Source organism: Albimonas donghaensis (genome assembly GCF_900106695.1).
Classification (GTDB): Bacteria; Pseudomonadota; Alphaproteobacteria; order Rhodobacterales; family Rhodobacteraceae; genus Albimonas; species Albimonas donghaensis.
The window spans coordinates 446503-501870 of the sequence record NZ_FNMZ01000003.1 but is presented as its reverse complement, the minus strand read 5'-3'; the positions used below and the strand labels follow the sequence as shown (position 1 = coordinate 501870).

The following is a 55368-nucleotide window of genomic DNA, read 5'->3' as shown; positions in this document are numbered from 1 at the left end:
CGGGGACGCCGCGGCCGGGCTCTCCGACCAGCTGGGCCAGCGCGCCGTGATACTCGATCTCCGAGGAAGCGTTGGCGTGGTTGCCCAGCTTGTCCTTCAGCCGCTGGAGCTGGATGGGGTTGCGGGTCCCGTCCTCCAGCCAGCGGGGGACGAGGAAGCAGGTGAGCCCGCCGTCCAGCCAGGCCAGCGTCAGAAAGGCGTCGGACATGGGGGCCGAGCAGAACCACTTGTGGCCGGTCAGGCGGTAGCCGACCTCGACCTTTTCGGCCCGGGTCTCGTTGGCGCGGACGTCGGAGCCGCCCTGCTTCTCGGTCATCGCCATGCCGAGGGTGACGGCGGTCTTGGCCGAGGGCGGGGCGACGCGTCCGTCATAGGCCCGCGCCCGGGCCTTCGGCGCCCATTCGGCCGCGAGATCCGGCGCGGCGGCTTCCAGCGCCGGGACCGCGGCGTAGGTCATGGTCAGGGGACAGCAGACGCCGGGCTCGACCTGGCTCAGCATGTAGACCATCAGCGCATGGGCGGCCTGACCGCCCCGGGCGCCGTCGGGCTCCCACGGGCGGGCGGCGTATCCGGCCTCTGCCCCGCGGGTCATCATGGCGTGGTATCCGGGGTGGAAGCGCACCTCGTCCAGCCGACGGCCGCCGCGGTCGAACAGGAGAAGCTCGGGTTTCCCGCGGCGCGCGGCCTCGGCGTCCTCCATCGCCTCGGCCGAGCCGATGGCGGCGGCGAAGCTCTCCAGCGCGGCGAGGTCATGGGGCGCGTCGCGGGCCGCCGCGGCGCGCAGCGGGGCGTCCGGGGACCACAGATCCAGCGCGGCGCGGGCCTCCGGCTGGTTGGCGACGGAATGGGTGGCGAGGTCGGCGCGGGGCGCGAAGGTCATCGGGGCTCCTCCCTTTTCGGGCATGGAACACCAGCGACGCCGGCCGCGCCAGCGGGTCGCGACGTAAGCGTCAACCTCTAGGCCGGGTCCTTGTGGACGATCACCTCGGCGTCGGGGAAGGCGTCGAGCATCTTGTGGCGCAGCCCGGCGCCGATGTCGTGCGCCTCATGCAACGACAATCCGCCGTCCAGCTCCACATGGATCTGCACGAACAGCCGCCGGCCGGCGGTGCGGGTCTTGAGGTCGTGATAGCCGATCAGCCCGGGATGATGGGCGGCGATGTCGTGCAGGCGGGCCTGCGTCGCCGCGTCGGCGCCTCGGTCCATCAGCGCGTCCCAGGCGCCGCGCGCGATCTTCGCCGCGCCGCGCGCCAGGATCGCCGCGGCCAGCAGGCCCAAGGCCGAGTCCACCCAGGGCAGGTCATACCAGCGCGACGCCGCCAGCGCCGCCACCGCGCCGATATTGGGCAGGAGGTCCGACAGATAGTGCAGCGCGTCCGCCGCCACGACCCGGCTGCCGGTGACCCGCGCGACATGGCGCTGCCAGCCCAGCAGCGCCAGCGTCATGACGATGGAGACCCCCATGACCGCGATCCCGAAGCCTTCCTCCGCCAGCGCCGCCGGGGTCGGGGCGACCAGCCGGGAGACCGCGCCCCAGGCGATGGCCGCGGCCGAGACCAGGATCAGCGCCGCCTGCCCCAGCGCGGCCAGGTCCTCGGCCGAGCCATGGCCGAAGGCATGGTCCTCGTCCGCCGGGCGCGAGGCGTAGAGGATCGCGGCCAGCCCGGTCATCGAGGCGACCGCGTCGATGGCGGAATCCGCCAGGCTCGCCGCCACGGTCAGGCTGCCGGTGGCCTGCAACGCGAGGAACTTGAGCACGGCGAGGCTGAGCGCCACGGTCACCGCCGCGACGCCGGCGGAGGCCGCCAGCCGGTCCTTGCTCATGCCCATGTCGGTCGTTCCTCGATACGCGCCGCGGCCCGGAAGGGCGGCGGCCCCCTGCGCGGCCGCCCCATCTAGGCGCCGGAGGCGATCCCGGCAACCATGTCGTCCCTCGAGTCTTCGGGGAGTCTCCCGAGTCGGTGCGTCGCGTCGTTCGTCTCCGCCCATCCACCCGCAGCCGACGAGCCCCCGATGCCCCCGCCCGACACGCCGTCCCCGCCTCCGCCCCCCGCGCCTTCGCCCCCCGCGGCTTCGCCCGCCGGGCACCCCTCCGCCCGCGCGCCATTGTCGCCGGCGCCCGCAGCGGCGCCTTCGGACGAGCGTGACCTGACCCGGGGGCCGGTGCTGGGCCACCTGATCGCGCTGGCGTTGCCGGCGGCGCTGGCGATGCTGTTTCACACGTTGCAGAACGTCACCGACGCCTGGTTCGCCGGGCGCATCGGTCCGGATGCGCTGGCCGGGCTGTCGATGGCCACGGCGGTGTTCTTTCTCATTCTTTCGCTGGGCTTCGGCATCGGCGCCGGGGTCAACGCGCTGGCCGGCGCGGCGATGGGCGCCGGCGAGCGCGCCCGCGCCGTGGCCTTCGCCGCCCAGGGGCTGAGCTTCGGGCTGATGGTCGCGGCGGCGCTGACCGTCGGCGGCTGGCTGCTGGCGCCGGAGCTGCTGGACCTGATGGGCGCCTCGGGCGGTCCGCGGCAGGCGGCGCGGGACTACCTGCTGACCGTGGTCTTCGGGGCGGTGTTCTTCGTGCTGGCCTTCGCCGCCCATGGCACGCTCGCCACCCAGGGCGACGCGCGGTCCTTCCAGCGCGCGCAGATGGGCGCGGCGGCGGCGAACCTGCTGCTGGACCCGCTGTTCGTGCTGGGCTTCGGCTGGGGCGTGACCGGGATCGGGGTCGCCACGGTGCTGGCCCAGGCCGGGGTCTGCGCGTGGATGCTGCGCCGGGCGCTGCGGTCGGGCCTGCTGCGCGCGGCGCCCTGGTCGGCCTTCCGTCCGGACTTCCGCGTGATCGTGGAGCTCGCCCGTCAGGCCTTCCCCGCCAGCCTCAACATGCTGGTCGCGACCGTCGGCATGTTCATGGTGCTGCACTGGCTGCAACGCTTCGGCGGCGCGGCGGTGGCGGGCTACGGCGCGGCGCTGCGGGTGGAGCAGATCCTGCTGCTGCCGGCGCTCGGCCTGTCCGGCGCGCTGCTGCCGCTGGTGGCGCGCAACCATGGCGCCCGGCTGCATGACCGGGTGCGCGAGACGCTGCGGCTGGGCCTGACCATCGGGCTGGGCATGATGGCGCTGGCCGGGCTGGCGCTGACCTTCTTCGGGGAATGGGCGGTGAGCCTGTTCACCGACGACCCGGCGGTGATCGCCCAGGGCGTGCGCTATTTCCAGTTCGCCCGCTTCACCATGCCCGCCGTCTTCGCGATGTTCGCGGCGACGGCGCTGCTGCAGGGCCTGCGAAAGCCGTTCTGGCCGGTGGCGGTGGGGGTGTTCCGCCAGACGCTCTGCCAGCTCGGGTTCGGCTGGCTGTTCGTGGTGGAGCTGGATCTCGGGGTGGAGGGGGTATGGTGGACCATCGTCAGTTCCGTCGCGCTGGGGCTGGTCCTGTCCTGGCTGGTCGCCGCGCGGATCATCCGGCGGGAACTCCCGCGGGGCTGAGCGTTTCCGCCGCCGCGTCGAGACCGGCCCTCGCGCCCGGCGCTCCCCGCCGTATCGCGGGCGAGGACGCCCCCCGGAGCCCCGCCGCCGGCGTCCCCGGATCGGGCCCGCGGACGGCCCCCGCCGACGCCCGGGACGGGTCGAATCCGTCCGGCCCCGCCGGAACCGCGCCGAAACGGGCCTCCGGGCGCTGCGCCGTCCCGTCGCACGAAAGGATTTTATGAACGTTCGCAACGACATGACCCCCCTTCACCCTTTGCCAACCTAGCTTGACAGCCCGTGACCCCCTTTCTAGTGTCCGCAGCAACCGGCCAAGAGGCCGCGCGAATGGCGGGAAGGTCCGCGGAGGGGTGCACCTGGGATGACCGGCACGTCCGACGACGACGCGTCCGAAACCCGTGAGCCTGTCCGGTCCGACCTGGCTGACATCGACGCCCGACTGCAGGCGATCCGCTCCCGGCGAGAGGCCGAGACGCGGCCTCGACGTGCGGGAGGGGGGAAATGGCAGGGCGCAGAGTTCGCGTGGCGCATGGTCATCGACCTGGTCGCAGGCGTTGGGGTGGGCGGCGCGATAGGATGGGGGCTCGACACGCTGGTCGGGACGAAGCCTCTCTTCCTGCTCGTGTTCATCCTGCTCGGCTTCGGCGCCGGCGTAAGGGTCATGCTGCAGTCCGCCAAGGACCTGCAGCGACGGAACAAGGCCGGCGCGTCCTCGGGCGCCGCCGGTCCGAACGGGAACGACGGCGCCCAGGCGCCCGAGGATGAGGGACGCTGACGTTGGCAGGCGAAGCAAGTTCGGGCGGTATCGAAGCCCATCCGATGGACCAGTTTCTCATCAAGCCGCTGTTCGGCGATGAGGGGCTCGGCCTGTTCACCGTCACCAACCAGACGCTGTGGCTCGCCATCGGCGTGCTGATCGCGTTCGCGCTGCTGGCTCTGCCGACGCGCAACGCGACGCTGGTTCCCGGCCGCATGCAGTCGGTGGCCGAAAGCCTCTACATCTTCGTGCGCAAGATGGCCGTGGACATCCTGGGCGAGGAGGGGCTGAAGTTCTTCCCCTACCTGTTCACGCTGTTCGTGTTCATCCTGATCTCGAACGTCTCCGGCCTGATCCCGGCCTCGTTCACCGTCACCTCGCATATCGCCGTCACCGGCGTGCTGGCGATGATGGTGTTCCTGACCGTGACCATCCTCGGCTTCGTCAAGCACGGGCCGAAGTTCATCACCCTCTTCTGGATCCCCAGCGCGCCGACCGTGGCGCTGCGGGTGATCCTGTTCGCCATCGAGTTCATCTCGTATTTCGTGCGGCCGCTCAGCCATTCCGTCCGTCTCGCGGGCAACATGATGGCCGGCCACGCGGTGCTCAAGGTCTTCGCCGCCTTCGTTCCGGCGATGGGCGTCCTGGGCATCGTTCCGATCGGGGCCATGACCGGCATCTTCGCGCTGGAGCTGCTGGTGGCCTTCGTGCAGGCCTATATCTTCACGATCCTGACCTGCATCTACCTCAACGACGCCCTGCACATGCACTGAGGCGGGGCGCCTCTTCAACGACCGGCTGGCGGGTCTCGCCGACGGTTCAACGACTTCCAGACCACGAAGGAGCTAGGACTATGGAAGGCGATATCGCGAACATGGGCCAGTACATCGGCGCGGGCCTCGCCACCATCGGCCTCGGCGGCGCCGGCATCGGCGTGGGCAACGTGGCCAGCAACTACCTGGCCGGCGCCCTGCGCAACCCGGCCGCCGCGGGCGAGCAGCAGGCGATGCTCTTCGTCGGCATGGCCTTCGCCGAGGCCCTCGGCATCTTCTCGTTCCTCGTCGCGCTGCTCCTGCTGTTCGCGGTCTGATCGGGATCGGCGCGCCGCCGGCCGGGACCTTCCGTCCCGCCGCCGCGGCGCGCCCTGCAAAATCACCGCGCGGCCGGTCCCCCCGGCCGCGCGCGCCAGTTTCCGCTCCGCGCCGCATCCCGCGCCCCTTGCGCGACGCGCGCGGCGCCTGAGCCCAGGAGAGACCGATGGGTCTGTTCATCAGCGCCGCCCAGGCCGCCGAGGAAGTTCGCATCGTCGAAGGCGTCGAGCACGGTGGAGACCATGGGTCCGCCGGCCTGCCGCAGTTCGACTTCGCCTCGTTCCCCAGCCAGATCTTCTGGTTCCTGGTGGCGATCGTCGTGCTGTATCTGCTGTTCTCCAAGATCGTCCTGCCGCGCATCGGCGGCGTGATCGAGGAGCGGCATGACGCCGTCGAAGACGACCTCGACCGGGCCGCCGACTACAAGCGCCGCGCCGAGGAGGCCGAGAAGGCCTATCAGGCCGCGCTGACCGAAGCGCGCGCCGAGGCGCAGCGCATCGGCGACGCCACCCGCGCCGAGATCCAGAAGGAGGTCGACGCGGCCATCGCCAAGGCCGACGCCGAGATCGCCGCCAAGGCCTCCGAGTCCGAAGCCCGCATCGCCGAGATCCGCGCCGAGGCCGCCGAGGCGGTCCGCGTCGTCGCGCTCGACATCGCCGAGGCGCTGGCCGAGGCCGTCGCTCCGGGCGTGGCCGACGCTTCCGCCGTGAACGCCGCGGTCGCGTCGCGCACCTCCTCCAGCACGGGGAACTGATCCATGCTCGAGAATTCCAATTTCGTCGTCGGGATCGCCTTCATCCTGTTCCTGGGCGTGCTGTGGTGGTTCGGCGCGCACAAGACCCTCGCGACCGCGCTGGACAAGCGCGCCGCGCGGATCAAGTCCGAGCTCGACGAGGCCCGCCGCCTGCGTGAAGAGGCCCAGACGCTGCTCGCCTCCTACGAGCGCAAGCAGAAGGAGGCCGAGGCCCAGGTCGCGGACATCGTGGCCCATGCCCGGACCGAGGCCGAAGAGACCGCGGTGCAGGCCAAGGCCGACCTGGCCGACGCGATCAAGCGCCGTCTGCGCACCGCCGAGGAGCAGATCCAGGCGGCCGAGGACGGCGCGGTGCGCGCGGTGCGCAACGAGGCCATCAAGGTCGCGACCGCCGCCGCGGGCGAGGCCATCGCCAAGTCGATGACGCCGGAAAAGCAGGCCGGGCTGATCGATGCGGGCATCGCCCAGGTCGGCGCCAAGCTGCACTGAGCTTCGCAGAAGCCGCGGCCTTCGGGCCGGATCCAGCACGGATCGAAAGGGTCGCCTCCGGGCGGCCCTTTTGCGTTGGGGCGCGCGCCCCGCGTGCCGGAACCGAAGCCGCGCGTCGTCGGATCCGCCGTTGGAGAGGGAGCGCCCGCGCGGCGTTCGCACCTTGGCGCGGGTGGCGGGGCGCGAGACGACCCGGCCGGTCGCGGAATGCTGGACGGGTGCGAACCCGCCTCCCCCGTCCCCACCCCTTGGGGCGCCTCAAAGAAAGCTCTGCGGATCCATGTCGATGCGCACCATGACCCCGGCCTCGGGCTTCACCGAAGCGCGCCAGGTCCGCAGCGCCGGTTGCAGGGCCGGGCCGCGCGGCGCCTTGGCCAGCAGCCGCACCCGGAAACGCCCGCGGATCCGGTAGATCGGCGCCGGCGCCGGGCCCAGCAGCTCCGCCCCTGCGGGGGTCAGCAAGGCCGCCTCCCGCGACAGGGCCTCGGCGGTGCGCCAGACGCGCCCCTCGTCCGTCCCTGACACGATCACCGCGGCGTAGCGGCCATAGGGCGGCGCCCCGGCCTCCCGCCGACGTTCCGCCTCCTCGCGCAGGAAGGTCTCCTCCTCACCCGAGAGAATGGCCTCGATCGCGGGATGCTCGGGGGCGTAGGTCTGCAACAGCGCCTCGCCGGGCAGGTCCGCCCGGCCGGCGCGGCCCGAGACCTGGCGCATCAGCTGAAACGTCCGCTCCCCCGCCCGCAGGTCGCCGCCGCGCAGGCCCAGATCCGCGTCCACCACGCCGACCAGCGTCAGCAGCGGGAAATTGTGCCCCTTGGCCACCAGCTGCGTGCCGATCACCAGATCCGCCTCCCCCGCCGCCACCGCGGCGACGCGGGCCTTCAGGTCGGCCGCGCTCTCCATCATGTCGGAACTCAGGATCGCCACGCGGGCCTGCGGGAACCGCGCCGCGGCCTCCTCGGCCAGCCGCTCCACCCCCGGGCCGATCAGGGCCAGCTTGTCCTCCCGCTTGCAGGACGGGCAGGCCTTGGGCACCGCGCTTTCGAACCCGCATTGGTGGCAGACCAGCCGGTCGCGCCAGCGATGTTCCACCAGCCAGGCGTCGCAATGCGGGCAGGACACCGGGTCCCCGCAGGCCCGGCACAGCGTCAGGGGCGCGTAGCCGCGGCGGTTGAGGAACAACAGCGCCTGCTCCCCGCGCGCCAGCCGCGCCGCCACCGCCTGCGCCAGCGGGTCGGAGATCCAATGCCCGGTCGGGGGCGCATGGACCCGCATGTCGATGGCCCGGATTTCCGGCAGCACGGCGACGCCGAACCGCTCGGGCAGGTCGAGCCGGGCGTATTTCCCGGCCTCGGCATTGGCCCAGGTCTCCAGCGACGGGGTGGCGGAGGCCAGCACCACCGTCCCCCGGTTCAGGCTGGCGCGCAGCACCGCCATGTCGCGGGCGTGGTAGAGCGCGCCGTCCTCCTGCTTGTAGGCGCCGTCATGCTCCTCATCCACCACCACCAGGCCGAGATCGGCGAAGGGCAGGAACAGGGCGGAGCGGGCGCCGACCACCACCTGCGCCTCGCCGGACGCCGCGGCGCGCCAGCAGCGCCGCCGTTCGCCCTCGGTCACGGCCGAGTGCCATTCGGCGGGCGGCGCCCCGAAACGGTCGGCGAAGCGGGCGAGGAAGGCGGCGGTCAGCGCGATCTCGGGCAGCAGCACCAATGCCTGACGCCCCTGCGCGAGGCATTCGGCGACCGCCTCAAGATAGACCTCGGTCTTGCCCGAGCCGGTGACGCCGCGCAGCAGGGTCGTCGAATAGGCGCCCGAGGCGACCGAGGCGCGCAGGGCCTCCGCCGCCGCCGCCTGCCCCTCCGACAGGGCGGCGCCGGGATGATGGGGGTTCAGGCGGGCATAGGGCGCGTCGCGGGGCTCGACCTCCGCCACGATGGCGCCCGAGGCCTCCAGCCCCTTGAGCACCGAGGCCGTGACCCCGGCCTCCCGCGCCAGTTCGGTGGGGCCGAAGGGCAGGCCGCCATGGGCGTCGAGCACGTCCAGCACCCGAGCGCGGGCGGGGGTCATCTTCGGCGGCTCCCCGGTCCCGCGCCGAAGCACCTTGCGGGTTCCGGGGGGCGCGCGCAGCCCCGGCGCGCGGGAGGCGAGGCGGGCCATCATGCCGAACTCGGTCAGGGTGTAGTCGGCGGCTTTCTCCAGGAAGGCGCGGGTCGGCGCGCCCAGCGGCGGCAGGTCCAGCCGGCGGATCGCGGGGCGAAGCTTGGCCACCGGGTAGTCGCCCGAGCCCGGCCCCCAGCATATCCCCATCATCGGGCGGGGGCCGAGCGCGACCTCCACCCAGTCGCCGGGTCCGCAGCCCTCGGGCGGGGCGAGATAGTCCAGCGTCCGGTCCAGCGGCGCGGGCACCAGCACCGCGACCGGCGCGCCGGGGGGGAAACGGCCGTCGGGGCCGGGTTCGGACCCGTCCTCCCCGTCCATCCAGCCGAAAAGACCTGAGTCCGTCATGCAACGCCGTCCCCGCCGACCGCGCGCGCCGCAACCAGGCGCCATGGCGGCGGCGCCCGCCTTGGGCTATGGTCGCGACCGATCCGGGCCCGGCGCCTCGCGCCGCCCATTTCCGCGCAAAACCCACCAGGGATCGGACGCAACGCCATGAAATTCTTCGTCGACACGGCCGAAACGGCCGACATCCGCGAGCTCGCCGCCACCGGCCTCGTGGACGGCGTGACCACCAATCCGTCGCTCATCGCCAAGTCGGGCCGCGACATCATCGAGGTCACCAAGGAGATCTGCGACATCGTCGAGGGCCCGGTCTCCGCCGAGGTCACCGCGACCGAGGCCGACGAGATGATCGTCCAGGGCAAGAAGCTGGTGAAGATCGCCGACAACATCGCGGTCAAGGTGCCTCTCACCTGGGATGGGCTGCGCGCCTGCAAGGCTCTGTCCGATGACGGGCACATGGTCAATGTCACCCTGTGTTTCACCGCGTCCCAGGCGCTGCTGGCGGCCAAGGCGGGGGCGACCTTCATCTCCCCCTTCATCGGCCGGCTGGACGATATCGGGCTCGACGGGATGGAGCTGATCGCCGACATCCGCCAGATCTACGACAATTACGGCTACGAGACCGAGATCCTCGCCGCCTCGATCCGCACCGTGAACCATATCCGCGACGCGGCCAAGATCGGCGCGGATGTGGCGACCATGCCGCCCTCGGTGATGAAGCTGCTGTCCAAGCACCCGCTGACCGATGCCGGGCTCGCCGCCTTCATGGCGGACTGGGCCAAGACCGGCCAGGCGTTCTGAGCGCCTGAGCCCCGCCCCCTGACGGCCCCCTGACCGCCCCCAGACCGCGCGCAGCGCCAAGGAGGATCGCATGACGACCGCCCCCAGCCCGGCCGACCCCGCCGACGCCGCGGACGCCCCGTTCGCGACCCCCGAGGCGCTGCGGGCCGCCATTCTCGCCTGCCCCGAGGCGGTGCTCGACGACGCCGAGGTGGCGCGGGCGCTGCTCCAGGCCCAGGGCCAGAGGGCGCCGGAGGGGGCGCGCAACATCGTCGACCTGCGCGGCGCGCTGGTGGATCGGCTGGAGAACCGGCTGGGACAGCTGGAGGAGACGCACCGCTCGGTCGTCTCGGCGGCCTATGACAACCAGGCGGTGACGGTGATGATGCACCGCGCCGCGCTGGCGGTGCTGGAGCCCGAGGATTTCGGGCATCTGTGCGAGGCGCTCGGCCGCCATGTCCCCGCGATCCTGGGCGTCGAGTCCCTGCGCATCGCGGTGGAGGGCGAGGAAAGCCCCGACCAGCCGGCCCCGCCCGCCCCCTTCGTTCGGCTGCTGCATGGGGGCGTGGCCAGCTACATGTTCCGCCATCTCGGCCAGGGCGCCGAGGAGGACGGGCCGGAGCGCGCGGTGGTGCTGCGCGCCGCCGGGCCGGAAGCGGGCGAAGTGTTCGGCGCGGAAGGGGAGCGCATCGGCTCCGAGGCGCTGGTGCGGCTGGAATTCGGGGCCGGGCGGCCGCCGGGGCTGATCGCGTTCGGTTCGCTGGACCCCGACCGTTTCGGGCCCGACCAGGCCGGCGATCTGCTGGAATTCTTCGGCGGCGTCGTGGCCCATGCCGTGCGGCGGTGGCTGCCGGTCTGACGCCTCCGCGCGCCCCGGATGAGGGCGCCGAGGCCGCCGCTCCGGCGGCGCTGGCGCTGATGGGCCGCTGGCTGGCGCATCTGTCGGCGGCCGAGGGCGCGGCGGCGGCGACGCTGGAGGCCTATCGCCGCGATGTGGCCGGATTTCTCGGGTTCCTCACGCGCCATCATGGGGGCGAGCTGACCCCGCGCAGCCTGGGCGAGACCGCGCATTCCGACCTGCGCGCCTGGATGGCGGGGGAGCGGGGGCGGGGGCTTTCGGCCCGGTCGCTGAAGCGCGAACTGTCGGCCGTGCGGAGTTTCTTCAAATGGCTGGCCGAGTCGGAAGGCATTGAGAACACAGCCATTTTCGCCGCCCGCGGCCCCCGCGCCCCGGCTCGCCTGCCCCGCCCGATCACCGAGGAAGAGGCCCGCGCGGTGATCGGAGAGGCCGAGGCCGCGGATGCGCCCGACTGGATCGCGGCGCGGGATGCGGCGGCGCTGACGCTGCTTTACGGCTCGGGCCTGCGGATCTCCGAGGCGCTGTCGCTGAAGCGGCGGGACGCGCCCCTGGCGGAGGTCCTGCGCATTCTCGGCAAGGGCGGGAAGGAGCGGCTGGTTCCGGTCCTGCCCGTGGCGCGGGAGGCCGTGGAAACCTATTTATCCCTGTGTCCCTATGGACTTGAGCCCCATGACGCGCTGTTCCGCGGGGCGCGGGGCGGGCCGCTTTCGCCCCGGCTTCTGCAACTGAGAATGGCCTCGGCGCGGGCGCGGCTGGGGCTGCCGGCCTCGGCCACGCCGCATGCGCTCCGGCACTCCTTCGCCACGCATCTGCTGGCGGCGGGGGGCGATCTGCGGGCGATCCAGGAGCTGCTGGGCCATGCCTCCCTGTCCACCACGCAGGTCTATGCGGGGCTGGACGAGGCGCGGCTGATCGCGGTGCATGCCGCCGCCCATCCGCGGGGCTGACCCCCGAAAAAGGGGGGGTGACATGCGTGCGCCGGGCGTGCGCCGCCCGTATGCCGTGCGAAAGAGTCGGGATTACGCGGCGGCAAAGGCCCGACGACGCCGCCCCGCGGCTTTCCCCGCCCGGATTTTTGGTGTCATCTCCCATGAACAATCGCAGCAGGGAGCCGCACCTCATGAAAACGCTCGTCGCAGCCGCCGTCGCGGCCGTCATCGCCGCCGCGCCGGCCATCGCGGAAACGAAAATCGGCCTGATCACCACGCTGTCGGGGGGCGGCTCGCATCTGGGGATCGACACCCGCGACGCCTTCATGCTGGCCGTCGAGCAGGCCGGGCGCGACGACGTGACGGTCATCGAGAAGGACGACGCCCGCAAGCCGGACGTGGCCAAGAGCCTGGCCGACGAGCTGATCCAGAAGGACAAGGTGCAGGTGATGACCGGCATCATCTTCTCGAACCTCGCCATGGCGGTGGTGCCGGGCGCGGTGCGGCAGGGGGTGTTCTACGTGTCGCCGAACGCCGGGCCGTCGGCGCTGGCGGGCAAGGGCTGCCACGAGAACTATTTCAACGTCGCCTACCAGAACGACAACCTGCACGAGGCGATGGGCGCCTACATGAAGGCCGAGGGGCTGACCGCGCCCTTCATCCTCGCGCCCAACTACCCGGCCGGCAAGGACAGCCTGACCGGCTTCAAGCGCATGTTCGAGGGCGACGTGGCCGGCGAGACCTACACCAAGCTGGGCCAGACCGACTACGCGGCGGAGATCGCGCAGATCCGGGCCTCGGGCGCGGATTCGGTGTTCTTCTTCCTGCCCGGCGGCATGGGCATCGCCTTCATGAAGCAGTACACGGCCGCGGCGGTGGACATCCCGGTCTACGGGCCGGCCTTCTCCTTCGACGAGATCATTCTCGGCGCGGTGGGCGACGCGGCGATCGGGGTGAAGAACTCGGCCGAGTGGACGCATGACCTGGACGTGCCGGCCTCCAAGGCCTTCGTGGCGGCGTTCAAGGAGAAATACGGGCGCGTGCCGACGATCTATGCGGGTCAGGGCTACGACACCGCCAAGCTGATCCTGGCGGCGCTGGACAAGGCCGACCCGGCGACGGACCCGGACGGGTTCCGCGCGGCGCTGGCGGCGGCGGAGTTCGAGTCGATCCGCGGCGCGTTCAGGTTCGGGCCGAACCACCACCCGATCCAGGACATCTACGTGCGTGAGGTCGTGGCCGGCCCGGACGGCAAGCCGACCAACAAGCTGGTCGGCGTGGCGCTGAAGGATCACCAGGACGCCTACGCCGCCGACTGCAAGATGTGAGCCGAGGGGGACGGGCGTCGACGCCCGTCCCCGCCCTTCCCCCCAGGCGGGCGAAGGGGCCGCGGGCCGACCCCGCGGCGCGCGATTTTCAACTGACAAGCATGTGACGGGGCGCGGATGACGCTGGCGCTGCTGGTGGAGCAGATTCTCAACGGCGTGCAGCTCGGCGTCATGCTGTTCCTGACGGCGGCGGGGCTGACGCTGGTGTTCGGGGTGATGGGGCTGATCAACCTCGCCCATGGCTCGCTGTTCATGACGGGCGCCTTCGTCTGCGCCTGGGTGGCGGGGACGACGGGCTCGTTCTGGCTGGGTCTGGGCGCAGGGGCGCTGGCGGCGGCGGCGGCCGGCGCGGTGGTCGAGATGCTGGTGCTGCGGCGGCTTTACGATCGCGACCACCTGGACCAGGTGCTGGCGACCTTCGCGCTGATCCTGGTGTTTTCGGAAGGCGCGCGGTGGATCTTCGGGCCGCAGCCGCTGTGGCTGGACGCGCCGGCGGCGCTGTCGGGGGCGGTGAGCCTGCCGGGCGGCGCGGCCTATCCGATCTACCGGCTGGCGATCATCGGGGCGGGGATCGGGGCGGCGCTGCTGCTCTGGGCGCTGATCTCGCGCACGCGGCTGGGGATGCGCATTCGGGCGGGGGAGAGCGACCGCGAGATGATCGGGGCGCTCGGCGTCGACATCCGCACGCTCTACACGCTGGTCTTCGCGCTGGGCGCGGGGCTGGCGGGGTTCGCGGGCGCCATGGTCGGCGCGCTGCAATCGGTGCAGGTGGGGATGGGGGAGCCCGTGCTGATCCTCGCCTTCGTGGTGATCGTGATCGGGGGGATCGGATCGGTGAAGGGGGCCTTCGTGGGAGCGCTGCTGGTGGGCGTGGTGGACACGATGGGGCGGGTGCTGCTGCCCATGGGGTTCTCGAATTTCATGCCGCCATCGGAGGCCTCGGGCGTGGGCGCGGCGCTGGCCTCGATGCTGATCTACGTGCTGATGGCGGGCGTGCTGGTCTGGCGGCCGCAGGGCCTGTTCCCCGCCCATGGATAAAACGCGCGAGATGGTGGCGAGCGTGGTCCTGCTGGCGGCGCTGGCGGGCGCGGCGCTGTGGGCCGACGCGGCGGGCGAGCCGTTCTACGTGAACCTCGCCTCGCGGGTGGCGATCCTGGGGCTGGCGGGGGTCGGGCTGAACCTGGCGCTGGGATTCGGCGGCATGGTCAGCTTCGGGCACGCGGCGTTCTTCGGGCTGGGCGGCTACGCCTGCGGGATCATCGCCTGGCATGCGGGGAATTACGAGCCGATCCTGACCTGGCCGTTCGAGGTCGAGGGCACGGACCGGATGCCGCCCATATGGGGCGTGGCGGCGCTGGTCTGCGGGCTGGCCGCGGCGGCGATCGGGGCGCTGAGCCTGCGGACCTCGGGCGTCTATTTCATCATGATCACGCTGGCCTTCGCGCAGATGATCTACTGGTTCGCCATCTCCTGGCCCGCCTATGGGGGCGAGGACGGGCTGTCGATCTACGTGAGGAACGGGTTTCCCGGCCTCGACACCTATGATGCGCTGAGCTTTTTCGGGATCGCCTTCGGGGCTCTGCTGGTCGCGCTGGCGGTGTCGGGGCGGCTGCTGGGCTCGCGCTTCGGGGCGGCGCTGACCATGGCGCGGCTGAACCCGGTGCGGCTGGCCACGGCGGGGATCGACCCGTTCCCGGTGCGGCTGACGGGCTTCGTGATCTCGGCGGTGATCACTGGCTGGGCGGGAGCGCTTTACGCGGATCTCAACGGCTTCGTGAGCCCGACCATGCTGTCCTGGCACCTGTCGGGAGAGCTGATCGTGTTCGTGATCCTGGGCGGGGTCGGTCGGCTGGTCGGGCCGGTGGCCGGGGCCGCGGCCTATGTGTTGCTGGAGACCTTCGTGGGCGGCGCGACCGAGCGCTGGCCGCTGATCCTCGGGCTCGCGCTGCTGGGCGTGGTGCTGTTCGCGCGCGGCGGGATCATGGGCGCGCTGGCCGGGAGGGCGCGGCATGACTGAGCCCGCGCTGGCCGTGGAGGGGCTGCGGAAGGCGTTCGGCGGGCTGACCGCCACCGACGACGTGAGCCTGGATCTGCGGGCGGGGGAGATCCACGCGCTGATCGGGCCGAACGGGGCGGGAAAGTCCACGCTGATCGGGCAGATCGCGGGCTGGATCGCGCCGGATGCGGGCCGCGTGCGGCTGGCGGGGCGCGACGTGACCGGGCTCGGCGTGGCGGAGCGGGCGCGGCTGGGGCTGGGGCGAAGCTTTCAGGTGTCGTCGCTGGCGGCGCCGCTGTCGGCGCGGCGCAACGTGATGCTGGCGGCGCAGGCGCGGGAGGGGTCGTCCTTCCGCTTCTGGCGACAGGTGCGGCGGGACCGGGCGCTGGTCGCGGCGGCGGAGGCGGCGCTGGCGCGGGTCGGGCTGGCGGGGCGCGGGAACGTGCCCACGGCCGAGCTGTCCCATGGCGAGCGGCGGCTGGTCGAGGTCGCCTGCGCGCTGGCGCTGGGGCCGAAGGCGCTGCTGCTTGACGAGCCGATGGCGGGGCTGGGGGCCGAAGGTTCGGGCGCGTTGGCGGACCTGTTGGAGACGCTGAAGGCCGAGGCCCCGATCCTGCTGGTCGAACACGACATGGACGCGGTGTTCCGGCTGGCGGACCGGGTGTCGGTGCTGGTCGCGGGGCGGGTGATCGCCTCCGGCCCCGTGGCCGAGATCCGGGCCGACCCGGAGGTGCGGCGGGCCTATCTGGGCGAGGATTGAGGGGCGCGGAGGGGGGCGCGGGGGGGCGGCCGTAGGGAGGCGGCGGGTTCGCACCCGCCCTACCGGGTTGGCAGGACGGGACGCGCGGCGGGTTCGCACCCGCCCTACCTTGTTGGCCGGCCTCACATCATGCGGGAGCCGAGCGGGACCTCGTGGTCGGGGGCGATCAGGACCACGCCGCTGTCGTCATAGGCGCCGAGGATCAGGACCTCGGACCGCACCGGGCCGATCTGGCGGGGGGGGAAGTTCACCACGCCCATGACCTGCCGGCCGATCAGCGTCTCGGGCGTGTAATGGGCGGTGATCTGGGCGGAGGATCTGCGCTCGCCGATCTCGGGGCCGAAATCCACCCACAGCTTGATGGCGGGCTTGCGGGCCTCGGGGAAGGGCTCGGCGCGGGTGACGCGGCCGACGCGGATGTCCACCTTTAGGAAGTCGTCGAAGGTGATCTCGGGCGCGGGCGCGGCGTCGGCCATGGGTTGCTCCCCCTGTTCGGTATGCGGGGGGCCGTTATGCCGGGCGCGGGCCGGGTCGGGCAAGTCCGGGCCGGAAGGCCGGCCCCGGACATGAAGCGGCCGCCCGCGAGGGAGGACGCGGGCGGCCAGGTCGGACGAGGGGCGATGTGGGAGGACGCGCCGCCCCGTCCGGCTTTCCAGCAGCGGCGAGGGTCCAAGGGACCCCCGCCCGCCGGATCACTCGGCCTTGGCGGCCAGGGCGTTCAGCTCTTCGATCGAGGCCTCGATACGCGCCTTCAGGATCTCGAACGCCTCGGTGTTGGCCTTCTTGGCGGTGTCGGTCAGCTCGGTCAGGGAGGCGAGCGACTTCTCGTAGCCGGCCTTCATCTGCTCGACCTGGGCCTTGAAGGTCTCAGGGGTCGGCTGCTCCATCTTCAGGTCCGAGAACTGGGCCTGAACGGCGGCGACGTTCTCTTCGAACATCGCGACCTGGCGCTTGAAGATCTCCTGGTAGCCGGCGGCGGCGGCCTTGTTGGCCTCCACGAGGGCTTCCATGTTCTTCTTCTGCGCGTCGGCCACGGCCTTCATGTCGAAGGCGGGCATCTTCGCGGTCTCGAAGAACTTGGAGAAGTCGGCGGTCTTGAACATCTCGGACATCTTGTCGGCGTCGAAGCCATAAAACTTGTCGAACATCGGGGTCGCTCCTTGCGGTGTTTCCTGCGCGGTCGGGCGCTGTTCCTCCGCGCCCCTTTGCATGAGGGAGATATGGTGCATCGCAGCACGCGCGTCAAGTGTTTTGTGCAGCGCACAATAAATCAGACCGGGAGGGATTCCCGCAATTTCAACCTCTTGCGAGGCGAATGGCGGCGGCGGCGGCGTCGGAAAGATCGAAGAGACGGGCCAGATAATGCTCCCGCGCTGCAAAACCGGGCCCCGATTCGGCGAGGAATTCGGTCTCCATCGCGTCGATGAGCCGGAGCAGACGGCGGCGGTGGATGCCCAGCCGGGACTGCACCGGGTCGGCGATCACGCCCGCGAAGGCGGCGAGCAGGGCGCCCGCCCCGGCCAGCGCGGCGGTGGAGGCGCCGACCAGCGCCGGGGAGGCCGCGGCGGGGAAGGCCGCGTACCACAGCGAGCCGGCGGCGCCCCCCAGCGGGAAGGCGGCGACGGCGGCGTTATGGGCCAGCGCGGCGGCGAGCGCGGGGCCGAGCGACACCGCGCCGGGCGTGACCTTGGAGAAGGCGGCGGCCCCGGCGCCGAGCGTGGTGAGGGCGGCGGTCATCTCCGCCACCGCGGCGCGGGTCCCGAGATATTCGGCGAGATCGTCGCCGCGCCGGGTCGGGGGATGGGCCAGCGCGGGCAGCGCGGCGCGCACGCCGGGATCGTCGAGGATCGCCTCGGCCAGCGCGTCGCGGCGGGCGGGGGCGGCGGCGCCCCGGTCGCCGTCCCAGGGCAGTTCCAGCAGGTCGGCGATGACGGCGCGTTCGACGGCGCGGGCGACATCGGTGCGCAGCACGAGATTGCGCGTCCCCAGCCAGGTCGCGGCCCGGCCGGCCCCCAGCCGTCCGGCGGCGCCGGCGCCGAGGCGGGTCAGCAGATGGACGGGAGCGAGCGCGATATTGGCCGGCGCGCGGGCGATGTCCCAGCCCAGCGCGGCGCGATGCAGGCGCAGCGACCCGCGGAAATGAAAGCTGCGGGCGATGAAATCGTCGACCCGCGCGCGACGGCTGTCGAAATAGGCGCGGGCGGCGGATTCGATCGCCGCGCGCAGGGCGGCTTCCTCCTCCGGCGATCGTTCCGGAGCGGGCTCGGCCCCAAGGCCAGCCAGCCCAAGGTCAGCAGGCCCAACGTCAGCAGGATCGTGCTCGCTCATGCTCCGCTCCCTGGCCCCGCCCCCTCACGCCATATCGGCGGGGCGGGGCGGGGGCGCAAGGGCGGGGCTCAGCCGGCCAGCTCGCGGGAGCGGTCGGCGGAGGCGGCGATGCCGCGGGTCATCAGCTCGGTCAGGCCCTCGCCCTCCTTCATCAGCACCGCCAGCGCCGCGGCGGTGGTGCCGTTGGGCGAGGTGACGTTGATGCGCAGCTGCGCGGCGCTTTCCGGCGACTGGTAAGCGAGCTCGCCGGCGCCGCAGACCGTGGCGCGGGCGAGCTGCATGGCCAGATCCTCGGACAGGCCCTGGGCGACGCCGGCGGCGGCCATCGCCTCGATCATGTGGAACACATAGGCGGGGCCGGAGCCGGAGACGCCGGTGACGGCATCGATCTGGGCCTCCGCCTCCAGCCGCACGGTCTGGCCGACGGCGGAGAGCAGGATCTCGGCGGTCTCCATCTGCGCGTCGGTGGAATGGGCGTTGCCGAAGAGCGCGGTGATGCCCCTACCCACGGCGGCGGGAGTGTTGGGCATGGCGCGGATGATGGGCACGGCGCCGAACATCGTCTCGAAGGTGCGGATCGGCGTGCCGGCGGCGACGGAGAGATAGAGCGTCCCCCCCGCGGCCAGCGCGGCGACCTGCGGCGCGGCCTCGGCCATCATCTGCGGCTTCACGGCCAGCAGGCAGACGGAGGCGGCGGGGATCGCGTCGGGATTCAGCTTCAGCCCCTGCCCTTCCAGGTCCTTGAGGCGGTCGGAGGGGTTGGGGTCGATGACGGTGACGGCGGAGGGGGAGAGCCCGCCGGCCAGCCAGCCCTCCAGCATGGCGCCCCCCATCTTGCCGCAGCCCAGAAGCACGAGCCCGTCGGGCAGGCGGCGGGAGAGGTCGTCGGTCATAGGTCGTTCCCTCGCCGCCCGGCCGGGGATGTCGGGCCCTCGCCCGGGCGGCTTGGGGACGGGGGCCGGTCAGGCGCGACCGTAGGCCCCGGTGATGGCGATTTCCAGAGCCTCCTCCGCGGGGCTGTCGCCCCAGCACACCAGCTGGAAGGCCGGGTAGAACCGTTCCGACGCGTCGATGGCCTGGCGCATCATCGCCTCCACCTGGCCGGCCGTGGCGCAGCCGCCGCCGGCCATGACCAGTCCGTAGCGGTAGACCATCAGCTTGTGTTCGCCCCAAAGCGAGAACGCCCCGCCCCAGAGCTGGTCATTGGCCTTGTCGAGGATCTTGTAGAGCTCCGGCAGACGCGCCTCGGGCGGGTCCATGTCGAAGGTCGAGACAAGCCGCAGCATGTCGTCATGGGCCGACCAGGCCAGCGACAGCGAGTAGGTTCGCCAATTGCCCTCTACGGCCATGGCGATCTGGTCGTCGGCCACCCGGTCGAAGTCCCAGTCCCGGCGTTCCGCCAGGGTTTCGACCAGGTCGATCGGATGCAGGTCTTCCGTGGAAAGATCGTGCTCGAGCGCGTCCATGCCTCGTGCTCCTCCGAATTGTGGAGCCCCTGGCGGAGATGCCCCGCAAGGGGCTGAGAGGATGCGTTGTGGTGGGGGCGCTGGTCACCCCCACTACGAGATATGGTGGCGCAAAGCGATTCGCTGCGCCAGCGAAAAATCGAGGGAGACGGCATATCGCAGGGGTCGCGGACCCAGGCGCCCCGGCGGCGCGGAACGGGACGAGGCGCGGGGATAGGCGGCGTATCAGGCGGGGGGGCGGGTCGGCGTTCGCGGGTGATTCGAATCAGGTTCACGCCCGCGCGGCGCGCTGGGAAGGCGGCGACGCGACGGTTCGGGATTGTCTCCATTTGACGCGAAGGTCGGCCCGTCGGCGACCACTCGTCGAGTTTCGCTCCGGGACCGGAGCGACACGCGGTCGCGAATCAAAGGTTAACGCCGCCCGAGTAGGCAATCTCCCGCTTCGCGCCCCATTCTCGCCCGAATTACTGTTATCTCTCGGCGTCGGGTCGCCGCCGGAAGGGGCGCGGCGGCGACGGTCCGGAGCTTCGAGCGGCGCTTGCGCCCCGGCTCCGGGTCGCTTCGGCTGGACGGAAGTCTCCGCGTGGAGACGCGTGTCGTCGGGTCGGGGCCGGGTCTCTCCCCGACGTCCGTGCGACTGGGGTCGGGCGTCGGGGAGAGGAACCACCTTTCCCCGACGCAATCCCTTGATCCGACACGCGATACGATCGCCGGCCGACGTCAGTCCGGGGCCAGCATGTAGCCCGAGCCGCGCACCGTCTGGAGATAGCGCGGGGCGCGCGGGTCGGCCTCGATCTTGCGGCGCAGGCGCGTGACCTGGACGTCGACGGCGCGTTCCTGAGCGTCATCCATTTCGGCCAGCAGGGTCTGACGATCCACCGGCGCGTGAGGGGTGCGGGCGAAGATTCGCATCAGGGCGGCCTCGGTCGACGTCAGGCGGATCGGGACGTCGCCTCGCCACAATTCGCCCCGAGTCACGTCGTAACGCACCTCCCCCAGCGACAGGCTGCGCGGGCCTTCGGGGCGCGGCGCGGGGGGCTGGGTGCGGCGCAGGATGGCGCCGATGCGCAGAAGCAGCTCCCGCGGTTCGAACGGCTTGGCGAGATAGTCGTCCGCCCCGTGTTCGAGCCCGGCGATGCGGTCCTCGGCCTCCCCCCGCGCGGTGAGCAGCAGGATCGGCGAGGGAAGGGTCGGCCGCACGTCGCGGGTGAAGGACAGCCCGTCCTCCCCCGGCATCATCACGTCCACCACCAGCAGGTCGAATTCCAGTCCGGCCAGCAGCCGCCGGGCATGGGCGGCGTCGCGCGCCGCGGTGACGTAAAAGCCCGAGCGGGTGAGGTAGCGTTTCAGCAGCGTGCGGATGCGTTCGTCATCGTCGACCACGAGGATATGCGCGTCGGGGCCCGCATCCGTCGAAACGGCGGCGGGCGCCTCGGGCTCGGTGGCGTCGGCGGTCATGATCGGCCCGGTCACGACGGCCCCTGATCGTTGACCAGGGCCAGCACCGCTTCGCGCCCGCCTTCGTCGATCATGCCCGCCAGCACGGTCTTGAATCCCTGCACGGCATCGGCCCCGGCCTCCATGAACACTCTGCGCATGCGGGCATTCTGCGCGTCCGAGATGGTGCGGACAAGCGTCTCGCCCTCCGGCGTCAGGGTCAGCAGGCGCTGGCGGCGGTCGGCGGCGCCCACCGCGGACAGGATCAGCCCGTCCTCCACCAGTTGCCGCAGAACCCGGTTGAGCGACTGCTTGGTGACGGCCAGCGTCTCCAGCAGGTCGGTGACGGACATGCCGGGGCGGCGCCAGACGAAATGCAGGCAGCGGTGATGGGCGCGGCCGTAGCCGCGGGATTCCAGCACCTTGTCCGCGTCCGAGATCATGTCCCGATAGGCGAAGAACATCAGCTCCACCCCCTGGCGCAGCTGCGCGTCGGTGAGGAACAGGAGCTGGTCGCCGCGGGTCAGCCCGGCGCGGCGCGACGGGCGGACGCTTTCGGTCGAGGTCCGGGCGCCGGGGTCGGCGGGTTTGGCGCCGGGGGCGGGTCGCATTGTTGTGTCCGATCTGCTCATGGCGGAATTTTATGTCAGCCTTGTTGACTGGCCAAGCGTGGAATGATAGCCCTGCGGCCGCTTCGGACGAAATATTATTTCTCCGGGCGCCGCAACCGCGAAACAAACCGGATTAGGGCCGGTTATGTCGCGGGGCGGCAGGCTGCAACTGGAACCGCGCGGGACATGCGCGGCGACAAGAAGAAATGGATGACTCCGATGGCTGGGGCCTATGATGATCGCGACGGGCTGATCTGGATGGACGGCGCGCTGGTGCCGTGGCGCGACGCCAAGGTCCACGTACTCACCCACGCGCTCCACTACGCCTCGGCCGTGTTCGAGGGCGAGCGCGCCTATGGCGGGGTCATCTTCAAGGGTCACGAGCATTCCAAGCGTCTGCTGGCCTCGGCCGCGGCGCTGGACATCCCCTCGCGCTGGACGGCGGAGGAGATCGACGAGGCCAAGGACCTGGCGCTGAAGGCCAACGGGCTGACCGACGCCTATGTGCGCGCCCTGATGTGGCGCGGCTCGGGCGAGGACATGGGCGTCGCGGCGGCGCTGAACCCGGTGCACATGTCGATCGCGGTCTGGGAATGGGGCGCCTACTATGGCGACGCCAAGACCCAGGGCGCGAAGCTCGACATCTCCAGGTGGAAGCGCCCGTCGCCGGAGACGATCCCCTGCCACGCCAAGGCCTCGGGGCTCTACATGATCTGCACCCAGGCCAAGCACCAGGCGCAGGCCCGGGGCTGCTCGGACGCGCTGATGATGGACTATCGCGGCTATGTGGCCGAGGCGACCGGGGCGAACATCTTCTTCACCCGCGACGGCAAGGTGCATACGCCGACGCCGGACTGCTTCCTCAACGGCCTGACCCGGCAGACGGTGGTCGGGCTGCTGGAGAAGAACGGGGTCGAGGTGATCGAGCGTCACATCATGCCCGATGAGCTGGAGAGCTTCGAGCAGTGCTGGCTGACCGGCACGGCCGCCGAGGTGACCCCGGTGGGCCAGATCGGCGACTACAACTTCGAGGTCGGCGCCATGGCGGTCGACATCGCCACCCAGTACGAGAAGCTGGTGCGCGGCAACCGCTGAGGCGGGCGCGGCGACACGGAAACGAAAGGGCCGGGCGCGCCAACGCCCGGCCCTTTTCGCGTCTGGCGGGGCCTCCGGCGGGACTCGGCCGACGGGGCTGGGCCGACGGGGTTGGGCGGACGGGGCTGGGCGGACGGGGCGCGGGCCGGCCCGGCCGACCAACCGAACGACCGGCCATTGGGCGGGGCGCGCGGGCCTTCCGTCTTCAAACCCCGCGCACGATCCCGTGCGCCGCGGGAACGCCCCTTGCCTCGCGGCCCCGCCCCCGCGCTTTCTTGAGTCCGGCGGGCCTGAGTCCGGCGGGGCCCCGCGCCCGCCCTCCTTGCGCATGAGACCCGGAACGATGTCCCGACCGACGCCCTTGCCCCCTCGCCCGCTCCGCCTTGTCGCGACGCCGGCCCTGCGCGGGACGATCTGCGGGGTGCTGGCGGCGCTGTGGCTCGGCCCCCTGCCCGGACTGGCGCAGGACGCCCCGGCGGCCCCGCCCCCGCGCGACCAGCGCATGGTGTTTCACCTGGACTGGGGGCCCGCCCCGCTGGCGCGGATCGAAATGCGCATCCGGGAGGACGGCCCCCCCGACGCCCGCCGCCGGGTGGCGGAGGCGCAGGGCGAGCCGGTGGGGCTCGCCGGTCTGCTCTCGGATTTCCGCCTGACCCAGCGCGGCGAGATCCTGCCCGACGGCGAACGCCGCTTCGACGCGACCTCCAACATGGATGGCGAGGACGTCACCCGCTCGGTCCGCTGGGCCGGACCGGGCGCGGCGCCCGAGGTGCGGGACAGCGGCCCGCCACCCGAACGCCCGCTGACCCCGATCCCGGCGGGCGAGCTCGACGACGTGGTCAGCCCCTCCGGCGCGGCGCTGGCGCTGCTGGACCAGGTGGCGGCGGGCGAGGGCTGCGACGCCGAGTTCCGCATGTTCGACGGCGTGCGGCGCCTGAACATGACCGTGATCGACGAGGGCCCCGACCGGCTGGAGCGCGACCGCGACTGGACCTATGCCGGCCCCGCCCATCGCTGCCGCATCCGGTTCGAGCGCATCGGCGGCTTCCCGGCGGAGGAGGCGGACGACGCCCCCGGCCCCCTTTCCGGCCGCGGCGGCCTGCGCGACGGCGGGGCCCGCAATGGCGTGAGCGGGGGCGTCGCCAGCTCGATCTGGCCGCGCCGGGTGGCGGAGGAGGACTACGACCGCCTGCTCTGGCTCGCCCCCCTGCCCGCGGGCCTGTCGCCCGTTCGGCTGCGGGTGGAATGGCCGCTGGGCTACGTCACCGCCCGCATCGACCTGGAGGAATAGCGCGCGCCCGGAGGTCGGGACTCACCCCCTGCCCGCCGCCCCCGTCGCGCAGACGGCGCGGGGCGGGCGACCGGCGGCGCGGGGCCGCCGCGCCGGGTCGCATCCCCGACCCGGAGCAGACGAACCCCCTGCGCCGCCTGCGATTTCGCCTCCCCCACCGACCATGATGACGCAGGATGAGGCGCCCGATGCGCGTATATTGAGCGATTGCCTGCATTGCGGTATGCTGACCCCCCATCGGGACCCGGAAGCCGGGTCCTCACCCCAACCGCGTTGCGGAGGAAACCGATCTGACCGATCTCGCTGGCGCAGGGGCCGTTCCCCTGCCGGAGAACACGGAAATGGTAGGCGGCGAAGCGCTGCTGGCCATGATCCTGGGCTCGCTCGAGGACGACAAGGCCGAGGACGTCGTGCAGGCCGATCTGCGCGGAAAGTCCGAAATCGCCGATTACATGGTGATCGCCTCCGGCCGCTCGTCCCGACAGGTGGCTTCCATCTCGGAAAAGCTGGTCGAAAAGCTCAAGGCCGACGCGAATGTGCTCGCGCGCGCCGAGGGCAAGGAGACCGGCGACTGGGTGCTGATCGACGCGGGCGACGTGATCGTCCACGTGTTCCGCCCCGAGGTGCGTGAGTTCTACCAGCTCGAGAAGATGTGGCTGCCGGCGGAAGAGGCCTCGCGCCGCGCCGCCGCCCGGCCCGCCTCGACCCCGCCCCAGGCGCCGGACGCGCGCGCCTACGCCTGACCTCGCCGGCCGGACCGCCGCCGTGACCCCGCGGCGGTGACAGCCGGCCTGCGCGCGACGGGCGACCGACCGGCCGGATTTCGGCCGGCGGGGCGCTGTGCGGCGGCGCGACCGCCGCGCCGTTTCGTCTGTCCCTCTCCTCGTCGCCCGAACGGAGCCCGCCCGTGAAGCTGTCGCTGATCGCCGTCGGCCGCGCCCGCGGCGGGCCGGAGGCGGAGATGGTCTCCGACTACCTGACCCGTTTCGACCGGACCGCGAAGCCGCTGGGCCTCGGCCCCGCAAGGCTGGTGGAGGTGGAGGACAAGCGCGGCCGCGGCTCGGAGGCCGAGACCGGCCTGGTGCTGGGCGCGGTCCCCGACGGCGCCGCGCTGATCGCGCTGGACGAGCGCGGGCGGCAGATGTCCTCGCCCGATTTCGCCGCCCTGCTGGGGCGCTGGCGGGATGAGGGGCGGCGGGACTGCGCGCTGGCGATCGGGGGCGCGGACGGCCACCACAAGGACCTGCGCGCCCGCGCCGACCTGGTGCTGGGCTTCGGGCCGATGGTCTGGCCGCACATGCTGGTGCGGGTGATGGCGGCCGAGCAGATCTATCGCGCCGCCGCCATCCTGGCCGGGACGCCCTATCACCGGGCCTGAGCGGGGGCCTGATCGGGGGCCTGAGCGGGGGCCTCCGCCGCGGGGTGGCGCAGGATGACCTCGCCGCGCTTGCGGCCGGAGTCGACGCGGGCATGGGCCTGCGCCGCCTCGGCGAAGGGGAACACCGCGTCGATCACCGGGCGCAGGGCGCCGGAGGCGTGCAGCGCCGCGATCTCGGCCAGCAGTTCCGGCGTTTCCCGCGACTCGCCGATGACCGTCCGCGGCCCCAGCCCGACCGCGCCGCGCAGGGCCGCCCCGATCGCCGCCGCGCCGATCACCACGCTGACCTGCGCCCCTCCGGAGGCGAGACAGCGGCGCCCATCGGCCGGGCGCGCGCCCCCCACGGCGTCGAACAGAATGTCCCAGGTCCGGCCGGCGCGGGTGTAATCCTCGGCCTTGCGGTCGAAGACCCGGTCGGCGCCGAGCCCGCGGACATGCTCCGCCGCCTCCTGCGAGCAGACCGCGGAGACCTCCGCCCCCAGCGCCTTCGCCACCTGCACCGCGGCGCCGCCCACCGCCCCGGCGGCCCCGACGACGACCACGCGCGCCCCCGGCGCGATGCCGGCCGCGCGCAGGAAATGCAGCGCCGTGCAGGCGCCGAACGGAAGCGCGGCGGCCTGTTCGTGGCTGAGCCCCGCGGGCAGGGGGAGGAGCTGGGTTTCCGGGGCGGCCTTCAGCTCGGCATGCGCATCGAAAAGGTGGAAGCCGAACACGGCGTCGCCGGCGCCAAAGCGCGAGGCGCCCGGGCCCGTCGCCTCGACCACGCCGGAGAACGCCCCGCCCAGCACGCGGCGGCGCGGCGCGGTCCAGCCGATCATGGCGCGGGCGGGCAGCCAGAAGCTCGGCGGAACCCGGAAGGCCCGCAGCCGCGCGTCCCCCGTGGTCACGGCCGAGGCGTGGACGCGCACCAGCGCCTCGCCCGCGGCCGGGGTCGGGTCGGGCGCGTCTTCGACCGCCACGACCCAAGGAGGACCGTAGCGGCGGTAGGCCAGGGTTTTCACAGGGCGTCCCCTTCTGCTGCGACGGTCAGGAAACCATGGCCGAGCACCGCGCGCAAATGTCGGGCGCGCGGTCCGGGTCGCGTCGCCCGGACGCGGCCGGCGCGGCGCGCGCGCGCTCGACGCCGGGACGCGCGCGCGCTAGGCAAGGGCATGGACAGCTCGCCTCGCCCGATTTCGCCCTTCCTCAAGATCGCGCTCGAATTCGGGCCGCTGGTCCTGTTCTTCGTCGTCTATCAACGCACGGACATCTTCACCGCGACGGCGGTGTTCATTCCGGTGATCCTCGGCGCGCTGGCCGCGTCCTGGGCGCTGACGCGCGACCTGCCCCGGATGGCGGTGGTGACGGCGGTGGTGGTGGTGGTTTTCGGCGGGCTGACGCTGTGGCTGAAGGACGCCACCTTCATCAAGATGAAGCCGACCATCATCAATTGCCTGTTCGCTTTCGCCCTGGGCTTCGGCCTGTGGCGGGGGCGCAGCTATCTGCGCGACCTGATGGGCGCCGCGCTGCCGCTGACCGATCGCGGCTGGACCGTGCTGACCCAGCGCTGGGCGCTGTGGTTCCTGTTCGCCGCCGCGCTGAACGAGGCGATCTGGCGGACCCAGACCGAGGAGTTCTGGGTCACCTTCAAGACCTTCGGCAGCCCGGCGATGACCTTCCTGTTCATGATGGCGCAGATGCCGCTGCTCAAGCGTCACGCCCCGGTCGAGACGGCCGAAACCGGCGACAGGCCGGAGGGTTAACCCTCCGGCGGGGTCCAGCCGGCGGCGCGCAGGGCCGGCAGGATCCGGGTCTCCAGATCCGCGTTCTGGATCGGGCCCACATGCTTGTAGGCGATCTCCCCGTCATCCGTGATCACGAAGGTCTCGGGCACGCCGTAGACCCCCCACTCGATCCCCGCCCGGCCCTTGATGTCGGCGCCGACCTGGGCGAACGGGTCGCCGAGCTCGGCCAGGAAGCCGCGCGCGTTCTCCCGCTTGTCCTTGTAGTTGATCGAGTCGATGGGCACGCCCATCTCCGCCAGCTCCATCAACGCCGGGTGCTCGATCCGGCAGGGGCCGCACCAGCTCGCCCAGATGTTGACCAGCCGCACGCCCTGTCCCTTCAGCGAGGCGGTGGCGAAGTTCGGCGCGCCCTCTCGCAGGGAGGGCAGGTCGAATTCGGGAACCGGCCGGTCGATCAGGGCCGAGGGCAGCGCGTCCTGGTCGCGGCCCAGCATCTGATAGCTCAGTCCGGCCAGCGCCAGGAAGGCGACCAGCGGAAACAGGATCCAGACGGGGAACTTGCCCTTGGCGCTCATCGGGGGGGCTCCTCGGGATGGGAAACGGGGGCGACGGACCGGCGGCGGCCGTGGCGGGATTCCAGCCGCTCAAGCTCCGCCTTGGCGCGGGCGGCGGCGCGCAGGGACCACAGGATCACCGCGCCCAGCACGACGAGGGCGGCGGCGTAGGAGACCAGCACATAGGCCGCGTAGTCGCCGAGATCCGGCATCACGCGCCCTCCCCCGCCGCCAGGCGGAGAGCGCGGGCGCGGCGCAGGCGGATCTCGGTGCGCACGCGCAGCAGCAGCAGCGCGAGGAACAGCAGGAAGAAGCCGACGAGGCACAGGACCAGCGGGCGCCAGAACACGTCGTCCACGTTGGTCTCCCGGTCCAGCGACAGGGACGCGCCCTGGTGCAGGCCCTGGTTCCAGAACAGCACGGCGTAGCGGGAGACGATGGCGAAGACCGACCCCACGAGGCACAGCACCGAGGTCAGGTCGGCGGCGGCGTCCGGGTCCTCGATCGCGGCCCAGAGCGCGGTGTAGCCGACGTAGAAGAACATCAGGATCAGGAAGGAGGTCAGCCGCGGATCCCAGGCCCAGGCCGTGCCCCACATGGGCTGACCCCAGAGCGCGCCGGTGACCAGCGCGATCAGCGTCATGGCGGCGCCGACGGGGGCGGCCGCCTTGGCGGCGAGCGCCGAGACATGGTGGCGGCGGATCAGCCAGACCAGGCTGGCGAGGGCCATCATGACGTAGATGTTGATGGCCATCATCGCCGCGGGGACGTGGATGTAGATGATCTTGACGGTCGAGCCCTGGCGGAAGTCGTCCGGCGTGGCGAAGAACCCCCAGCCGAGCCCGGCGACGAGGGCCAGCGCCGCGAGGACGGAGACCCAAGGCAGCGCGACCCCGCTGATCCGCATGAAGCGGGCGGGGTTGGCGAATTCCCACAAGGAGCGGATCCGGCCTGCCATGCCCGGTGATTAGCCGGAGCGGGAAGTTCAGGCAATGCGGCGGGTCCGTCGCGCGGGTCACGAGGTCGAGGGGTGGCGGTTCGGTCCCGGCCTTTCCCCACGCGCCCCCGGCCGGCCGCGGGCGGAAGCGTCGGGAAGGGGGGCGAGAATCTTTCGCGGTCGCCGCGGGGCGGGAGGCCGGGGGCGTGGGCGGAAACCGGGGGCGGAAACGGGGCCGGGCCGCTTCGGCTCGCGGGCTCGTGACGGGGCGCGCGCGGCGGGCCGGCATCAACGGCGTTGCCGGAATCTCCGAGGCGCGCCTATCGTGACGGATGCGACGCCGACTCGCCTGTCTCCGCCGGGCTCTCGCCCTGCTGTTCGCCGCCGGCCTGCCCGCGGCCCTGGCGCCCTGCGGCCCGACCGCCGCCGCGCCGCTCCATACCGCCGCGGCCGACGCCGGGACGCTGGAGGTCGACATGGAGCTGATCCTGGCCGTCGACATCTCCCGCTCCATGGACATCGAGGAGCTGCGCCTGCAGCGCGACGGCTATGTCCGCGCCCTGCGCGACCCGGACGTCATCGCGGCGGCCCGCGGCGGGCTCCTGGGGCGCATCGCGGTGCTGTATTTCGAATGGGCGGGGCCGAATTCGCGCAACGTCATCGGCGGCTGGACCCTGATCGAGGACGCGTCGGGCGCCGAGACGCTGGCCGCCGCGCTCGAAGCCGGGCCGATCCGCGCCGCGGTGGGCACCTCGATCTCCGGCGCGCTGGACTGGGCGGCGGGGGAGTTCGACCGCAACGCCTATGCGGGCCTGCGCCGGGTCATCGACATCTCCGGCGACGGCCCCAACAATTCGGGCGCGGGGGTGGAGGCGGCCCGCGACGCCGCCGTCGCCCGCGGGGTGACCATCAACGGGCTGCCGGTGATGCTGAAGGCGCGGGACGGGCCGTTCAGCCTGCGTGAGCTGGACGTCTATTACGAGGATTGCGTGATCGGCGGCCCGCTGGCCTTCGTGCTGCCGCTGCACGAGGCCTCGAAATTCGCCGAGACCATCCGGCGCAAGCTGATCCTCGAAATCGCGGGGCTTCCCCCCGCGCCGGGCGAGCGCGCCGGGGCGCCGGCCGCGGAGCCGCCGCGGGCGATCCCGGCGCAGGCCGGGCTGGGCGGGATGACACGCGCCCCGCGCATCGACTGCATGATCGGCGAGACCCGCCGCCGCCGCTGGATGGAGAACGGCGGCTGGGAATGGTGAGCGGCTAGCGCCCTGCGGCCTCCGCGACCCGGCGCGGCCGGCGCGCCCCCCACGACCGGCGCGACCGGCGCGGCGGAGACGACGAGGGCGTCACCGGCAGGCCGGCGCCATGCTCGGTCTTGTCCCACCACATCGGGGCGGCGACCGCCTCGATCAGGCTCTTGATCGCCGAGAGCGTCGCCAGCGGCCAGTAGAAGGGCAGGGTCAGGGTCCACCAGGCCAGGTCCAGCCGCCCGGCCCGGCGCAGCCCCTCCAGCGCGCCGGCGAGCATCGCCAGCTGGCCCAGATGCAGCGCCGCCAGCAGCGCGACGATCAATCCCGGCGGCAGGCCGGTCGCCTGGAATCCCTCGGCGTAGAACCCCCAGAAGAACCAGGCCGACCACAGCAGCGGCTGGCCCAGGAAGGCCGAGGCCGCGCCCACGAAATGCGCCTGGAACCCGAGGAAGCCGACCGCCCCCAGTTCCCGCCACAGCCGCACGGGCCGGCGCATATGGGTCATCCAGGTGTGCAGGTAGCCCTTCTGCCAGCGCGACCGCTGGCGGATCCAGGCCAGCGGGCGGGAGACGGCCTCTTCCTGCGTGTCGGAGTCCACCAGCCCGGTCTCGTATCCCGCCCGCGCGAGACGGAGGCCGAGATCCGCGTCCTCGGTCACGTTCCAGGCGTCCCAGGCGCCCAGCCGCTCCAGCGCCCGGCGGCGAAAGAACAGCGAGGTGCCGCCGAGCGGGATCGGAAAGCCCATCCGGCGCATGGCGGGCAGGACCAGGTGGAACCACTGGATGTACTCGATCGCGAAGCAGCGGGGCAGCCAGCCGTCGGCGGTGTTGTGGAAGGCGAGCCGGGCCTGGAGGCAGGCGAGCCGCGGCGGGGCCTTGGCGAAGATCGCGGCGGCGCGGCGGATCTGGCCGGGGTCGGGGCGGTCCTCGGCGTCGTAGATCCCCACGATCTCCCCGCGCGCGAGGTCGAGCGCGTGGTTCATCGCCCGCGGTTTGGTGCGCGGCCCGCCGGGCGGGGCGGGGATGATGCGCAGCCAGGGCGGCGGGTCGGCGGCGCGGATGGCGGCGGCGGTGGCGTGGTCGTCATGCTCGATGGCGATCAGGGCCTCCAGCCGCTCGGGCGGGTAGTCGATGGCGCGCAGGGCGGCGATGAGGCCCGGGGCGGCGGCGGGTTCGCGATGCAGCGGGGCCATGATCGTGACCATGGGCAGGATCGCGGCGGGCGGCGCCGGGGGGCTGGGCGGCGCGGGATGCGGGAAGAGCGCGGGCCCGAAGGGGCGGCGAAAGGGGGAGGCGGAGCCGGGGACGGGAGCGGGGGCGGGGGCGGGGGTGGGGACCGGCTCGGCCCGCCGCATCGGCGCCGGGCCGGAAAGCGGCTGCGCGCCGGCGCCGCCTTGGCCGGGCGGGCGGACGCTCGCGGCCCGCAGCGCGCCGCCCCCCAGCCGCCGCCGCAGGGCGTCGAGCTGCGCGGCGCTGCGCGGTGAAGGCGCGGGCGCGGGCCTGTCGAAATGCGGGGCCGGCGCCTCGGCGAAGCCCGGGGGCGCCGGGGCGGCGGCAGGGCGGGGCGGCTGGGCGACCGAGCCTCCGGGGGCACGGAAACGGCCTTTCCAGGGGTCGGGAGTTTGCGGCGCTTCGGGCGGGAGGGGCGAAGCGCGGCGCGTGGGCGCGGGGGAGGCGTCGGCTTGGCGGAACCGGCCTTTCCAGGGATCGGGCGGATCGCCGGCCTGCGGCCCGCGCTCCGCGTCGGATCGGGGCGGAGCGGGCGCGGCGGCCTTCGGGCGCGCGGGGCGATGCGGGGTCTCGCGCGCGGGCGCGTCGCGCCGGGTCGCGGCCGTCTCCGAGGCGGCGGCCAGCCATGTCGCCGGAGCCATCCGGCCGCGTTCCGGCGGGGTCGGCTTGCGCAGGCACAGCGCCGCCACCCGCAGCCCCACATTCACCGCGTTCAGCGCCAGCGCGGCCAGGAACAGCGTGTCGAGCACCGGCGCCGGCCACAGCGCCGCGGCGCCGCCCATACCGGCGAAGGTCAGCGCGAAGCCCACCCGGGTGGCGCGGTCGCCGAGGCGCCGGGCGCTCAGCGCCTCGGGCGTGCGGCGGGCGGCGCGGGCGGCGCGGCGGTCGGGGGGAAGCGCGAGCCACGCGGTCTCCCAGGCCTCGGGCGAGCAGATCGCCAGCGCCGGGACCGCGCCCGGAGGCAGGCCCAGCGCCGCGGCGACGGCCGAGAGATCGCCGTCCGGCGCGGCGCGGTCGGGTTCGGGGGTGACCAGCAGCACCCGGCCGGGCGCCTCGGGCGGGTCGGCGCGCCAGGGCATGGCGCGCCAGCCGGCCATGGCGTCGAGCCGCGCGGCGGCGATCAGGGCGGGGTCGGGCGGATCGGCGCCGGGATCGATCACCGGCAGACCGCGTTGATCGGCGAGCGCGCGCGCCAGGGCCGCCGTCGGCGCCAGGCCGCGGGCGCGCAGCGCGTCCCCGAGCCGGGCGCCCGAGACCCGCTGCGCGGCCAGCGCCGCGGCCAGCGCCGCCGGCGCCACCTGGCCGCGGTCGAGCAACAGCCGCCCGAGCCGCGGCTGGCCCGGCCCCTCGCCCGCCAGCCCGACGGCGCCCGCGCGCGCCCCCGTTCGGCGTGAGGCGGGGTGGGGCGGGTCCGCGAAAGCATCGCTCATATCGGCCTGTCCCCGTGGCGGCCCCGCAATGGGCATCGCGACGGCGATCGTCGCGATTTGACGAGAAGCCTCGTCAATCGGGGTTAAGCGCGGGTTAACCGCTTGGGGCGAGCGGTAACCTTGTGCGCCCCCGCCCGCACCCGCCCGCCTCCGGTCCCGCCGGTCAGCCGACCTGCGAGGCCCCCTCGCGGCGCGGATCCACCGCGGCCTCCACCGCGCCCGACGCCGCCCGGCGCACGCCCAGCATCGCCCCGAAGGCGGGGTTCTCGGCGGGCGCGGGCTCGGCCTCCGGCAAGGCGGAGAGCAGGGCGTCGCGGGACGGATCGCCAAAGGCGTCCTCGAAACGCGCCCGCGTCGGGGGGCGGCTGCGGGCGGCGTCGGGATCGTGGACGGCGGCGGCCTGCACACGGGGTCCGGCGAGCGCCAGGTCCAGCGCCTCGCCCCGATCCAGCAGCCCGGAGAGCGCGGCGAGCAGGGCGGCGCGCGGCTCGGCCCCCGCGGCGGGATCGCTCCCCCCCGCCGCGGCCAGCGCCGCGACCGTGCCGTCATGCCATTCCACGATCACCGGCAGCAGCGCGCCGTCGAGGCGGCGGCCGGGGGTCCAGATCTCGGGGAACTCGGTCTCGCGGGCCTCGGGCGCGTCGGGGGGGACGGGGATCTCGCCCAGCAGGTTGTTGGGCATCACGCCCAGCCCCGGCACGATCAGCCCGCAGCCGGGCCCGTTGGCGAGCATCAGGACGGCGGCCATGCCCGAGGCGTCCACCGCGCAGATGGCGGCGGCGTCGGTCGGCGCGCGTTCGCGGGACGAGAGCGCGGCCCAGGCGGCGACGGCTTCGTCCGAGACGGGGGGCAGCGGATCGGGGCGGGGATCGGGGCGGGACAACGCCCGCGCCAGCGCGTCCAGCCGCGGGCCGGAGACGGCGGCCAGCGCCCGGCCCAGCGCCACGGGATCCGCCGGGCGGGGACGGGCGCCCGGCGCGGGCGGGGCCAGCAGGTCCAGCGCCCAGCCGGCCGCCATCCCCTGGGCCGAGGGCGCCCCCGGCAGGGTCAGCCGCATCGCGCCGCGCCGGGTCCGGGTCGGGTCCCGCCAGCGGGGCGCGCATCCGGCGATGTCCTCGCGGGTCAGGTGGCCGCCGGCGGAGGCGAGCTCGGCCAGCATGGCGGCGGGCTCGCCCTCGGCCATGAAGCGGGCGCCCTCGGCGGCGAAGACCTCCAGCAGGTCGGCGAGCGCCGGGTTGCGCAGCGGCTCTCCGGGGCGGAGGGCGCGGTCGGGGTCCGGGCGGTAGAGCGCGCGGGCCGCGGGGTCGGCCGCGAAGACCTGCGCATGACGCGCCAGCAGCCCGGCCTGGAAGGCGGAGAGCGGCGCGGCGCGGGCGGCCTCGATGGCGGGGGCGGCGAGCTCGGCGAAGGGCAGGCGGCCGAGGCGGGCATGGGCCTCCGCCAGGCCCGGCGCGACGCAGGGCGCGGCGATGGTCGCGGCCCCCAGGCGCAGGGCGCGGGCGGGATGCGCCGCGTCCGGGGCGGCGGTCGCGGCGCGGAAGGACGGCGCCCGGTCCGCACGCCGCCGCGCGGGCGCCTGGGCGGAGAAGTCCAGCAGCCGGGCGCGGCCCGACGGCTCCCGCACCAGCAGAACGCCGCCGCCGAAGAGCCCGGCCAGCCCCGGCTCCGCCGCGCAGGCGGCGAGGGCGCCGGCGACGCAGGCGTCGACCGCCGTGCCCCCGGAGGCGAGCGCGCGGGCGGCGGCCTCGGCGACGAGCTTGTGTCCGGCGGCGACGGCGTGGCGCGGTTGCATGGCGGCTCCGGGAAAGGGGGCGGGACGCATGGCATGGACCCGCGGCGGGGCGCTGGCAAGGGGGCGCGGCGGCGGGACGGAGACGCTGCGTAAGGGAGCGGGAATCGAACGGTTTGCTCCGCTCCGGAAACGCAATACAGTTCCCGCGAGACGTCCGCGCGGGGTCAGCCCCGCCGCGGACGATGCGGGGGAGCGACGCCGGCCAACAGGCGGCCCCCCGGGGAGGATTCGCAGCCGGCGAAGACCCGGCAGGGGGAGAGGACCGATCATGGCCGCCAAGCGCGTGCTGATCGCGGAGGACGAACCGCATATCGTGGAATCGCTGCGCTTCATCCTGGCGCGCGAGGGGCTGAGCATCTCCGCCGCCGGCGACGGGGAGACGGCCTGCCGCGAGGCGTCGGAGACCCGCCCCGACCTGGTGATCCTGGACGTGATGCTGCCCCGGCTGAACGGGTTCGAGGTGCTGCGCCGCCTGCGCGCCGATCCGGGCCTGACCGGGCTGCCGGTGATCATGCTGACCGCCAAGGGCCAGGCCCAGGACCGGCGCACCGCCGAGGAGATCGGCGCCGACGCCTTCATCACCAAGCCCTTTTCCAATCGCGACGTGGTCGCCCAGGTGCTGCGGCTGGTGGGCGCCGGCCCGGCCGAGCCGCGGTGAGCGGGACCGGCCGCGCGCCGGGTCCCGACCGCCGGGGCGCCGATGCGCCGCCCGGCCGACGAGGCGACGCCGCGGCGCGCCGCAGAGGAGGCGGGGATGGATAGGCGCGAGCCGTCGGACGCGTCCGATCCCGTGAACCCGCCCTCCGCGCCCCGCGCCGCCCGCCCCCCGACGCGGGAGGACGAGGGGGCCGGGCGTCCCCGCTTTCTGCGCCGGCGCCGGGCCGAAACGCTGTCCGGCCTGCTGCCGATCGCCGCCTTCTTCGCGCTGATGCCGCCCTTCGTGCGGATCTTCGCCCATGACGGGCGCATCTTCGGGGCGCCGGCGATCCTGGTGTTCCTGCTCACGCTCTGGCTGGGGCTGATCCTCGTGGTCCGCGCCCTGTCGCGCCGGCTGCTCAACTCCGACCACGACCTGTGAGGACGCTGAGCGTCGATCTGCTGCTGGGCGTCTGCCTGCTTTACGTGGCGGTGCTGTTCGGCGTGGCCTTCTGGGCCGACCGACGGATGCGGCGGCCGGGCGGCGACTGGCTGACCAGCCCCTGGGTCTACACCCTGTCGATCTCGGTCTACTGCACCTCCTGGACCTTTTACGGCGCCGTGGGGCAGGCGGCGCGCGGCGGGCTCGATTACGTCGCGATCTATACCGGGCCGGTGCTGGTCTTCGCCGGCTGGTGGTTCCTGCTGCGCAAGCTGGTGCGCATCGGGCGGTCGCAGCGCATCACCTCCATCGCCGACCTGTTGTCCTCGCGCTATGGCAAGAGCCCGGCGCTGGCGGTGATGGTCACGCTGCTCGCGGTGGTCGGGTGCACGCCCTATATCGCGCTGCAGCTCAAGGCCGTGGTCGACAGCTTCACCCTGGTGGCCGGGCCGGACTTCGCCGAGAGCACCGGCGCCGCGGCCTTCTGGGTGGCGGCGGGGATGGCGCTGTTCACCATCCTGTTCGGCACGCGGTCGGTGGACGTCAACGAGCGCCATTTCGGCGTGGTCGCGGCCATCGCGCTGGAGGCGCTGGTCAAGCTCGCCGCCCTGACCGCTGTGGGGGGGTTCGCGGTGTTCTCGCTTTATGGCGGGGTGTCGGAGACGCTGGTCGACCTGACCCCGGAGATGCTGCAACTGGGCGAGGAGAGCTTCGGCGCCCGCTGGGCCGTGATCACCCTGCTGTCCGCCGCCGCCATCATCTGCCTGCCGCGCCAGTTCCAGGTGACGGTGGTGGAGAATGACGACGAGCGCCACCTCGCCACCGCCGGCTGGCTGTTCCCGCTTTACCTGCTGGCGATGACGCTGTCGGTGCTGCCCATCGCGGCGGCGGGGCTGCGGATGCTGCCCGAGGGCGCCAATCCCGACATGTACGTGCTGTCGCTGCCGCTGGCGCAGGGGCAGACGGCGCTGGCGATCTTCGTGTTCATCGGCGGGTTCTCGTCGGCCACCTCCATGGTCATCGTCGCGGCCATCGCGCTGTCCACGATGATCTCCAACCATATCGTGACGCCGCTGGTGCTGCGGGCGCGGTCGGAGACCGAGGCGTTCTCCGGCGACGTGCGGCGCATCCTGCTGCTGGGGCGGCGGGGCTCGATCCTCGGCGTGCTGTTCCTGGGGTTCCTCTATCACCAGGCTTCGGAGGGGGCGGCGGCGCTGGCCTCGATCGGCCTGATCGCCTTCGCCGGCGTGGCGCAGTTCCTGCCGGCGCTGCTGGCGGGGCTGTATTCGCGGCAGGCCACGCGGGTCGGGGCGTTGGCGGGACTGGGCGGGGGCGCGGCGGTCTGGGCCTGGACCCTGCTGCTGCCCGCCACCGGGCTGCTGCCGGCCGGGGTGCTGGCGGACGGGCCGCTGGGCCTCGCCGCCCTGCGCCCCCATGCGCTGCTGGGGCTGGAGGGGATGGACCCGCTGGTTCACGCCGTCTTCTGGTCGATGACCGTCAATGTCGCGCTGCTGGTGGCCGGGTCATTGGCGCGCGAGCCCTCGCCGCTGGAATGGCTGCAATCGGCGATCTTCGTGGACGTGTTCCGCACCGGCGAGGCCCAGATCGCCGGCATCGTGCGACGGGAAGCCGCCTCCGAAGACCTGTTCGTGCTCGCCCAGCGCATTCTCGGCGGAGGCGCCGCCCAGCGCCTGTTCCGCGAGGCGGCGCTGGAGCAGGGGCGGGAGGGAATGCCCGCCGCCACCGACCGCTTCGTGCAGACGCTGGAGCGCAAGCTGGCGGGCTCGGTCGGGGCGGCCTCGGCCCATGCGATGGTCACCAAGGCGGCGGGGGGGGAGACGATCTCCCTCACCGAGCTGATGCGCATCGCCGACGAGACCGTGCAGCTGATGGAGTATTCCCACGAGGTCGAGCGCAAGAGCCGCGAGCTGGAACTCGCCGCCCGCCAGCTGCGCGAGGCCAATGCGCGGCTGCGGGAACTGGACGCGCAGAAGGACGATTTCCTGAGCCAGGTGAGCCATGAGCTGCGCACCCCGATGACCTCGGTGCGGGCGTTCTCCGAGATCCTGCTGGAGGGCGGCGAGACCGAGAGCGCGGATGCGAAGCGCTTCATCGGGATCATCCATGGCGAGAGCCTGCGGCTGACCCGGCTGCTGGACCAGATCCTCGACCTCAACGTGCTGGAGCGGGGCGAGACCCCCTTGCCCGTGGTCCCCACCGACGCCGCCGAGGTGATGGCGAAGGCGGTGGAGACGGTGCGCGGGTTGGCCCGCGCGGCGGGCGCGGAGATCGAATTGCGGGCCGGCGAGGGCGACGGCGCCGGCGGGGCGCGGGTGATGGCGGACCCGGACCGGCTGACCCAGGTTCTGATCAACCTGCTGTCCAACGCGCTGAAATACAACGACTCCGACGCGCCCCGGGTGTGGGCGGAGATGTCGGTCTCCGGCGGCGTGGCGCGGCTGTCGGTCAGCGACAACGGCCCCGGCGTGGCGGACGCGGACCGGGAGCGGGTGTTCCTCAAGTTCTCCCGCGGGTGGGACCGCAAGGATCGGGGCGGCGCCGGGCTGGGTCTGGCGATCAGCCGGGAGATCATGCGGCGCTTCGGCGGCGACCTGACGCTCGCCCCCGCGCGCCCGGGCGAGGGCGCGCGGTTCGAGGCGCGGCTGCCGGTGATCGGGGCGACGAGGACGGGCGCCGGAGCGGACAGGACCGCTGAACGCTGACCGCGGGGCGGGACGAGAACGAAAACGAGACGAGGACGGCGCGCCGGGATCCTGGCGGCGGGCGCCCCTCAGTCGTCCAGCGCGCGGGCTTCGCCCACCAGCAGCACCGGGATGCCGTCGCGGATCGGGAAGGCGAGCCGGGCCTTGCGGGAGATCAGCTCCTGCGCCGCCCGGTCATAGTCCAGCCGCGACTGGGTGGCCGGACAGACCAGCGTTTCCAGCATCCTGCGATCGGCGGTCAGCCGCTGGAGACGCGTCTCCGGGTCCTGCTCGGGGTGGCGGGCCACATGCGGCGGCAGGGCGTGAGGGGGGAGGTCGGCGGCGGGATGATCCTCCGCCGCCTTCGGCGGGGCCGGCGTCGGGGTCGGGGGGGAGTTCGGGGTCGGGGGGGAGGTCGGGCCTTCGTCCGGCCCCGATCCCTGGGGGCCGGAACCGCCCGCCGCGTCGTCCCCGCGCCCCGGCGCGTCGCCGGCGGCGGTCACTGCACCGCCCCGTCGTCGCCGCCCGAGGCGATGGCGAACTGCATCAGCGCGGCCAGCGTCTCCCGCCTTGTGGACAGGGTCGGAGCCTCCAGCAGGGCCTGCTTCTCCTCGACCTCGAAGGGGCAGAGCATGGAGAGCGAGTTGATCAGCATCTCCTCATCCGCCTCGCGCAGCGTGTCCCAGTCCGACGAAAGCTGGGCCACCGAGAAGAACCGCCCCAGCGTGTCGAGGAAATCGTCCCGGTCGAAATCCGGGTCCTCTTCCTCCGACCCCAGGTCGCGGCGGAACGTGTCCCAGGTCGGGCGGATGCGGCGATAGGGCTGGAAGCCCTCCACCTCCTCCGCCACCCGGAAGCGGGAGATGCCGGCCAGCGTGACCAGGTAGCGGCCGTCATCCGCCTCGGTCAGCGAGATCAGCCGCCCGGCGCAGCCGATGGAGCGCAGGCGCGGGTCATTGCCGTCCGGGGCCTCGAACGGCTGGATCATGCCGATCAGGCGGTGGTCGGTCTTCAGCGCATCGTCGATCATCGCCAGGTAGCGGGGCTCGAAGATGTTCAGCGGCAGCCGGCCGCGCGGCAGCAGCAGCGCGCCCGGCAGGGGGAAGACCGGGATGGTGTCGGGCAGATCGCCCAGCGAGAAGCGGCGGGGCATGGGCCCGGGCCGCTCAGGCGAAGACCATGGAGGCCAGCCGGCGCCGTCCCTTGCCGACCAGCGGATCCTTGGGCCCGAGGCTGTCGAACAGCGTGGTCAGCTGGGTCTTGGCGGCGCCCTCGTTCCACTCGCGGTCGCGGCGGAACAGCTCCAGCAGCTCGTTGATCGCGGCCTCGTTGTCCTGCTCGGCGATCAGGGCCTGGGCGAGTTCCAGCCGGGCCTGGTGATCGTCCGGGTCGGCCTCGACCTTCGCGCGCAGGGCGGCGGATTCGCCGGAGGCGCCGGCCGACTGCTCGGCCAGTTCAAGCTGGGCGCGGGCATGGGCGATGGCCGGGTCGTTGACCTTGAGCGCGTGCACGCGGGCGAGCACGGCATGGGCCTCCTCGAAGCGGCCGAGGGTGACGAAGGTGCGCGCCAGACCGCCGATGGCCTCGAGGTTCTCCGGGTCCTCCTCGAGGATCGCGGCGAAGACCTGCACGGCGTCCTCGGCCTGGCCCTGCTCCAGCATCTCCTCGGCGGCGGCGATGGCGTCGGCGAGGGTCTCTCCTCCGCCCATGCCGACCAGCTTGTCGACGAAGGCCTTCAGTTCGGAGGGCGACACGGCGCCCATGAACCCGTCCACCGGCTGCCCGTCGAAGAAGGCGTAGACGGTGGGGATCGACTGCACCCGCAGCTGGCCGGCGATCATCTGGTTCTGGTCGACGTCGACCTTGGCCAGCTTGACCTTGCCGCCGGCGGCCTTGACCGCGGCTTCGAGCGCCGGGGTCAGCTGCTTGCAGGGCCCGCACCACGGGGCCCAGAAATCGACGATGACGGGCGTGGTCTTCGAGGCTTCGACCACGTCGGCCATGAAGGTGGCCTCGGTCACGTCCTTGATGATGTCGGCGTCGGCGGGCGTTCCGGCGCCGGCGCCCTGACCCAGTTCCAGCATCGCTTCGGTCCCTTCGCGCGTGGACGCGCCGCCCCAGCCTCTGCCGGGGACGCCGCCGTCCGAAAAATCAGTCGCCCTCTAAGTAGAGGTCGAGGGGCTGTCCGGCAACCGTCGCCGGGGTAATCGGCGCGGCTTCGGGCCGTGTTCGGAGGCGCGGAAACGGGCCGGGGCTTCACGACGCGACCGCGGCCTGGTCGGGGATCGGCGGACGCGTCCCGGGGGCAGGCGGCTCGCGCGTCGACGGAGCCTGTCGCGCGGGCCCGTCTCACGAGCAGGGTGGGAGATAATCTTCACCGGCGCTCTTGAATCATCTCATCATACCTCCGGTTGTGTTTGAATCGGCGAGCCAGTCGAGCCAGTTCCGCTCGCGCGCGTATTTCATCAGCTGCGATTTCCGCACATACCCGAACGGTTTCAACCATGGGCATCAGTCTCACATCAGGTGACGACATTTTCGACGGCGCGATCGACGGCGATCCGCCGGGGCTCGACCAGGCGCACACCCTCGCCGGCCAGGCCGGCGACGACAGCATCGCGGGCGGCGACCTGGGCGATCTGCTGCCAGGCGGCAAGGGCGAGGACACGCTGGAAGGCCGCGGCGGCGACGACGCGCTTCACGGCGGCGGCGGCTCCGACATCATCAACGGCGGCGCCGGCGACGATCTGATCGGTCTCGACGCCGGCGAGGATCTGCTGACCGGCGGAGACGGCGCCGACCTGTTCCTCGCCAAATCATACGCCTTCGGGGCCGGGGTCGACACGATCACCGATTTCGACGCGCTCGACACCCTGTCCTTTCCCGACGCCAGGGGCGCGGTCTTCGTGTTCGAGGAGATCGCCGGCGACACCCATGTCTCCGTCAACGGAACGCTGCAGGTGGTGCTGCTCGGGGCCGCGGCTCCGGACGTGCTGGGGCGGACGGTATTCGGACAGTCCCCGGCGGCGGTTTCACTGATCGAGGACGGGGTCGAGGCGCCGCTGACCATGCCGGGAACCGAGGGCGACGACGCGCTGCGCGGCCAGAAGGGGATCGAGAACCTGCTGGTCGGCCTGGGCGGCGACGACGATCTGCAGGGCGCCGGCAAGAACGACATCCTGCTGGGCAACCAGGGCGACGACACGCTCCGCGGCGCCAACGGGCACAACACGCTCTACGGTTCGGCCGGCGAGGACACGCTGTTCGGCGGAAACGGTCGCGACCGGCTGCAGGGCGACAAGAACGACGATGAGTTGTGGGGCGGGAACGGCGCCGACGTTTTCCTCTTCAACGCCAAGGGCAAGGACGCGGGCGTCGACGCGATCATGGACTACGAGGTCGGGAAGGATGAGATCGCCATTCTCAAGTCCACCGGCTTCACGGTGACCGCGGAGGATTCCAATCTCGACGGCGATGCCGAAATCTACATCGACTCGGTGCTGGTGGCGGTGGTCGCGAACACCGACGCGGGCGACGTCGACCTGGTTCTGCTGGCCTGAGGAACCGCCCTCCCCCCCGGGGGAAGGCGGCCGACCTGTTCACGATCCGGCGCGGGGGGCGACGCTCCCCCGCCGGATCCGCGCGAAAGGGAGACGCGGATATGCGGCGGCGGATGCGAGGGGGCGCGCGGCGCTTGAGAATGGCGATGATCGCGGCGCTGGCCGCCGTTCCGTGCGCGGGCCTGAGCGCGGGCGGGGCCGGGGCGGTGACCTATCAGACCTTCTACGAATCCGGCCGCGCCGGGGATGCGGGCGCGGCGCCCTACACGGTCCCCGCCGGCACGCCGGACCCGGCCGGGAACGTCGATGACCCGACCTATCACGCCTCGCCGCTGGACCTGGGGACCTTCGGCGCGAGCGAGGGGTTCCACATGCTCGGCACGGTCGCCGGCGGTCGGGACACGTTCAGCTACACGTTCACGGCGCCGCACCGGATCCGGTTGATCGGGTTCGAGGCGGCGGACGGCAAGACGATCGATGACATCAGTTTCTATCTGAATCTCGTCTTGCTGGACGTGACCCCGCCGACGCCGCTTGTCCTTGCGGCGACGGTCGCGCCGGGAACGCATGAGTTCCGGGCCCGTTATTTCGGCGTCTACGACCTGGAGTTCACGCCCCTCGCCGCGGTGCCCGCCCCCGCCGCGCTGCCGTTGTCGTTGGGCGGAATCGCCGCGCTGGCGCTGCTGCGGCGACGGCGGCGGGTCTGACGCGGATGGGGCGCACGGGGCCCGCAGGGAGCCCGTGGACACGGCGGAGAGGACCGTCTCAGCCCCACGGGATCCGGCGCTGGCGGAGACGCGCGGCGGGAGGCCGCCCGCGTCAGCCCCGAGCCGCGGCGGCGAGCGCTTCGAGCGCGTCGAAGTCCACGTCCAGCGGGCTGTGGCCGGTGGCCGCGAAGACCCGGCGCAGGTCGGCGGTGGTCAGGGCCACGGTGGCCTCGTTATGGAGCGGATGCACGTTGAGCACCGGCTCCGCCATCATTTGCGCGTCGACCGCGAGGCGGACGCGGTTGGCGACGTCGTTGACCACCCCCAGCGCCGTGACCGCGCCGGGCGCGACGCCGAGCAGGGCGCCCATGTCCTCGGGCGTGCCGAAGGACACCCGCCCGGCGCCCAGCGCCCGCCCGAGATCGGAGATCCGCACGGCGCGGTCCTCCCTGCAAACCACCAGCCAGTGTTCGCCGGATTTCGCCTTCAGGAACAGGTTCTTGCAGTGGGCGCCGGGCAGGGTTCCGCGCAGGGCGCGGGATTCCTCGACGGTGCGCAGGGGCGGGTGCGCGTGCCGGGTGACGGCGACGCCGAGGCGGTCGAGCATGGCCGTGAGCGCCGCTTCGGCCGCCGCCGGATCGACGGTGGCGTCCGCGGGAAGGGGGGCGGCGGGGGCGGTTCCGGTCATCGCGGGGCGCTTTCGGTGAGAAACGGGCGGCGGAGGGCAGGCGACCCGCCGTTTCAAGCCGCGCCGAGGCGACAGGTCAAGACCGGCGGGCCGCCGCGCGCGCCCTGCGCGGTCCGCCCCCCGCGGCCGGTGCGAACAGGGGCGGGAGCCGTCCCCGTCTCCGCAAAGCGGAGACGCCGGCCGCAGCGCGGCCGGGCGCGGGGCCTTGCCCCGCGCGGACGGCCGGCGCGACCCTCCGACCGGACCGAGGGGCGGCGCCGTCGCAGGCCGCGCGCGGCGGGCGGAGCGCCCCGTCCCGTCCCGGCGACCGCGAAACCCGTGGTTTCCGCCCCCAACGCCGCCCCCGTCTCCGTCTTCGCCCCCTCTTCGCCCCCTCCGCGCCCACCCGGCGCGTTGTTTCCCCCGCGCCGATGCGCTACGCGAGACGCGCCGCGCCCGGGCCATCCCCCGCCCGAACCCGCGCGCCCCGGCCGGGGCGTGACGGCGCGCAGACGCGACATGAAGGCAAGGAGCCCCCCGCGTGAGATATGTCAGCACCCGTGGACAGGCCCCGGTCCTCTCCTTCGAGGACGCCATGCTGGCCGGGCTCGCCCGCGACGGCGGGCTTTACGTGCCCGAGGTCATCCCGACCCTGCCGTGGAACGAGATCGCCGACCTCGCCGGTCTCGGCTACGAGGAGACCGCCTTCCGGGTGATGTCCCCCTTCGTGGGCGACTCGGTGGCGCCGGACGCGCTGCGCGCCCTGATCGACCGCGCCTATGCCGGTTTCGGCCACGCCGCCCGCGCGCCGCTGGTGCAGATCGGCGAGAACGACTGGATCCTCGAACTCCACCACGGCCCGACGCTGGCCTTCAAGGACTTCGCGATGCAGCTGGTCGCCCAGCTGTTCCAGCATGCGCTGGCCGCGCGGGGGTCGCGGGTGACCATCGTCGGCGCGACCTCGGGCGACACCGGGTCGGCGGCCATCGACGCCTTCGCGGGTCTGGACAACGTCGACGTCTTCATCCTCTACCCCCATGGCCGCGTCTCCGAGATCCAGCGCCGGCAGATGACCACCCCCACCGCGCATAACGTCCACGCGCTGGCGGTGAAGGGCGATTTCGACGACTGCCAGGCGCTCGTGAAAGGCATGTTCAACGACCACGCCTTCCGGGACGAGATGGGGCTGGCCGCGGTCAACTCGATCAACTGGGCCCGCGTGCTGGCGCAGGCGGTCTACTACTTCACCTCCGCGGTCGCGCTCGGCGCGCCGCACCGGCCGGTCAGCTATTCGGTCCCCACCGGCAATTTCGGCGACATCTACGCGGGGCATATCGCGCGCTCGATGGGGCTGCCGATCGACCGGCTGGTGATCGCCACCAACCGCAACGACATCCTGCACCGCACGCTTCAGACAGGGATGCACCGCATCGACGGGGTGGAGCCGACCATTTCGCCCAGCATGGACATCCAGATCAGCTCGAATTTCGAGCGGCTGCTGCATGAGCTGCTGGACCGGGACGGGCAGGCCGTGGTCAACCTGATGGAGGCGCTGCGCCAGCAGGGCGGCTACGCGCTGCCAGACGCGGCGCTCGCCCGTCTGCGGGGCGAGTTCGACAGCGGCCGGTCGGATGAGGACGAGACCCGCGCCACCATCGCCGCCATCCACGAGGTGACCGGACAGGTGATCGACCCCCATACCGCCGTCGGCGTGAAGGCCGCCTCCGACGCCCGCGGCCGGCCGGCCACTCCCATGGTGGTGCTCGGCACCGCCCATGCCGCCAAGTTCCCCGACGCGGTGGAGGCGGCCTGCGGCGTGCGCCCCGACCTGCCGCCGCGCCTCGCCCATATCCTCGACGCGCCCGAGCGCCTGCGGATCGTCGAGAACGATCTCGCCGCGCTGGAACGCGAAATCCGCATGGAGGTCCGCTCTTGACCGCACGTCCCGCCGCTCCGGAGATGCGTCTCCACACCCTGCCCAACGGGATCCGCGTGGCGACCGAGCGGATGCCGGGCCTCGCCTCCGCCGCGCTGGGCGTGTGGATCGGGGCCGGAGGGCGCCACGAGACCGCGGACGAGACCGGAGTCGCCCATTTCCTGGAGCATATGGCGTTCAAGGGCACCGACACCCGGTCGGCCTATGACATCGCCGTCGCGATCGAGGACGTGGGCGGATACCTGAACGCCTACACCTCGCGCGAGGCGACCGCCTATTACGCCCGCGTGCTGGGCGAGGACGCGGGACTGGGGCTGGAGCTGCTGGCCGACATCCTGACCCGCCCGATCTTCACGCCCGAGGATATCGAGCTGGAGCGGGGCGTGATCCTGCAGGAGATCGGCCAGGCGCTCGACACCCCCGACGACATCATCTTCGACTGGTTGCAGGAGGTCGCCTATCCCGGCCAGGCCTTCGGGCGGCCGATCCTGGGCGAGAACGAGCATGTGAAGGCGGTGTCGGAGCGGATGCTGCGCGGCTTCGTCGCCCGCTGCTACGCGCCCGAGCGGATCGTGATCGCCGCCGCCGGCGACGTCGACCACGACGCGCTGTGCCGGCAGGCGGAGGCGCTGTTCGGCCATCTGGAGCGCCGCGCGCCCCCGGCGATGGAGCCGGCGAAGTTCATCGGCGGCGAGCGGCGGTTCGAGAAACCGCTGGAGCAGGCGCATTTCGCGCTGGGGCTGGAGGCGCCGGGCTGGAACGCCGACGATCTCTATGCCGGCCAGGTGGTGGCGACGCTGCTGGGCGGGGGCATGTCCTCGCGCCTGTTCCAGGAGGCGCGGGAGAAGCGGGGGCTGTGCTATTCGATCTTCGCGCAGGCTTCCGCCCATGAGGATACCGGGCTCTTCACCGTCTACGCCGGCACCGGCGGCGGGGAGATCAAGGGTCTGTCCGAACTGGTGATGGACGAGATCCACCGCGCCGCCGCCCAGGCCGACGCCGCCGAGACCGCCCGCGCCCGCGCGCAGCTCAAGGCCGGGCTGCTGATGGGCCTCGAAAGCCCGTTCGGGCGGTGCGAGCGCATGGCCCGTTCCCTGCTGATCTGGGACCGGGTCTGGCCGACGGACGAAACCGTCGCCCGGATCGAGGCCGTCGACACCGACGCCGTGCGCGCCGCCGCCGCGAAGATGGCGGGAAGCGGCAAGCTGGCGCTGGCGCTTTACGGCCCGGTCTCCGACACCCCCACGCCTGACGCGCTTCTGGCGCGGCTGGCGGGCTGAGCCGGGGCCGGGCCCGGTGCTGTTCCGGCGCAAGCCGGAGCTTCGGCTCGACGCCCCCCGGCTGGCGCTGCGCCCGCCGGTGATGGCCGATCACGCCCAATGGGCGCGGCTGCGGCGGGAGGGCGACGCCTTCCTGCGGGAATGGGAGCCGCTCTGGGCGCGGGACCACCTCTCACGCGCCGCGTTCCGCAACCGGGTGGCCTGGGCGCGCCGGCTGGTGGAGGAAGGCCGCGGCGCGCCGTTCTTCATCTTCGCCAACGGGGCGGATGACGTGCCGGCCGGCACGCTGGTGGGCGCGATCACGCTGGACAACGTGCGGCGCGGGCCGGCGCAGGCGGGCACGGTCGGCTACTGGGTCGGGCAGGGCTACGCGCGCCGCGGCTACATGACGGAGGCGCTGGCCGCGGTGCGCGGCCACGCCTTCGGCGCCGCGGATCTCAGCCGGATCGAGGCCGCCTGCCTGCCGGAGAACAAGCCCTCGCGCGCGCTGCTGGAGCGTTGCGGGTTCAAATACGAGGGCGTGGCCCAGAGCTATCTGCAGATCAACGGGCGCTGGCGCAGCCACGTGCTCTACGCCGCGCTGCGCCCGGATCGGCGCGGGCGGGTGGAGGGCGCGGCGGCGTCCTAGGCGCCGGTTGAGCGCGCCCGGCTCTCGCATCGGCGGAGGTCTCGGGATCGCCGCGGCTCTTGCTTGCGCGCGGGCGGGCGGGGCAAGTAGGTAGGAAGCGCGCCCGCCCGAAAGGGGCGGACCAGCCGGGGGGCGGATCGCCGGGGGGCCGAAACGCTCCCGGCGCGCGAGCGAAGGACAAGCCATCCCATGCGCGACGAAGATCAGCCCGGCGACGATCACGCGACGGAGCCGCAGGCGGCCGAGGCGGCCGGCCCCGGAACTGGCCCCGGAACTGGCCCCGAAACTGGCCCCGAGGCGGGTGACGTGACGGGCGAAGCCACGGCCGCGGCCGACGAGGGGCCCCGATACGGCAAACCGTTGCTTGCGGCCGGGCTCGTCGCCCTGGCGCTGCTGGTCGGGCCGGGCGCGTGGGTCGGGGCCGGCGAGATCGGGCGCGTTTCCGCCGCACGGGCGACCGGGGCGCTGACCGCCATCGGCGCCGACTGGGCGAGGGTCGAGGCCGACGGGCTGCGGCTGTCGCTTCTGGGCGCCTATCCTGACGCGGCCGCCCATGGCGCGGCGCTGGCGGCGCTGGCCGGGGCCTCGCCGCTGTCGCGCATCGCCGACGACGCGGCGCGCGCGGCGCCGTCCCGCGGCGATCCCGCGGCGGATCCGGCGCCCCGCCCCGCGCCCATCCTCCGGCAAGCGCAGGCCGGCGCCCCGGTGCTTCTGGCCGCGGCGGGCGACGCGGCGACCGCGACCACGCCGATCCAGGAGGCCGCGCCCGCCGCGCCCGATCCCGCGCCTCGGGCGACCGCGACGGCGGAGGCGGAGGCCGAGCCCGGACCCGACGGCGGGGCCGAGGCCACGCCCCCGGCCCCGGTTCCGCCCCAGCCCGGTCAGGCGCCGGCCGAGCCGAAATCCGCCGCCGCGGCGCCGGCGGCGGATTTCGGCTCCCCGCTCACGCTGGCGCGCAGCGGCGACTCGCTGGTCGCCGCCGGGGCCGCCCATCCCGACCTCGTCGCCGCCCTGCGCGCGGCGCTGGCCGCCATCGACGGCGCGCCCGAGCTTGCCGACGCCACCGTGCCCCGCCGCAGCCCGCCCGACCCGGAGCGCCTGGCGCTGGCCCGCGCCGCCATCGCCGCGGTGGCGGCCCTGGGCGACGCCCGCGCCGAGCTCGCCCCCGGCGTGCTGTCCCTCTCCGCGCTCGCCCCCAGCCGCGACGCCGCCGACGCCGCGACCGAAGTCCTGCGCGCCGCGGCGCCCGAGGGCACGACCCTGCTGCTCGACATCTCCGCCCCGCCGCCGGCCCTGTCCCCGTTTCGCTTCGGCGTGTCCTTCGGCCCCTCCGGCCCGGCCCTGCTGAGCTGCGACATGCGTTCGGAGGCCGAGGGGCGCGAGGTGCTCGCCGCCTTCGCCGAACTGCCCGGCGCCGAGACCCACGGGTCGGGCGAGCGCCTGTGCCGGCTGGGCGTCGGCGCGCCGTCCCAGCGCTGGGGCGAGGCGGCGGCGGCCGGGGTGCGGGCGCTGGGCGCGCTCGGCGCCGGGCGGTTCGAGATCATCGACGCGGAAGCGCGGCTGGTGGCGGCGCCCTCGGTCGGGCCGGGGCGTTTCTCCCGCGTGGCGCGGGCGCTGGCGGCGGAGCTGCCGCCGTCCTTCGCGCTGCACCTGACCCCGCCGCCGCCGCGGGCCGGGCCGCGCATGCAGGGCGCCGAGGATCCGGAGGACGAAGGCCGCGCCCCGCGCTGGCTGGCCCTGCGCCGGGACGAGAACGGCGCCGTGACGCTGGGCGGCGGGGCCCCGGACGCGGCCAGCCGCGCGGCGGTGGCGGCCTATGCGCGGGCGCGCTTCGGGGCGATGGCCGTGGACGACGCGATGTCGCTGGCCGAGGCCGCCCCGCCCCCGACCTGGCGACGCGCGGCGCTGGCCGGCATCGACGCGCTGCGCCCGCTCGACCGCGGCGCCCTGCGCTATGACGGCGAGGCGGTGCGGGTGGAGGGCGCCTCCCTCCGTCCCGCCGCGGCGCGGGAGGCCGACGCGGCGCTCGCCCCCCTGCGGGAACTGGGCCTCTCGGCGCGCAGCGTGGTCACGGTGGACCTGCCGGCGCTGGCCGCCCGGCTGCCGCTGCCCGGGCGCGACTGCCTGATCTCCCTCGCCGCGGAGGTGGCGGCGGACCCGATCGGCTTCGCCCCCGGCGAGACGTCGATCGAGGCCGGCAGCGGCGCGGTGCTGGACCGGCTTGCGGCGATCCTGACGCGCTGCAGCGGGCTGGTGGTGGAGATCGGCGGCCATACCGACAGCCAGGGGCGCGAAAGCACCAACCAGCGGCTCAGCCAGGGGCGGGCGGGGGCGGTGCTGAACGCGCTCCACGCCCGCGGCGTGCCGCTGTCGCGCATGGTGGCGCAGGGCTATGGCGAAAGCCGCCCCATCGCCGACAATGGCGACGAGGCGGGCCGGGCCGCGAACCGGCGGATCGAGTTCTCCGACGCCGCGATGAGCGCCGCGACGCTGGGCGAAGGCGGGACCGGGCCCGAGACCGGCCCGGACAGGGAGGGCGGCGGATGACCCGGCTGGAGCTTGCCGTCGCGCTGGGGGCGGCGCTGCTGGTCGCGGCGGCCCTGGGCTGGGCGCTGGGGGCGCTGCGGGCGCAGATCCGCCGGCGCGGGGGCGCCGAGGCGCGGGCGCTGGCCGACCTGTCGCGCCGGCTCGCCGACGCGGAGGAGGCCCGCGACGCGCTGGCCGCCGAGACCGCGGCGCGGGAGGCCGGGCTGATCGCCGCGGCGCAGGAGACCGAGACCGAGCTGCGGCGGGACCTGACCCAGCGCACCGCGGAACTCGACGCCGCCATGGACACCATCGGCGCCCTGCGCCGGGAGATCGAGGCGCTTCGCGGCGCCGCCTGACCGCGCCGTCCGACCGTTCCCTCCCGCTTCCCCCCCGCCTTCGAGGATCCGCCCGGTGAACGCCTCCCCCGTGATTTTCGACTGCGACGGCGTGCTGGTCGACTCCGAGGTCATCCACCTCGCCGTGGAACGCGAGCATCTGGCGGCCCTCGGGCTGGTCTATGAGGATGCGGCCTATCTGACCCGTTTCGTCGGGCTGGCCGACGCCGCCTTCCGCCGGGAGATCGAGCGCGATCACAGGGCGCGCGGGCTGGGTCCGCTGCCCGCGGGGACGTTCGAGCGCATGGCCGCGCAGGCCTCCGAGCGGCTGGAGCGGGCGTTGCGCCCTCTTCCCGGCGCGGAGGCGTTCGCGGCGGGGCTGCGCGGGCCGCGGGCGGTGGCGTCCTCCAGCAACGCGGCGGCGCTGGAGTTCAAGCTGCGCAAGACCGGGCTGAGGCGGTATTTCGGGCCGCATGTCCATGCCGGCGACCAGGTGGCGAACGGCAAGCCGGCGCCCGACCTGTTCCTGCGGGCGGCGCGGGGGCTGGGGGCCGATCCCGCGGATTGCCGGGTCATCGAGGACAGCGTCAACGGCGTGCGCGCGGCGCGGGCCGCGGGCATGGAGCCCTGGGGGTTCGCAGGCGGCGGCCACGCGGACGCGGACCTGCCCCGCCGCTTGCGCGCGGCCGGGGCGACGCAGGTGTTCTCCAGTTTCGCGGAGGCCTCGGCCTTTCTCGGTCAGCGCTGATGGACGAGCCCGCCCGCCCCCTGAGGCGACGGGCGGCATGACCGCCGAAGGGGCGGCCGGTGACGCCCTCGCCCCCCGGTTCCGTGCGCCGCGGGCGGGACGGCGCGGCCTGGCGCCCGCGGGACGCGGCGCATGGCGGCTTCCCGGCCCGGCGCGCCCGCGTTTCGCCGTCTTGCCGCCGCCTCGGCCATCGGGATAGGTCTGGGGCCGGTATCCTCCGGACAGAACAGGGGCGAGGCATGGTTTCCGACAGCGCGATGCGGACGGGTTACGGGGTGGACGGCGCGCCCGATCCCAGCGACGCGCTGCCGCCCGAGGCGCTGCCCGAGGGCTGCCATACCGTCGTCGTCGGCGTCGGCGACCTCAACGGCATCCTGCGCGGCAAGCGGGTCACGGCGCAGCACTGGCGCTCGGTTCGCCGGCGGGGCATCGCGCTCGACAACACCTTCTTCGCGATGGATGTGGGCTCGCTGCTGGTGCCGAACGCCTATTCCTCGGCGGATGGCGGTTTTCCCGACCTGACCATCGTCCCCCGCGGCCCCCTGCGCCCGGTGCCGTGGGAGGAGGGCGTGTGGCTCTGCCTCGGCCAGGCGCGGGAGAAGGACGGCTCGCCCATCCCCATCGACCCGCGCCAGCCGCTGCTGCGCGCCGTCGCCCGCGCCCGCGACATGGGGTTCGAGCCCCGCGCGGCCGGGGAGCTGGAATTCTACCTGCTCGACGACAAGACCCTGCGCCCGCGCGAGGATCGGCCCGAATGCTACGGGCTCGGCCGGGCGGCGGAGCTGGAGCCGGTGCTCGGCCCGATCCGCCGCCACCTGGCCGAGATGGGCGTGCCGGTGGAGCAGTCGAACCCCGAATTCTCCGCCGGCCAGGTGGAGGTCAACCTTCGCCACGCCCCGGCGCTGGAGGCCGCGGACCACGCCCTGCTGCTGCGCGGCATGGTCAAGCAGATCGTGCGCCCCCACGGGCTGGTGGCGAGCTTCATGGCCAAGCCCTTCCACGACCGGTCGGGCAACGGCTTTCACGTCCACCATTCGCTGTGGCGCGACGGGATCAACGCCTTCGCCGACCAGGGCGGGCTGTCGGAGACCGGACGCTGGTTCCTCGGCGGGATCCAGGCGGCGATGCGCGAAAGCTCCATCGTCGGCTCCACCCATCCCAACGCCTATCGGCGGCGGATGAACTATTCCTACGCGCCGATCACCGCGAGCTGGGGGATCGACAACCGCACCGTGGCCCTGCGGGTGATCGAGGGCGAAGGCCCCGAGGACGACCCCACCGTGCGGATGGAGAGCCGGGAGGCCGCGGCCGACTGCAATCCCTATCTGCTGATGGCGGTGCAGCTCGCCTCCGGCCTGCGCGGCATCGCCGAGCGGATCGAGCCCACGCGCCCGACCGAGGGCGACGCCTACGCGCTGGAGAACCGCCGCCCCCTGCCCGCCACCCTGCGCGAGGCGATGGAGGCGGCCCAGGGCTCGACCTTCCTGGCCGAAACGCTGGGGGAGCCTCTGGTGGGCCTGCTGATCGACAACGCGGCGCGGGAGCTGGACGTGGTGGAGCGCGAGGTCCCGCCCTCCGAGCTCGCCCGCTATCTTGAGGCGATGTAGGCGCGGACCCGCCGGGGAGGGTCCTTTTGGCGTGGCCGCGGGGGGCTATTGCAGGGCGGCCACCTCGCGGTTGGCGAAGGTCAGGCGGTCGGCGAGGATGCGGATCACCAGCTCCTCCAGCGCCATGGCCGCGGCGGGGTCCCCGGCCTTCAGCCGGGCGAAGGCGGCGGCGTCCAGGGCCCGCACCTCCGTCGCCCGGTCGGCGATGACCGAGGCCGAGCGCGCCGCGCCGGTGAAGAACCCGATCTCCCCGATCACCGTGCCGCCCAGCGCCGAGCGCAGGCGCATCGACGGTCCGCCCGGCGCCTCCAGAAAGATCGAGACCCGACCGCCGACGATGAAAAAGAGCGAATCCGGCGGCTCTCCCTGTCGGCACAGCACCTCCCCCGCGGCGAGATCGCGGCGGCGCAGGACGGCGGCGATGCGGGCGGCGGCCTCGGCCGGCCGCAGGGGGCGGGCGCCGGGCCCGGGCTCGCGGGCGGGGATGTCCAGCCCGGGGGCGCCGGCGAGTTCCTCCTCCAGCCAGGTTTCGATGTCGGGCGGCGGCGCCGAAGCCCCGCCCAGCGCCGCGAGCAGCCGGTCCTCGCAGGCCTCCAGCCCCTGTTCGAGCGTGGCGAAGATGCTGACGTCGCCCAACCCGTCGAGCCCCGCGCCGACTCCCAGCGCCCGCGCCCGGCGTCCCGACGGGTCCAGTCCGGTCAGCGCCAGCGCGGTTCCGGTTTCGGCCAGCTGGTCGCGCAGCCGCTCCAGGCTGGCGCGGGCGGTGGAATCGACGCCGGTGACGGCGTGGAAATCCAGCACCACCGAATGACCGGGAGAGGCGGCGCCGGGGGCGGCGAGCGCCTCGGCCTCGGCGGCGGCGCGGGCCTCCTCGGCGATGCGGGCGGCGACGCCGAAGAACAGGAAGCCCTGCAGGCGGAAGATGCGGATGCGCCCGCCGGCGGCGCGCAGGGCGGCTTCGTCCCCGGCGGAGCGGTCGACGAAGCTGGCGTAGTCGGCGCGGGTCAGGCGCTGGCGCACGGCGGGGGCGCGGGCGCAGGCCAGGGCGAAGCTGATGCAGGAGATGACCACGCCCATGGCCACCCCCTCCAGGTAGCCGTAGCGCAGGATCAGCGCGAAGATGGCCAGCGCGAGGGCGTATTCGAACCCGGTCATCCGGCCCGCCGACCGCCCCAGCCAGCGCCGCAGCATCCCCGCGCCCATGTAAAGCGCCATGCCGCCCAGCACCGGCATCGGCACCCAGGCGGCGGAGGCCGGCCCGGCCAGCGCGAAGCCGATGCACGCCGCCCCCGCCAGCGCCGCCGAGGCGCGCCCGCCCGCCCCCATCTCCACGTTCAGGGCGGAACGGTTGAGCGACAGGTTCGAGGGCAGCCCGGCGACGAGCATGGCGCCGGCGGAGGCGAGGGAAGAGGCGAGGAATTCCCGGTCCAGGTCGAGCCGGGCGGCGGCATGCGCCTCCAGCCCCGCGGCGTTGAGCATCAGGGCCATGGCGGCGACGAGGGCGACGGACAGGATCTCGGGCGCGGCGGCGAGCAGGACGCCGGCGTCGGGCGCGTGGGTCGCGAGCGCGAGGATCGGCAGGGCGAGCCCCGCCTCTCCCGGCAGGGGCGGCAGCCAGCCGCCGGCGCGCAGGGTCTCGGCCGGGAGCAGGCCGCGCGCGGCGGCGACGCCCACGACCAGCGTCGCGGCGATGACGCAGAGCGGGGCCGCCATGGTGGCCCCCGTGGCGCGGCGCAGGATGGCGAGGGCCAGCGCGAAGGCCAGCGCCGCCAGCGCCGGGGCCGGGAGGCGCCCGTCCAGCGCGCCGGCGACCAGGGTCGCTCGGTCGCTCCCCGCGGCGAGCGACAGGCCGGCCAGCGCGAGGAAGCCGCCGGACCCGGCCAGGAAGCCGGTGACCACCGGGAACGGCACGAAGCGCAGCCATCCCGCCAGCCGCCATGCCCCGACCGCCCCCAGCGTCAGCGCCGTGACCAGGCAGGCCGCGATCAGCGCCGCGGCCACATTGGCGAGCGCCTGCTCCGGGTCGGCCGCGCCCCCCGCGGCGCCGGCCCCCGCCATTCCGGCGGTCAGCGCCGCGACCACCGCCACGACCGGCGTGTCCGGCCCGCCCACCGCGCGGGGAAAGGAGGAGAGCAGCGCGAAGGCGAGGCAGCCGACCCCCGCCGACAGCACCGCCCCGATCACCCCCGCCTGCGCCTGCGCCGCCAGGGGCCCGGAGAAGACCAGCGCCCCGAAGGACAGCGAATAGGCGATGGCGACGAGGGCGAGCGCGAGGCCCGCGGTCACGTCGCGCGCGGCGCGGCGGGCGACCGGGAGCGGACCGCCGGGCGCGCCGGGAGCGCCGCGGGTGGGTTCGGGGCCGGGGGTAGCGTGGCCTCCGCGCGGGGCCGCGGGTTGCGGAACACCCCTGTCTGCGGACGCGCTTTCCCCGGCCGCGGGGCGCTGCGCATCCGCGCCGGCAAGGGCGGGACCGGCGGCGTCGGAGGTCGGGGCGAGGCGCGTCCCCGCATCGTTTGTTTGCGAACGCGCCGCGTCTTCCATGACGTCTTCCGGATTGAGTGCGTTGGGGAAACCGTAGGGGCCAGCGGAATGCGCGCACAAGTGAAGGACCGCACGCCGCGCCGCCGCCGGCGGGCGCCGGGGTCAATCTTCATCAAACCGTCATCGTAACGTCACGAAGTTCTTCACCCCGCGCTCATCCCGGAGGCGCCCCGCGGCCCTATCGCGGCAGGCGCAGCACCGCGCGCAGGCCTCCCATGCGCTCGGACCTCTCCAGCGTGATGGCGCCGCCATGGGCCCGCGCGATGTCCTGGGCGATGGCCAGCCCCAGCCCGACCCCGCCGCCCTTGTCCTGGTTGCGGGCCGCATCCAGCCGGGTGAAGGGGCGGAACGCGGCCTCGCGACGGTCATCGGGGATGCCGGGCCCGTCATCCTCCACCGCCCATTCCACGTAAAGCCGCCCCATCCGCAGCGTCGCCTCGGCGTGGTCGCCATAGCGGCAGGCGTTCTCCAGCAGGTTGCCCAGCGCCCGCCGCACCGCGCCCTCGCGCAGGGTCACGGGCGCGGGGGGGAGGCTGTCGGAGGCGAGCCGGATCTCGACCTCGCCGCCCCCGCGCCGCGCGGCCTCGGCGGCGGCCTCCATCAGCGCCATGGGGTCGGCCTCGCCCGACTGCTCCCCGGCCCCGCCGCGGGCGTAGTCGAGAAAGGCGGCGAGCATCCGCTCCATCTCGTCCACGTCGCGCTTGAGCTCCTCGGCCTCGGGCTGGTCCTCCATGAAAGCCAGCGCCAGCTTCATCCGGGTCAGCGGCGTGCGCAGATCGTGGGAAACGCCGTAGAGCATGTTGGCGCGCTGCTCC

At 73.5% G+C, this 55368-nt stretch carries 53 protein-coding genes (2 of these 53 cut by a window edge); 31 read left to right on the top strand and 22 right to left on the bottom strand.

Translation table 11 applies throughout. From position 1 onward, the window contains the following. Positions 1-880, bottom strand: the 5' portion of a protein-coding gene (locus BLV24_RS11795; RefSeq protein WP_092681892.1) for an acyl-CoA dehydrogenase family protein. 764 nt of this gene lie to the left of the window's left edge; 880 of the gene's 1644 nt are visible here — the first part of the coding sequence; its start codon is at positions 878-880; its stop codon lies beyond the left edge, outside the window. 77 nt (positions 881-957) lie between these two features. Further along, positions 958-1830: a cation diffusion facilitator family transporter gene (locus BLV24_RS11790; protein ID WP_342707994.1), complete on the bottom strand. Its 873-nt coding sequence runs from the start codon at positions 1828-1830 to the stop codon at positions 958-960. 333 nt (positions 1831-2163) lie between these two features. Between BLV24_RS11790 and BLV24_RS11785 the strand changes: the two genes are divergently transcribed. The 6 genes from BLV24_RS11785 (at position 2164) to BLV24_RS11760 (ending at position 6562) form a co-directional block, all read left to right on the top strand. After that, on the top strand, positions 2164-3471 hold the full coding sequence (locus BLV24_RS11785; protein ID WP_176954717.1) for an MATE family efflux transporter: 1308 nt from the start codon (positions 2164-2166) through the stop codon (positions 3469-3471). A 361-nt stretch (positions 3472-3832) separates the two neighbouring features. Further along, positions 3833-4246, top strand: a complete 414-nt coding sequence (locus tag BLV24_RS11780; RefSeq protein ID WP_092681889.1) for an AtpZ/AtpI family protein — start codon at positions 3833-3835, stop codon at positions 4244-4246. A 44-nt stretch (positions 4247-4290) separates the two neighbouring features. After that, complete coding sequence (locus BLV24_RS11775; protein WP_092681887.1) at positions 4291-5001, top strand: F0F1 ATP synthase subunit A; 711 nt, start codon at positions 4291-4293, stop codon at positions 4999-5001. 80 nt (positions 5002-5081) lie between these two features. Next, entirely contained in the window at positions 5082-5318 is a 237-nt protein-coding gene (locus tag BLV24_RS11770; protein ID WP_092681885.1) for a F0F1 ATP synthase subunit C, read from the top strand. Positions 5319-5485: 167 nt separating this feature from the next. Continuing rightward, the gene (locus BLV24_RS11765; protein WP_092681883.1) at positions 5486-6073 is read left to right on the top strand and encodes a F0F1 ATP synthase subunit B'; all 588 of its coding nucleotides are present in this window, start codon (positions 5486-5488) and stop codon (positions 6071-6073) included. 3 nt (positions 6074-6076) lie between these two features. Beyond that, entirely contained in the window at positions 6077-6562 is a 486-nt protein-coding gene (locus BLV24_RS11760; protein WP_092681881.1) for a F0F1 ATP synthase subunit B family protein, read from the top strand. 258 nt (positions 6563-6820) lie between these two features. Here the strand turns inward: BLV24_RS11760 and BLV24_RS11755 are convergent, their stop codons facing one another. Then, entirely contained in the window at positions 6821-9040 is a 2220-nt protein-coding gene (locus BLV24_RS11755) for a primosomal protein N' (RefSeq protein ID WP_092682097.1), read from the bottom strand. A gap of 174 nt (positions 9041-9214) precedes the next feature. Between BLV24_RS11755 and fsa the strand changes: the two genes are divergently transcribed. From fsa to BLV24_RS11720, 7 genes are all read left to right on the top strand, one after another. Next, on the top strand, positions 9215-9865 hold the full coding sequence (gene fsa, locus BLV24_RS11750; RefSeq protein ID WP_092681879.1) for a fructose-6-phosphate aldolase: 651 nt from the start codon (positions 9215-9217) through the stop codon (positions 9863-9865). A 70-nt stretch (positions 9866-9935) separates the two neighbouring features. Next, positions 9936-10703, top strand: a complete 768-nt coding sequence (locus BLV24_RS11745; RefSeq protein ID WP_092681877.1) for a DUF484 family protein — start codon at positions 9936-9938, stop codon at positions 10701-10703. 59 nt (positions 10704-10762) lie between these two features. Further along, positions 10763-11650, top strand: a complete 888-nt coding sequence (locus tag BLV24_RS11740) for a tyrosine recombinase XerC (protein WP_092682095.1) — start codon at positions 10763-10765, stop codon at positions 11648-11650. Between the two features lie 173 nt (positions 11651-11823). Continuing rightward, entirely contained in the window at positions 11824-12960 is a 1137-nt protein-coding gene (locus tag BLV24_RS11735) for an ABC transporter substrate-binding protein (protein ID WP_092681875.1), read from the top strand. A 117-nt stretch (positions 12961-13077) separates the two neighbouring features. Then, the gene (locus BLV24_RS11730) at positions 13078-13998 is read left to right on the top strand and encodes a branched-chain amino acid ABC transporter permease (RefSeq protein WP_092681873.1); all 921 of its coding nucleotides are present in this window, start codon (positions 13078-13080) and stop codon (positions 13996-13998) included. Then, complete coding sequence (locus BLV24_RS11725; RefSeq protein ID WP_092681870.1) at positions 13991-14977, top strand: branched-chain amino acid ABC transporter permease; 987 nt, start codon at positions 13991-13993, stop codon at positions 14975-14977. The genes BLV24_RS11730 and BLV24_RS11725 overlap by 8 nt, the downstream gene beginning before the upstream one ends. Continuing rightward, a complete protein-coding gene (locus BLV24_RS11720; protein WP_092681868.1) occupies positions 14970-15716 on the top strand; it encodes an ABC transporter ATP-binding protein in 747 nt (248 codons plus the stop codon). Before BLV24_RS11725 ends, BLV24_RS11720 begins: the two co-directional genes overlap by 8 nt. 122 nt (positions 15717-15838) lie before the next feature. On the opposite strand, the gene BLV24_RS11715 is transcribed toward BLV24_RS11720, so the two are convergent. The 7 genes from BLV24_RS11715 to BLV24_RS11685 all read right to left on the bottom strand — a co-directional run bounded on the left by BLV24_RS11715 (position 15839) and on the right by BLV24_RS11685 (position 21558). After that, positions 15839-16192 carry a tRNA-binding protein gene (locus BLV24_RS11715; protein WP_092681865.1) on the bottom strand — a complete coding sequence of 118 codons (354 nt, stop codon included), beginning with the start codon at positions 16190-16192 and terminating at the stop codon, positions 15839-15841. 216 nt (positions 16193-16408) lie between these two features. Then, on the bottom strand, positions 16409-16864 hold the full coding sequence (gene phaP, locus BLV24_RS11710) for a phasin family protein (protein ID WP_176954716.1): 456 nt from the start codon (positions 16862-16864) through the stop codon (positions 16409-16411). Positions 16865-17012: 148 nt separating this feature from the next. Next, positions 17013-18044: a DUF6635 family protein gene (locus BLV24_RS11705; RefSeq protein WP_245710524.1), complete on the bottom strand. Its 1032-nt coding sequence runs from the start codon at positions 18042-18044 to the stop codon at positions 17013-17015. Between the two features lie 68 nt (positions 18045-18112). Further along, positions 18113-18937: a pyrroline-5-carboxylate reductase gene (gene proC, locus BLV24_RS11700; RefSeq protein WP_092681861.1), complete on the bottom strand. Its 825-nt coding sequence runs from the start codon at positions 18935-18937 to the stop codon at positions 18113-18115. Between the two features lie 69 nt (positions 18938-19006). Next, complete coding sequence (locus tag BLV24_RS11695; RefSeq protein WP_092681859.1) at positions 19007-19510, bottom strand: type III secretion system chaperone family protein; 504 nt, start codon at positions 19508-19510, stop codon at positions 19007-19009. Positions 19511-20230: 720 nt separating this feature from the next. Further along, entirely contained in the window at positions 20231-20968 is a 738-nt protein-coding gene (locus tag BLV24_RS11690) for a response regulator (protein ID WP_092682091.1), read from the bottom strand. A gap of 11 nt (positions 20969-20979) precedes the next feature. Continuing rightward, positions 20980-21558: a MarR family winged helix-turn-helix transcriptional regulator gene (locus BLV24_RS11685; protein ID WP_092681857.1), complete on the bottom strand. Its 579-nt coding sequence runs from the start codon at positions 21556-21558 to the stop codon at positions 20980-20982. A gap of 219 nt (positions 21559-21777) precedes the next feature. Between BLV24_RS11685 and BLV24_RS11680 the strand changes: the two genes are divergently transcribed. The 4 genes from BLV24_RS11680 (at position 21778) to rlmH (ending at position 25322) form a co-directional block, all read left to right on the top strand. Then, complete coding sequence (locus BLV24_RS11680) at positions 21778-22653, top strand: branched-chain amino acid aminotransferase (RefSeq protein ID WP_092682089.1); 876 nt, start codon at positions 21778-21780, stop codon at positions 22651-22653. 343 nt (positions 22654-22996) lie between these two features. Further along, positions 22997-23944, top strand: a complete 948-nt coding sequence (locus BLV24_RS11675; RefSeq protein ID WP_176954715.1) for a DUF3108 domain-containing protein — start codon at positions 22997-22999, stop codon at positions 23942-23944. Between the two features lie 341 nt (positions 23945-24285). Then, positions 24286-24687: a ribosome silencing factor gene (rsfS, locus tag BLV24_RS11670; RefSeq protein WP_092681853.1), complete on the top strand. Its 402-nt coding sequence runs from the start codon at positions 24286-24288 to the stop codon at positions 24685-24687. A gap of 164 nt (positions 24688-24851) precedes the next feature. Beyond that, positions 24852-25322 (top strand): 23S rRNA (pseudouridine(1915)-N(3))-methyltransferase RlmH, encoded by a 471-nt coding sequence (rlmH, locus tag BLV24_RS11665; RefSeq protein ID WP_092681851.1) that lies wholly within the window; start codon positions 24852-24854, stop codon positions 25320-25322. Here the strand turns inward: rlmH and BLV24_RS11660 are convergent. Further along, positions 25310-26323, bottom strand: coding sequence for an NAD(P)-dependent alcohol dehydrogenase (locus BLV24_RS11660; protein ID WP_092681849.1), 1014 nt, complete (start codon positions 26321-26323; stop codon positions 25310-25312). The two genes, rlmH and BLV24_RS11660, sit on opposite strands and share 13 nt — an antisense overlap. A gap of 150 nt (positions 26324-26473) precedes the next feature. Here BLV24_RS11660 and BLV24_RS11655 point away from each other — a divergent pair, with 150 nt between their 5' ends. Then, the gene (locus BLV24_RS11655; protein ID WP_092681847.1) at positions 26474-27064 is read left to right on the top strand and encodes a septation protein A; all 591 of its coding nucleotides are present in this window, start codon (positions 26474-26476) and stop codon (positions 27062-27064) included. Here the strand turns inward: BLV24_RS11655 and BLV24_RS11650 are convergent. The 3 genes from BLV24_RS11650 to ccmC are packed head-to-tail and all read right to left on the bottom strand — an operon-like array spanning position 27061 to position 28558. Then, positions 27061-27621, bottom strand: coding sequence for a DsbE family thiol:disulfide interchange protein (locus BLV24_RS11650; RefSeq protein WP_092681845.1), 561 nt, complete (start codon positions 27619-27621; stop codon positions 27061-27063). The genes BLV24_RS11655 and BLV24_RS11650 overlap by 4 nt on opposite strands. Continuing rightward, on the bottom strand, positions 27618-27812 hold the full coding sequence (ccmD, locus tag BLV24_RS11645) for a heme exporter protein CcmD (RefSeq protein ID WP_092681843.1): 195 nt from the start codon (positions 27810-27812) through the stop codon (positions 27618-27620). Before ccmD ends, BLV24_RS11650 begins: the two co-directional genes overlap by 4 nt. Then, a complete protein-coding gene (gene ccmC, locus BLV24_RS11640) occupies positions 27812-28558 on the bottom strand; it encodes a heme ABC transporter permease CcmC (protein WP_092681841.1) in 747 nt (248 codons plus the stop codon). The genes ccmD and ccmC overlap by 1 nt, the downstream gene beginning before the upstream one ends. A gap of 311 nt (positions 28559-28869) precedes the next feature. Here ccmC and BLV24_RS11635 point away from each other — a divergent pair, with 311 nt between their 5' ends. After that, positions 28870-29790: a DUF1194 domain-containing protein gene (locus BLV24_RS11635; RefSeq protein WP_092681839.1), complete on the top strand. Its 921-nt coding sequence runs from the start codon at positions 28870-28872 to the stop codon at positions 29788-29790. A 4-nt stretch (positions 29791-29794) separates the two neighbouring features. Here BLV24_RS11635 and BLV24_RS22855 read toward each other — a convergent pair whose 3' ends face one another. Next, positions 29795-32443 carry a glycosyltransferase family 2 protein gene (locus tag BLV24_RS22855; RefSeq protein WP_092681837.1) on the bottom strand — a complete coding sequence of 883 codons (2649 nt, stop codon included), beginning with the start codon at positions 32441-32443 and terminating at the stop codon, positions 29795-29797. Between the two features lie 163 nt (positions 32444-32606). Further along, on the bottom strand, positions 32607-34235 hold the full coding sequence (locus BLV24_RS11625) for a gamma-glutamyltransferase (RefSeq protein WP_176954714.1): 1629 nt from the start codon (positions 34233-34235) through the stop codon (positions 32607-32609). 268 nt (positions 34236-34503) lie between these two features. Here BLV24_RS11625 and BLV24_RS11620 point away from each other — a divergent pair, with 268 nt between their 5' ends. The 3 genes from BLV24_RS11620 to BLV24_RS11610 all read left to right on the top strand — a co-directional run bounded on the left by BLV24_RS11620 (position 34504) and on the right by BLV24_RS11610 (position 38036). Continuing rightward, positions 34504-34893, top strand: a complete 390-nt coding sequence (locus tag BLV24_RS11620) for a response regulator transcription factor (protein ID WP_092681833.1) — start codon at positions 34504-34506, stop codon at positions 34891-34893. Positions 34894-34989: 96 nt separating this feature from the next. Next, entirely contained in the window at positions 34990-35313 is a 324-nt protein-coding gene (locus BLV24_RS11615) for a hypothetical protein (RefSeq protein WP_092681831.1), read from the top strand. Further along, complete coding sequence (locus BLV24_RS11610) at positions 35310-38036, top strand: sensor histidine kinase (RefSeq protein ID WP_245710523.1); 2727 nt, start codon at positions 35310-35312, stop codon at positions 38034-38036. The genes BLV24_RS11615 and BLV24_RS11610 overlap by 4 nt, the downstream gene beginning before the upstream one ends. 68 nt (positions 38037-38104) lie before the next feature. On the opposite strand, the gene BLV24_RS11605 is transcribed toward BLV24_RS11610, so the two are convergent. The 3 genes from BLV24_RS11605 to trxA all read right to left on the bottom strand — a co-directional run bounded on the left by BLV24_RS11605 (position 38105) and on the right by trxA (position 40099). After that, a complete protein-coding gene (locus BLV24_RS11605) occupies positions 38105-38260 on the bottom strand; it encodes a Trm112 family protein (RefSeq protein WP_092682085.1) in 156 nt (51 codons plus the stop codon). Between the two features lie 254 nt (positions 38261-38514). Further along, positions 38515-39168, bottom strand: coding sequence for an LON peptidase substrate-binding domain-containing protein (locus BLV24_RS11600; RefSeq protein ID WP_092681829.1), 654 nt, complete (start codon positions 39166-39168; stop codon positions 38515-38517). Between the two features lie 13 nt (positions 39169-39181). Next, on the bottom strand, positions 39182-40099 hold the full coding sequence (trxA, locus tag BLV24_RS11595; RefSeq protein WP_092681827.1) for a thioredoxin: 918 nt from the start codon (positions 40097-40099) through the stop codon (positions 39182-39184). A 420-nt stretch (positions 40100-40519) separates the two neighbouring features. Here trxA and BLV24_RS11590 point away from each other — a divergent pair, with 420 nt between their 5' ends. Together BLV24_RS11590 and BLV24_RS11585 are read left to right on the top strand one after the other, a co-directional pair. Then, positions 40520-41575 (top strand): calcium-binding protein, encoded by a 1056-nt coding sequence (locus BLV24_RS11590; RefSeq protein WP_092681825.1) that lies wholly within the window; start codon positions 40520-40522, stop codon positions 41573-41575. Positions 41576-41721: 146 nt separating this feature from the next. Next, positions 41722-42282, top strand: a complete 561-nt coding sequence (locus tag BLV24_RS11585) for a hypothetical protein (protein WP_143040299.1) — start codon at positions 41722-41724, stop codon at positions 42280-42282. A gap of 112 nt (positions 42283-42394) precedes the next feature. On the opposite strand, the gene BLV24_RS11580 is transcribed toward BLV24_RS11585, so the two are convergent. After that, positions 42395-42970, bottom strand: a complete 576-nt coding sequence (locus BLV24_RS11580) for a prolyl-tRNA synthetase associated domain-containing protein (protein WP_092681821.1) — start codon at positions 42968-42970, stop codon at positions 42395-42397. A gap of 520 nt (positions 42971-43490) precedes the next feature. Here BLV24_RS11580 and thrC point away from each other — a divergent pair. The 7 genes from thrC (at position 43491) to BLV24_RS11545 (ending at position 52012) form a co-directional block, all read left to right on the top strand. Further along, a complete protein-coding gene (thrC, locus tag BLV24_RS11575) occupies positions 43491-44885 on the top strand; it encodes a threonine synthase (RefSeq protein WP_092681819.1) in 1395 nt (464 codons plus the stop codon). 23 nt (positions 44886-44908) lie between these two features. Beyond that, entirely contained in the window at positions 44909-46165 is a 1257-nt protein-coding gene (locus BLV24_RS11570) for a M16 family metallopeptidase (RefSeq protein WP_092681817.1), read from the top strand. A gap of 16 nt (positions 46166-46181) precedes the next feature. Continuing rightward, positions 46182-46793 (top strand): GNAT family N-acetyltransferase, encoded by a 612-nt coding sequence (locus BLV24_RS11565; RefSeq protein ID WP_092681815.1) that lies wholly within the window; start codon positions 46182-46184, stop codon positions 46791-46793. A 189-nt stretch (positions 46794-46982) separates the two neighbouring features. After that, positions 46983-49340 (top strand): OmpA family protein, encoded by a 2358-nt coding sequence (locus BLV24_RS22850; protein ID WP_092681813.1) that lies wholly within the window; start codon positions 46983-46985, stop codon positions 49338-49340. After that, positions 49337-49678, top strand: a complete 342-nt coding sequence (locus BLV24_RS21975) for a hypothetical protein (protein ID WP_092681811.1) — start codon at positions 49337-49339, stop codon at positions 49676-49678. The genes BLV24_RS22850 and BLV24_RS21975 overlap by 4 nt, the downstream gene beginning before the upstream one ends. Before the next feature lie 55 nt (positions 49679-49733). Further along, entirely contained in the window at positions 49734-50405 is a 672-nt protein-coding gene (locus BLV24_RS11550) for an HAD family hydrolase (protein WP_092681809.1), read from the top strand. Between the two features lie 239 nt (positions 50406-50644). Next, a complete protein-coding gene (locus BLV24_RS11545) occupies positions 50645-52012 on the top strand; it encodes a glutamine synthetase family protein (protein ID WP_218133394.1) in 1368 nt (455 codons plus the stop codon). Between the two features lie 45 nt (positions 52013-52057). On the opposite strand, the gene BLV24_RS11540 is transcribed toward BLV24_RS11545, so the two are convergent. Continuing rightward, positions 52058-54298, bottom strand: coding sequence for a cyclic nucleotide-binding domain-containing protein (locus BLV24_RS11540; RefSeq protein WP_176954713.1), 2241 nt, complete (start codon positions 54296-54298; stop codon positions 52058-52060). Positions 54299-54731: 433 nt separating this feature from the next. Then, on the bottom strand, positions 54732-55368 hold the 3' end of the coding sequence (locus BLV24_RS11535; RefSeq protein ID WP_092681805.1) for an ATP-binding protein. The gene runs 695 nt beyond the window's last position; 637 of the gene's 1332 nt are visible here — the last part of the coding sequence; its start codon lies off the right edge, out of view; it ends in the stop codon at positions 54732-54734.

Coding starts and splice junctions, on each gene's coding strand:
- BLV24_RS11790 (WP_342707994.1), bottom strand. CDS start 1,830: ATGGGCATGAGCAAGGACCGGCTGGCGGCCTCCGCCGGCGTCGCGGCG.
- BLV24_RS11780 (WP_092681889.1), top strand. CDS start 3,833: ATGACCGGCACGTCCGACGACGACGCGTCCGAAACCCGTGAGCCTGTC.
- BLV24_RS11775 (WP_092681887.1), top strand. CDS start 4,291: ATGGACCAGTTTCTCATCAAGCCGCTGTTCGGCGATGAGGGGCTCGGC.
- BLV24_RS11770 (WP_092681885.1), top strand. CDS start 5,082: ATGGAAGGCGATATCGCGAACATGGGCCAGTACATCGGCGCGGGCCTC.
- BLV24_RS11765 (WP_092681883.1), top strand. CDS start 5,486: ATGGGTCTGTTCATCAGCGCCGCCCAGGCCGCCGAGGAAGTTCGCATC.
- BLV24_RS11760 (WP_092681881.1), top strand. CDS start 6,077: ATGCTCGAGAATTCCAATTTCGTCGTCGGGATCGCCTTCATCCTGTTC.
- BLV24_RS11755 (WP_092682097.1), bottom strand. CDS start 9,040: ATGGACGGGGAGGACGGGTCCGAACCCGGCCCCGACGGCCGTTTCCCC.
- fsa (WP_092681879.1), top strand. CDS start 9,215: ATGAAATTCTTCGTCGACACGGCCGAAACGGCCGACATCCGCGAGCTC.
- BLV24_RS11745 (WP_092681877.1), top strand. CDS start 9,936: ATGACGACCGCCCCCAGCCCGGCCGACCCCGCCGACGCCGCGGACGCC.
- BLV24_RS11740 (WP_092682095.1), top strand. CDS start 10,763: ATGGGCCGCTGGCTGGCGCATCTGTCGGCGGCCGAGGGCGCGGCGGCG.
- BLV24_RS11735 (WP_092681875.1), top strand. CDS start 11,824: ATGAAAACGCTCGTCGCAGCCGCCGTCGCGGCCGTCATCGCCGCCGCG.
- BLV24_RS11730 (WP_092681873.1), top strand. CDS start 13,078: ATGACGCTGGCGCTGCTGGTGGAGCAGATTCTCAACGGCGTGCAGCTC.
- BLV24_RS11725 (WP_092681870.1), top strand. CDS start 13,991: ATGGATAAAACGCGCGAGATGGTGGCGAGCGTGGTCCTGCTGGCGGCG.
- BLV24_RS11720 (WP_092681868.1), top strand. CDS start 14,970: ATGACTGAGCCCGCGCTGGCCGTGGAGGGGCTGCGGAAGGCGTTCGGC.
- BLV24_RS11715 (WP_092681865.1), bottom strand. CDS start 16,192: ATGGCCGACGCCGCGCCCGCGCCCGAGATCACCTTCGACGACTTCCTA.
- phaP (WP_176954716.1), bottom strand. CDS start 16,864: ATGTTCGACAAGTTTTATGGCTTCGACGCCGACAAGATGTCCGAGATG.
- BLV24_RS11705 (WP_245710524.1), bottom strand. CDS start 18,044: ATGAGCGAGCACGATCCTGCTGACGTTGGGCCTGCTGACCTTGGGCTG.
- proC (WP_092681861.1), bottom strand. CDS start 18,937: ATGACCGACGACCTCTCCCGCCGCCTGCCCGACGGGCTCGTGCTTCTG.
- BLV24_RS11695 (WP_092681859.1), bottom strand. CDS start 19,510: ATGGACGCGCTCGAGCACGATCTTTCCACGGAAGACCTGCATCCGATC.
- BLV24_RS11690 (WP_092682091.1), bottom strand. CDS start 20,968: ATGACCGCCGACGCCACCGAGCCCGAGGCGCCCGCCGCCGTTTCGACG.
- BLV24_RS11685 (WP_092681857.1), bottom strand. CDS start 21,558: ATGCGACCCGCCCCCGGCGCCAAACCCGCCGACCCCGGCGCCCGGACC.
- BLV24_RS11680 (WP_092682089.1), top strand. CDS start 21,778: ATGGCTGGGGCCTATGATGATCGCGACGGGCTGATCTGGATGGACGGC.
- BLV24_RS11675 (WP_176954715.1), top strand. CDS start 22,997: ATGTCCCGACCGACGCCCTTGCCCCCTCGCCCGCTCCGCCTTGTCGCG.
- rsfS (WP_092681853.1), top strand. CDS start 24,286: ATGGTAGGCGGCGAAGCGCTGCTGGCCATGATCCTGGGCTCGCTCGAG.
- BLV24_RS11655 (WP_092681847.1), top strand. CDS start 26,474: ATGGACAGCTCGCCTCGCCCGATTTCGCCCTTCCTCAAGATCGCGCTC.
- BLV24_RS11650 (WP_092681845.1), bottom strand. CDS start 27,621: ATGAGCGCCAAGGGCAAGTTCCCCGTCTGGATCCTGTTTCCGCTGGTC.
- ccmD (WP_092681843.1), bottom strand. CDS start 27,812: ATGCCGGATCTCGGCGACTACGCGGCCTATGTGCTGGTCTCCTACGCC.
- ccmC (WP_092681841.1), bottom strand. CDS start 28,558: ATGGCAGGCCGGATCCGCTCCTTGTGGGAATTCGCCAACCCCGCCCGC.
- BLV24_RS11635 (WP_092681839.1), top strand. CDS start 28,870: ATGCGACGCCGACTCGCCTGTCTCCGCCGGGCTCTCGCCCTGCTGTTC.
- BLV24_RS22855 (WP_092681837.1), bottom strand. CDS start 32,443: ATGAGCGATGCTTTCGCGGACCCGCCCCACCCCGCCTCACGCCGAACG.
- BLV24_RS11625 (WP_176954714.1), bottom strand. CDS start 34,235: ATGCAACCGCGCCACGCCGTCGCCGCCGGACACAAGCTCGTCGCCGAG.
- BLV24_RS11620 (WP_092681833.1), top strand. CDS start 34,504: ATGGCCGCCAAGCGCGTGCTGATCGCGGAGGACGAACCGCATATCGTG.
- BLV24_RS11615 (WP_092681831.1), top strand. CDS start 34,990: ATGGATAGGCGCGAGCCGTCGGACGCGTCCGATCCCGTGAACCCGCCC.
- BLV24_RS11605 (WP_092682085.1), bottom strand. CDS start 38,260: ATGCTGGAAACGCTGGTCTGTCCGGCCACCCAGTCGCGGCTGGACTAT.
- BLV24_RS11600 (WP_092681829.1), bottom strand. CDS start 39,168: ATGCCCCGCCGCTTCTCGCTGGGCGATCTGCCCGACACCATCCCGGTC.
- trxA (WP_092681827.1), bottom strand. CDS start 40,099: ATGCTGGAACTGGGTCAGGGCGCCGGCGCCGGAACGCCCGCCGACGCC.
- BLV24_RS11590 (WP_092681825.1), top strand. CDS start 40,520: ATGGGCATCAGTCTCACATCAGGTGACGACATTTTCGACGGCGCGATC.
- BLV24_RS11585 (WP_143040299.1), top strand. CDS start 41,722: ATGATCGCGGCGCTGGCCGCCGTTCCGTGCGCGGGCCTGAGCGCGGGC.
- BLV24_RS11580 (WP_092681821.1), bottom strand. CDS start 42,970: ATGACCGGAACCGCCCCCGCCGCCCCCCTTCCCGCGGACGCCACCGTC.
- BLV24_RS11570 (WP_092681817.1), top strand. CDS start 44,909: ATGCGTCTCCACACCCTGCCCAACGGGATCCGCGTGGCGACCGAGCGG.
- BLV24_RS22850 (WP_092681813.1), top strand. CDS start 46,983: ATGCGCGACGAAGATCAGCCCGGCGACGATCACGCGACGGAGCCGCAG.
- BLV24_RS21975 (WP_092681811.1), top strand. CDS start 49,337: ATGACCCGGCTGGAGCTTGCCGTCGCGCTGGGGGCGGCGCTGCTGGTC.
- BLV24_RS11545 (WP_218133394.1), top strand. CDS start 50,645: ATGGTTTCCGACAGCGCGATGCGGACGGGTTACGGGGTGGACGGCGCG.